Origin of the sequence: Lachnoclostridium sp. An196, from assembly GCF_002160135.1 — a bacterium.
Classification (GTDB): Bacteria; Bacillota; Clostridia; order Lachnospirales; family Lachnospiraceae; genus Hominiventricola; species Hominiventricola avistercoris.
Map to the genome: position 1 here is coordinate 1 of NZ_NFJZ01000010.1, position 57,671 is coordinate 57,671.

A 57,671-nucleotide genomic window follows, 5' to 3' on the forward strand; every position below is an offset into this window, starting at 1 on the left:
GACCTACCTGGCCTGTGCCCTGGGAAAAGAAGCCTGCCTGAACCATGTCAGGGTACGGTATGTCAGGCTGCCTGATCTGCTAATGGAGTATGGGGACTCCACCGTAGTTTCGGGGAACCAAAGGAAGCTGCTTGAACGCTACAGCCGGATACCTCTCCTGATACTGGATGAGTGGCTTGTGTCTGACATATCGGATGCGGAACTCCACTTCCTGTTTGAGCTTATGGAAAGGCGCTCTGATACAACCTCTACCATCTTCTGTACGCAATACCGCAAGGATGACTGGGTGAAACGTCTGGGCGAAGGAGTACGGGCAGAAGCGATTGTAGACCGTTACGCATACACAGCCTTCTGGATTGAGACCGGCAGCACCAATATGAGGGAATACTGTGCCAAGCATAAAATGTAAAAAACACACCGGTGGATCCCAAAAGCGTATTGCTGGGTCTGAGAGAAAAATCAGTGGGTCTGAGCAAAGCTCAGACCCGGATCCCTTGACGCGAAATAATCAATAAGATCCCGGAAAAGAAAGAAAACACCCGTGAGCGGCAGCATCAGGAGCAGATTCTGAAAAAGCAGGCGAAAATCGATGAAGTCCGCAGGCTTCATTCAGAAGGACATTCGATTGATGAGATCAGCCGGATCACCGGCCACGCAAAACGGACTGTCAAAACATACCTGAAAGAGGACTGTCCGCTCATAAATGGGCACTATGACAGAAGGCGGCCGGGAAAGCTGGCACCATATGAGAAGGAGATCATCGAACTGCGGTCCAAAGGGCTGACTTATGCCAGGATCCATGAACATATCGCTCGGAAAGGATATACAGGCACGGTTGCCTCCCTGAGAGTCTTTATGCAGAAGGAACGAACACACCAGAAAAATATTTCCCCAAATGAGACTGTCCCTGTTGAGTACATTCCCCGCAAGACCATGTGTCAGCTGATCTACCATGAACTGGAGAGTGTGAAAGGGATCACGGCGGAACAATATGAGGCAGCGATTCAAAAGTATCCTGTACTCGGCCAGTTATATACACTGCTAAAAGAATTCTACCGTATTGTATTTTCCAGAAAAAGTGAGGAACTGGATTCCTGGATGGAAACGGCAGCGGAGCTGAAGATAGATGAACTGGACCGGTATATCAACGGCCTGCGAAACGACCTGAGAGCTGTAAAAAATGCGATTATCTACCCATACAACAACGGCCTGGCTGAAGGCAGTGTAAATAAAATCAAACTTACGAAACGAATTATGTATGGACGGAATAGTTTTGCTTTATTGAAAGCAAAACTACTCATAAACGAATATTTTCATCAAATCAACTAAATCTGGAAAGAACCTATTTGACGCTTACAATTGATATATGTAAAATCCCCAATTACAACAAAAAAGTGTGACAGTCCCATTTTTCATAGAACTATCACACCTACTTAATTTATTTGTGTCATAATACGGTTTACATTCTGAATCTGAATTGGTAGAAGATTATCATAAGTTTGCAAAATCTGATCATAAAGACTACCCTTAAAATTTGGAATATCAATCGTTATCACAACGAAATATTTTATTTTTTCATGTTCATATTCATCTCGGCCGATTGCATGCAAAGAAATAAATGGATTCAACAATGAACTGCATCTCATTCTTACATCTTTGCGAATGATAGTATCCCATTTAAAATCACTATTTCGTAAATCAGCTTCTGCAAAATGCTTTTTTGCCGGCTTGGAAACAGGTAATTCTGACTTAATATATCCTTCTTTTATTAATTCTCGAGCTACAACAATATCCGCATCTTTCAGAAGATTCAACTTTTTCTCTGTTGTACCCTTTCTAAAAGGAAATCTCATATCGTTTGGATAAAATGTGTCTTCTATACAGTTATTTGTATACGCATCAGGATCATTTATGTTTGGATTTACAACTGTACAAATTGTCCACTTAATATCAGCATTTCCATGAATTTCACTAATCCCAGGTGCAAATATTGGCAGCTTAACTGTTGCTGAAGAAGTGATTTCTCCCTCATATAATATTGTGACCTTATTGTCCGAACAGTTTAGTATATCTTCTACACCATCCGAGCAAAATCCAAAACCGTTCTCAACAGTTCCTTCCAGCCCTTGCGATTCTGCTGAATGAATCAATAAAGCCCTTCCTAAGTGGGGAACAATCTGATCCGATGCGGCCATTAGACGTCCTATCTTACCAGCCACTACTGGAGCTGCCAGGCTTGTTCCCGCAGTTCCCATAATTAGATTGCCTGATTTAGTAGAAATAAAAGGTCTATCAGTATAACCTCCAAATTCAAGTATATCTGGTTTGATCTTGGCACCTTCTCTTCCCGGTCCGACACAACTATATGGTGCTCTATATTTATCATTAAGTGGAGATAACGTATATGCCCCTACAGCCAATCCATTTACCATATCTGCCGGAGATTGAACTCTGTTAAATGGGCTTTCTAAAGTACCATCATTTCCAGCAGCAATACAAAATAGTGGATTTATCTCTCCATCATCAACAGCATATGTCAATCGATCGCATACATAGGTAAACCTATTAATCTCATCATCAATTATTGCTCCCTTGGGACCAAACGATAAATTATATACTCTAATATCTGGTCTTTCAGTCACCACTTTTTCAATAATGTCAATCGTTGTATACATCTGATAATCCGCTTCTGGATTATCAGATTTTGCAGCGGGAAACACTCTAAATGATTCAACCGAAACCACAGGATTATCCACTGTATCCGTTTCCATTTTTCCTGCCAACCCCGTACCATATAATACAGCTCCACAAACATTAGCTCCATGATCCAGACTTGCTTCTGTTGGTTCAGCTCTCACCATATCATAGTTATCTACATATGGGTCCAGTAATTTTGTTCCACTCTGCACACCGCCATCAAAAACACCAACCTTAATACTCGATTTCATAATGGTATCTGGGAGTTTAGGCGCTGGCGCAACCATTGAACACACTCGGATTTGCTCCTCCCAATCATCCCTCATCGGCTTAATACTTCTTAACGGATTATACTTTTGAGCTAATGCCATAGATTCTCTATCCATATACATACAAACAAACGTTAATCCATCATCATAAGTTCTAACTACGGCGTCCGATTTCTTTATCTTAACAACATCAAAAAATCCATCAACTACCTTACCGCAATCTTCTCCTAAAGGATGAATTACTACTTCAACAATGCCCTCTTCCCATGAATCTGAAAATCCCAATGTTTTTTCTTCAGGTCTTAACAGATCAATACTTTTTATTGTACATACTTGATCTTTCCATTTTTTAACATGATCTTTTTTCCCTGTTTCGAATTTACTTTTTAATTCGGCCAGTTCACTATCATTCGTGCGTACAAAATACATTTTTGCCTTGGAACTATCTTCAGAATTTAAAGAATATTTTCTTCCTCCTACTAATTTCATACCTGATTCAGCAACAAGAGAACTAGGCGTATATGATTTTGCCTCATATTTAGGTTCTAGACGAATACAAACAATCTTTTCATCCAGAAACACTTCTTCACTATCTCTAATAGAATCCTGTATTCTGCTTATATCTGAACATAACCTAACCTTAGCTTCCCCATATTCATGCGGAAAAGTTGGCGAGCCTCCTCCATTTCTTTTTGTCAAGGGTTCGATATAATATTGCCCATTTGCAATTATTGGATGTTTTCCATTAATTCCCATAAAATCACTCCTTTAAATATCTATCAACTGACGATGTAGGTATTCCAGTCAATTCAGATATCTTTTTCACAGATATCTTTTTGCAGTTATTCTTTAATGCTTTACATATCGTAACCTTCTGTTCCTTAGTTCGCACCCCTACAAATTCACAATATTCTCTTAGTACACAAGAAGTTATTGTGTATTCAGGATTAATAATGATTCTTCTTTTAATATGCTCACACATTTTGCACAGATCGGCAGCCGACATTTGTTCTGTCCCATCTACGATAATCTGAATAATTCCATTATCGATTTCTTCGTACCTCTTTCCCATTCCACGTTGAATCAACATCATTCGCTGTTCTTTCTCCGGAAGGGATATTTCGATGTTTCTATCAAATCTTCTCCATATTGCTTTGTCCAAAAGTTCTGGATGATTTGTTGCCCCAATCACGATACATGTCACAGGGCAGGATTCCAATTCTTTCAACAAAACATTTACAAGTCTCTTTAACTCGCCTAAATCTGTAGCGTCATCTCTTCTTTTTGCAATTGCATCTATTTCATCCAAAAACAATATTACATTCTGTTCTTTAGCATACTGAAATATGCTCTTTATATTTTGACCACTTCTTCCAAGGTAACTGGATATAGAGTTTGCCAAATCCAAGGTTACTATTGGCATATTCAATTTGTACGATAACCATTTGGATATATATGTCTTACCAACACCAGGTTTTCCATGAAGTAAAATACTATTTGGAGGAACAATATCCTCTTCCAAGAATTTATTCAGTAAGCTTCTTTCTTGAATAAATTGGTTCAATTCCTCCATTTCCGCTTCCACAAGAATTGGATTTTCTACAAACACAGGTTCTTCCAAATTTACTAAACGATTCCTTGTTTCTCTATCAACAGGTACTGGTGAAAGATCCATACTTCTCATAACATCGGTTCCTGAATTGGTACAAGCAAGAATACGCATAATTTCTGCTGATGTATCAGGATCTTCCTTTTTTAGTTTTCTTCCTAGCATTAAAGCTATCGACTCAATATTCTTCCTATCATTATTAAGTGCTGCCCGAATAAGTTTCGGCACATATTCATATGTCATATTCCATCATTCCTATCTATTTTCATTTTGGGATATACAATATTGTATGTGTTTTCCGATGTTTTGTCAAGTTTTATCCCACATCATTTCCATCTATCCATTTTGGGATAACTATTCCTTTTTGTAAAAATGTGTACAATACCCATCTGCTCTAAGGATTAGCCCTTCAGCCCATGGCGGTGTTCTTCCCATCTGCTCACAGATTGCATCAAGTGAAACATCCTCCCGGCACTCAATAATTAGTTCATCATGTACATGAGCACAAATCATGCAATGGGATAATGTCTTCATAGCATAACAAAGGATATCCCTTGAAATTGTCTGAACGATATTCTCCACGAACTTCGAACCATAGTTTTCAATACGTTCCCATTTCTTGGTACCGCCAACTCCCTCATAGGTTACCGACTCAGACTCAAATCTGTTTAGTCCCATTCTCGGTTTCACATACGCAAGCCTTCTTCCAGATGGAAGCTGAATAAAAAGCATCCCACTCTGGCAAAAAATCTGATACCATTTACATCTGCCTGTTTCTTCTGTTTCACTGCAGTCTTGACTGCACGGTCAACATCCCACCAGAATTTCACAATATTCGGATTCGCCGCTCTCCAGGAATCCACAAGTGGCTGCAGTTCCTCTTCTGATAATCCCATTTCAATAGCACCCATAGATTTTAGTGCACCAACAGAGCCGCCATATCCAAGAGCCAGTTCCGCAATCTTGCCCTTCTGTCTTAAATGCGAATTCTGTCCATGCTTTTCCACCGGTACTCCAAACATAGCCGATGCTGATGCGCAGTAAATATCACCGTTGTTTACAAATACTTCTGTTCTCCATTTCTCTCCTGCAAGCCAAGACAGTACACGTGCCTCAATTGCCGAAAAATCTGCCACCGCAAACTTATTACCCTCTCTGGCAACAAAAGCAGTTCTGATCAGTTCCGACAACACATTGGGAACCGAATCATATAACATAGAAAGGGCTTCATAATCTCCGTTTCTGACAAGACCTCTGGCCTGTTCCAGATCTTCCATATGATTCTGCGGAAGATTCTGCAGCTGAGTGATACGCCCCGCCCATCTGCCAGATCTGTTTGCTCCATAAAACTGGAACATGCCTCTAGCTCTGCCATCAGCACATACTGCATTCTGTATAGCCTGGTATTTCTTTACAGAAAATTTTGCCAGTTGCTGACGAAGCTGCAGAGCATGGAATCCTCCGTCTTCCATTACCCCGGCATTCAGATATCTGTGTATCAGCGAGATTACCCTCCCATCTTTGATCGTTCTCGGCAGCACCTCTATCAGTTTGCTGTGGTTCACTGTGTCAAAATAGGCCTGCAAATCCATGCTGATTGCATACACATTGGCTGCACCCTTCCCACTGCCGGGCGGGTCAGGGACTTTCACCCGTTAGAACGTGTGCCCGCCGGGCACACTAAAAATAGAGCCATCCATTTCTGGATGACTCTATATCAAAAAATATTCATTTAATCTCTGTATCCTTTTATCGGACCATACATTTCATCGCCTTCTTTTTTAGTGGAGTGAATCATATGTACTCCGGAATAATCAATATTAGGAATTTCATTTTCCAAAATAATAGTCTGTCGGTTCTCTTCATGAGATATCATATATTTGAACCGTCTCGCTGCGGCTCTTTTTCCTCGCAATACGGTTCCCTTTGTTTCCGGTGTAAATCCATCTTTCAAAAAAGTATTCCCAGTTGCAAGATAAATCAAAGACGTAATCGTAGATATAGGGATATTCTTCGTATACCCCTGCCCATTTTTAAGTATACTGTTCTCTCCTACCATCCTTGTTTCATTTATCAGAAATGTATGTATAAAGGTTCTTACGGTAAGATTATTAGGTGTAAACTCCATATGATGAATGGTTTCAGCCATACTCGGGATCAAGGCACTTCAAATCTTCTGTATTAAACAACTGCAGTCTCCTTCCCCTCAAACCATGCAGCCAAAGCCTGCTCCACAACTGCTGCTATCCAGATATGCATATTCTTCATTCCCCTCACAGATGACACATATTTTTTGCTTATCAGAGAAAACAAGAAGTCTATTCTCCATCCGCAGCTCCTCCCTTCCCATCCCCTTTAATGCTTAAAAGGGAATTCAGCAATTCGGGATCCGGAAGAGCGCTCAGTGCTCCTTTTCTATACTTTTCTATAATATCTGTTGTGTCACGAACGCCCTGCTGGGCAGTAAAATCCGCCAGTGAGTACACATATACCCCGTCTTTATCTTTGTGCACAAACCAAATCTGCTCCTTACGAAACAGTTTTTTGCAATCCATAAGATTAATATCATGGATGGTAAATATCATCTGCGCGTTTATATTCAGTTCATTGTTAAACATCGCCACAATTGCCCTAGTCAGTTTAAAATGGATACTGCTGTCAAGTTCATCTATTACAAGAATTCTTCCCTGCTCAAGTCCTTCTACCACATACCCTGCCAGCGCAGCTATTTTCTTTGTTCCGGTAGAATCAAACAGCATGGTGTCCATGTGACCAATTATCTTTCCACCAGCGACCAGCTCAAACCCTATGATGTTAAGGTTTTCTGCCTCAATCCGAAAACGATTGCGAATTACCGGAAATCCTTTACCGGCTTGGGGAAAAATGACGGGATCGATTCCTTTCTCGTTGCTGATTACGTCCGTGCCGGACGAATTGAGACCGACCCCTGGCGCGGCTCCCAGTATCTCGCCCTGCAGCGTCTCACAAGGCAGCGCAGGCATATCAGCGAAGCCATTGCCAGGGAGAAAAACTATGTCCTGAACAACATTTTTCTCAAGTTCAGTGAGTTTGCTCTCCTCAGCGGTGAAGACAGCCCTGTTTCTAACAAGTTCAGCGCCACTGCCGAGGCAATCCTTACGGAGTTCAAAACCACCGAAGATATTGCCAATGCCCCGTTAGAAGAGCTGATTGACTTTATCTCCGCTTCCGGTCATGGCAGGTTCTCTGACCCCGACCAGGTCGCCAGTCTGCTTCAAAAAACTGCCCGTAACTCTTACCGGCTGGATAAGGCTCTATATGAACCTATCACTACATCCATTGCCTGTTCCTTTAACTGCATACGGGCTTTTGAAAAAGAGCAGAAAGCGCTTGATAAAGCCATCGCTGCAACTGTTGCGGGCTTGAACCCTACGGAATATCAGATCCTGAAATCCGTTCCGGGGATCGGGCCTGTATATGCCGCCGGAATCCTTGCTGAAATAGGCTCTGTACGCTGCTTTAACAGCAACAATGCCCTTGCAAAGTACAGCGGCATCATCTGGAGAGACAACCAGTCCGGTGAGTTTGATTCCGAGGACACTCCCATGATGAAAGCAGGGAACCGTTACCTGAGATACTATCTGATCCAGGCTGCAGGCAGTGTTGTCAGATACTGCCCGGAATATGAAGATTACTACAACAAAAAGTTTGCTGAAGTTCCCAAACATCAGCACAAGCGTGCACTCGCGTTGACCGCCCGTAAATTAATACGTCTGATTTTTGGTCTGCTGGACAAGAATCAACTCTACTCTCCGGCAAAGAGTAGGTAATCGTATATCGACTGTTTTTTCTTGCGGTTTCTCCGCAGGTCTATTTCGCGTACCCTTTTTTCTTTGTTTTCATTGAAATCTTTTTTTAATCACCTCTTGACATATCACCAAATTGCTTAAAGTTTTCGAATATAATCTGGATCTGACCGGCGATCAACGGTTTACGCTTGCAGAAAGCCCGTTATAAAGCTCCTGATTGTGAAGCATACCATTTTATGCTATGCTTTAAGAACAGAAAGGAGTTGGAAATATGAGGTACAGAGATTTGGGAAAAACCGGCTTGAAGGTCAGCGAGATCGGTCTCGGCGCGGAGTGGCTGGAACGCCACAACGCAGAAGAAGTGAAAGCCGTGATTGACTGCTGCGAAGAGCAGGGGATCAACATTCTGGACTGCTGGATGGCGGAGCCGAACGTGCGCTCCAACATCGGAAAAGCGATCGCGGGGAAACGGGAAAAATGGATCATTCAGGGTCATTTTGGCTCCACATGGCAGGACGGGCAATATGTCCGCACCCGGGAGATGGACAAGGTCCGGGTGGCTTTTGAAGATCTGCTGACCCGCCTTGGCACAGATTACATCGATCTTGGGATGATCCACTTTGTGGACGAAGAAGCAGAATTTCACCAGATCATGGAAGGGGAATTTCTGGCATATGTGAAAGAGCAGAAAGAAAAAGGCGTGATCCGCCATATCGGCATGAGCACGCACAATCCCAAAGTAGGAAAGCTGGCGGCTATGAGCGGGGAAATCGAAATGCTTCTTTTCAGCATCAATCCCGCATTCGACCTGCTGCCTGCCAGCGAGGATATGAATACCTATTTTGCAGAGGATTACGATGAGAACCTGGGCGGCATCCACCCGGACCGGGCCGATCTCTATCAGACCTGCGAGCGGCTGGGAGTAGGGATCAACGTGATGAAAGGCTACGCAGGAGGGCGCCTGTTCTCTGCGGCTTCCTCTCCGTTCGGAGTCGCCCTGACTCCGGTCCAGTGCATCCATTACGCCCTGACCCGGCCTGCAGTCGCCAGCATACTGGCGGGCTATGACACGCCGGAACACGTGATGGACGCCGTGGCATACGAGACTGCATCCGAAGAAGAAAAAGACTATGCCAACGTACTGGCAAAGGCGCCGCGCCACGCATATTCCGGTCAGTGCACCTACTGCGGACACTGCGCCCCCTGTCCCGCCGGCATCGATATCGCCATGGTCAACAAGCTCTATGACCTTGCGGCGATGCAGGAACAGGTCCCGGCTTCCATCAAAGCGCATTACGAGGCGCTTCCGGCCAATGCCAAAGACTGTATCGCCTGCGGGGGCTGTGAAGAACGATGTCCCTTCGGGGTCCGTGTAGCGGAAAAGATGGAGAAGGCCCAGGATCTGTTCGGATAATCCCTTTACAGGTAGAATTCGTTCGCCTTCCTGCCTTCACAGGCTTTTCCCACTCTCTGTATCAGCCCGGATACCAGTTCTTCCGGTATCTTCCTGCATTTTTCAGGACAGATTTTGATGCACCGCATGCAGCCTATACAGAGAGTTTCATCCACATGGCGTCCGTCGTCCGAGATCGCTCTTACGGGACATTTGGCCGCGCATAGTCCGCAGCTTTTGCATGTGTTTTCATCTGTCAGGATCTTCATTGTGGACACATGCCTCTCCTTATAGGGACGATTTCCCGGCAATACCGGTTCCTCTGCCAGACCGGCCTCTATCTTTCGGGCGGCCTGAACGGCAAACTGATGGAGTTCATCCAGGTCTGAGGCGTCCGGACGCCCCGTCCCATAAATGTGCATGATATTATGCTCTCCGACCGCCGCGCAGCCGGCAATCACCCGGCAGCCGGCGGTCTTTGCGCAGTCCGCCAGTTCCAGCAGCGCATCCTCATAGGCGCGGTTTCCATAAGTCACACAGACAATGGCGGCAGCCCCGTTTCCCCGGATATGCGAAAGGCGTTCCACAGCCGTTTCAGGAATCCTGCCCCCATAGCAGGGCGCTGAAAGGATACAGACGCTGTCCGGTTCGATCTGTATTTCACCGGATACCTCCTGGCACAGATCTACTGATACCGGTTTGGTTTCAAACGCCTCTGCGATTCTGTCGGCAGCCAGCTGGCTGGTCCCTGTCGGGCTGAATGTAATCGTGTACAAATTATGCATGTTGGATATCTCCTTCCTTATTTTTCCATCATACTGACCGCATTCTGCGCCGCGACGACGTCCGCAAGATTCTCCAGCGCAAAGTAAGCGCCGTATCTTCTCCTGCCGCTCATATAAACATTGTCGCAGAATGTGATCGTACCGTTCCCGTTTTTATGTATCCGGATGTCCATAGGCGGAAGACTCTTCCCGTCATGCATCTCGATCCGGTTTCCTCTTTTTATCATGATCTTCTTATTGGTGATAATATAAAAAGTTCTTTTTCTCAAATACGCCATATGAAAAAATCTTCCGATTAACAAATAGATACCTATCCCTATAAACGGTATTCCCCACAGGCAGAAAAATAACGGCGCGCCGGAAAATATGGCGGTCAGTTCCCAGAAAACAGAAAATGCCAGCCAGATCAGGGCAAAGGGAAGCATAATGATCTCTCTGCCGGTGAAAAGGGCTCCTTTCTCCGGTTTTCCCTTCCATAAAATATATTCATCACCCACCATATAGGGCCGGCCAAATTCATATTCATCCATGTAATCCATCCTGCACCGCCTCCTATCACCGTGTTTTCACGATTTTGTTTCATCTTAGCACAAATCCACCGTCACAACAAGCGGCTGTCAGGAGCAACTTGGATATGGTATAATGAGCGTGAAACGCGAATTATACCATCGCGCATACCGGTTTCTGCGCTTGCCGCAGAAAGCCGGGCGCATCCGCCGGAGGCTCCATGCCGGCGCAGCGGACATGGTATAATGAGCGTGAAACGCGAATTATACCATAGGAGGCAATATGAACTGTACAATCCGTCAGTGGCGTCCCGAAGACGCCGCAGCGCTGGCAGAGCTTTTAAACAACCAAAAATCCATTTCCGAACTGCCGAAATCGGATATTATATTGGAGAAAACTTCTGGGGACACGGGATCGCCACCCATGCCGTGAAACAGGCATGCGGCGATATTTTCGCACGGACAGATATCCTGCGGATTTTTGCAGAGCCTTTTTCTTACAACGCTGCTTCCTGCCGGGTACTTGAAAAAGCAGGGTTCCAGTTTGAAGGGCTCCTTAGAAACAACGCCGTAAAAAACGGAAAGATTCTGGATATGAAAATGTACGCGCGGCTGAGATAATTGTTTTTTACAGTCATAGAGCTCTGACGCCGTCGTCAGAGCTCATGAAAAATCGGCCTCATCCGTTCAAACGTGCAGAATTCCCGAAACCCCAGATCTTTCAGCAGATTTCTGGTCTCCGGTATATCCATTCCCAGATGTTCCGGTTTGTGGCTGTCGCTTCCTATCGTAAGGATCTCTCCTCCCAGTTCGCGGTACAATTCCAGAATCGCCTTTGACGGGGTCATGTCGGCGAGCCCGTAACGGCGGGACGAGGTATTGACCTCGATCCCTTTGCTGTCCGCAATCACCGTTTTCAGAATTTCTTCTATAAGAGGACGTACTTTTTCGAACGGGTACACCCCTGCCTCGTCGTACCGGATGATCAGATCCAGATGCCCCAGAACGCTGTAATCCTTATAATTCTGTACCAGATCCAACAGTTCTTTATAATACCGCTCATTATATTCCTGCTGCGTCCGGCCTCTCTGAAAATCCTGCGTCCAGAATTCCAGATCCTCTACCTGATGCACCGACAGTATGATAAAATCAAAAGGATACCTGTGAAACAGTGTCTCATATCTGGAGATCGTATGCATCTGCATCCCGAACTCCATCCCGGTCCGGATAGTGATCTGCTCCCCGTAAAGAGTTCTCATCCATCCCCATCCGAATAGCGTCCCGTATGACCTCTTCCAAAGGATAGACCGAGTCGTCGCTGAACGCGGTGTGCACGTGATAATCTGCGAGCATGCTCTTCTCTCCCTACTGTCTGTAATAACTCAGGAAATCGCCGATCTTGCCTACCGCATCCTTCAGCACCTCGATCCGGGGCAGGTACACGATCCGGAAATGATCCGGCTGCCCCCAGTTGAATCCGCTTCCCTGAGTGATCAGGATCTTCTTCTGTTTCAGCAGATCCAAAGCAAACTTCTCGTCATCCTTTATATTGAACTTCTTTACATCCAGCTTCGGGAAAATATAAAATGCAGCCTTCGGTTTCACCACACTGATGCCGGGAATATCGCACAGCGCTTTATAGATATATTCCCGCTGCTCATAGATGCGTCCGCCCGGGACAATATAATCGTTGACGCTCTGATGTCCTCCCAGCGCGGTCTGCACGATGGACTGTGCCGGCACGTTGGAGCAAAGGCGCATATTGGAGAGCATATTCAGTCCTTCAATGTAATCTTTCGCCATCTCCTTATTTCCGCTCAGGATCATCCAACCCACCCGGAAACCGGCGATCATGTGAGACTTGGAGAGGCCGCTGAATGTCACGCAGAACAGATCCGGAGCCATGGAAGCGATAGAGATGTGCTTCTCCCCGTCCATGACCAGACGGTCGTAAATCTCATCGGAAAAAATCATAAGCTGATGCTCCCTGGCGATATCCACGATCTGTTGGAGAATCTCCCTGGGATACAGCGCTCCGGTAGGATTATTCGGGTTGATAATAACGATGGCTTTCGTCCGGTCGGTGACCTTTTTGCGGATATCGTCGATATCCGGGTACCAGTCCGCCTGCTCATCACAGATATAATGTACGACTTTCCCGCCTGCCAGTGTGGCGCAGGCCGTCCACAGCGGATAGTCCGGCGCGGGAATCAGGATCTCGTCTCCGTCGTCCAGCAGCGCGGACATGCACAGATTGATCAGTTCGCTGACCCCGTTTCCGGTATAAATACTGTCCATGCTCACATTGGGAAGCCCTTTCAGCTGCGCGTACTGCATAATCGCTTTTCTGGCAGAAAACAGTCCTTTGGCCTCCGAATAACCCTCGCAGTCCACCAGCTGTCTGCGCATATCATAGATCACTTCGTCCGGGGTACGGAATCCGAACGGAGCCGGATTCCCGATGTTCAGTTTCAGTACCTGAGTTCCGGATTCTTCCATCCGCATGGCCTCATCCGCCACAGGGCCTCTCACATCATATAAAACATTGTTCAACTTGGATGATTTTTTGAACTCCCTCATTTTTGTTCCTCCTGTTTTCTCTGTCTCCTGCAGATTTTGTTCTGCCGATATCTCTGCGCCATATTCCGGCGCTTTTTCTTCCTGTTCTTTTCCGGAAAGCCAGTCTTCATCCACCTGCAGAGTTTCCGCCAGGAAATGAAGCAGTTCTGCCCGGGGAACGGTCTTTCCGCTCACATATTGACTCATATGACTTTTGCCCAGTTTTACATCCTGCTCGGAAGCAAACCGGATCAAGTCCACCTGTTTCAGCCCCCGACGGTCCATCGCCTGCTTCAGACGATCCGCGAATGTCTCTTTCAATCCTTATGTCTCCTTCCCTTTCCAAAAGTTCAATTTTTCATAGAAGGAGTATATCACACGCGCGCTGGGAGTTCAATATATTTTTCAGAAGTTCAATATTTTCTTTTGGAAGTTCAATTCCATTCCTTCCCGGCGTATCTTCGATGGCAAAAGAAATCGAGACAAATAAGCCATGCCGCCCGGATCGGCAAACCAGAAGGTTCGCCGATCCGGGCGGCATCATTATCAGCTTTCGCTATTCGCTGATTGAAGGGGCAGTTCCATGTGGACCGTAAATTCCTGATCGTTCCGTTCCCAGTCAAACTTCCCTTCACAATTTTCAATGATCTTTCTGCATGTCTTCAGTCCGATCTGAGTGCTCTCTACCACGTTCTTTTGCTCACGAACATGGTTCGTGAGCAGGATATGCAGCATATCCTGCCGCTCAAACGCACGAATCGTAAGCGGATAATTTAAATCGCCATATTTTTTTAAATTGGACACCAGATTGTCCGTAACTCTCTGCATATATTCTGTATCAATCTTTACGCTTCCCCCCAGTTCTTCCACCTGACAGTCCAGGCTCCCGCCCGCTTCCTGCCATTCAAAGAACTGGCTGTTGCAAAGATCTTCCAGAAGATTTTCACATGTCACATTCCGGAACTGATACGGCTGCTCTTCCTTTCCATATACCAGGAAATATTCAAACAGACGGTCGGACATCTTTTTCATCTGAAACGCCTTTTCTCTGCAGTGCTTCAGATAGTTCTCCAATTGAGTCTCGTCGTCATATCTGTGAAGATTCAGAAGCTCCAGATATCCGATCAAAGAAGTCAGAGGCGTCCTGAGATCATGAGACATGGCAGTCACCAGCTCTGTATTCGCCTTTTCCGCTTCTGCCTTCAGGCGCTGCCTTTCCAGTATCTCATTCTTCATGGCTTCGATTCCCAGTGCCAGACTGGTCAATTCGTCATTTCCCTGTATCGAAATCGGATACTCCATATTCCCCCCGCCTAAAATCTTCAATTCGTTTTCCAGGCGGTTGATATATCGAATTTTTCGGTGGATCAAAAGCAGCAGCAGAACTACAAAGCAGCTGATACCGACAACTATCGAAGCCGCGTCCACGCCGTAATAGTATTTCATGCCCATATAGCATTCCAATTCGGCTTTAATCGGAGTCCCATCTGCCAGTTCAACATCATAATATGTAATTTCTTCCTGTTCTTGTTCCTGATAAGGGCTGAACAGAGAATCTACATCCTTATAAAACACGGCATAAATGTCTCGCTGCTTCTGCACCCATATATAAAGCAGTTCTACATTTTCTTCCGTAACCTGATTCTGGTCAATAAATCTCTGAAGACTTTGCAGACTTTCTTCCACCCGGCGCTCATAATATCCTTCCCGTGTCAGTTTTCGATTGAGATAATCATAAGCCAGGCTGGCCACTCCGTTTGCAGCCAACACCCCGATCAACAGAGAAAGCACTGTCGCCAGCAGCAGTTCCAGAGCCAGTTTATGCTTTCCGCTCATTTTCTTTTTAATTGACACAGTATCCCCGTCCCCACACATTCTGAATGTATGGCTCTCCTTCCTTTTCCAGCTTTCTCCGGATATTTCTGATATGCACCATTACCGTATTTCCGGAACTTGGGAAAAAATCCTCTTTCCAGACCTGTTCATAAATCTCTTTTACCGAAAAAATCTTCCGGGGATTAGAAACCAGAAGAAGAAGAATCTGATACTCCATCTCTGTCAGGGAAATCCTTTTCCCGTTATCTGTCACCGACTGAAGTTCTGTATCAATCGTCAGATCCCGGTAAAAGATCATTTTCTCAGCCTTATCCTCCGACTTCTGGTACACCCGGTAACGGCGAATCAGCGCTTTTACCCTGGACAAAAGTTCCATATAGGAAAACGGCTTCACCAGATAATCGTCCCCTCCCGCGGAGAACCCAAGAACCTTGTCGTGCTCTCCGGATTTGGCTGTCAGGAAGAGGATCGGAACATTAGACTTCTCCCGGATCTTTGTACAAGCCTGTATTCCTGATTCACCGGGCATCAGAATATCCAGGATCACCAGATCGGCGCCTTCTGTCCTGTCCACCGCCTCCTGAGCGTTGCACGCTTCTACGATATCGTAACCTTCGCTCTCCAGCATCATACGAAGTACTTCCCGAATTTCCGGTTCATCATCCGCAATTAATATTTTTTGTTTTTCCATTTCCATCACCCGGTATCAGTGTAACATGTTCCCGGTTATATGACGATACCCGCATCGCAGAATTAAGACTTTTTAAGAAAGCAGTTTTGTCCAAATGGGGAAAATTCTTATATATATTTTTGACCTGCGGCACAATAGACGTTCATATTGTCCAATGTTATAGTAGCGAAAAAGAATATATAAGTGAATTTGGAGGGGGAAATATGCATCAGGCGGTTGTTGCAGGGATCATTCTGCTTATGATTATACTTTTATTGACACAAAAAGCCTCTTTGGGATGGATTGGGCTTTTGATTCCTTGCATCCTGATTTTTACGGGTATTTCCACTCCCACGGAGGCTCTGCAAGGACTTACCGGCGATTCCATGTTTGTATTTGCAGGCGCCTTTGTTCTCAGCGAGGCTTTCTTTCAAGCCGGATTATCTGATCTGCTGGGAACGTGGATGCAGAAAAAACTTAAAAAGATCCATCATGAATCCCTGATTTTATTCGTCATCTGCCTCATCAGCGCCGGTCTGTCCAGCGTACTATCCAGCATGGGCGTTCAGGTGGCCATGATGTCTTTGATTCTTGCCTTAGGCACAAACCTGAAAGTCAGCAAAACAAAGTCCATGATGGCTATCGGATATGCGGCAACCATTGGAGGCACCATGACTCTGATGGGCACTCCGTTAAATATGGTGGGACGCGCTGCCTATGAAAATGCCGTGCCCGGAGACACAATCGGGATTTTTGAGATCTCTGTCATTACAGTTCCTGCCGGACTTCTCATGATTCTCTATTATTGTTTTATCGGGAGCCGGTTCCTGCCGGACCGCAGAGAATCCAAAGCATGCAGATTAGCGCCGCCTTCCGCTCAGAAACAGACAAAATATAAACAGGTCCTGACCGTTATCCTGTTCTGCGCATTTATAATCCTGATCGCTCTGGACGGGCAGAAAGGCATTCCGGACACAGTCGTGACCAGCCTCGCCGTTATACTGATCCTGGGAGCTTTCCATGTATTGAATACGGAACAGATCATCCGCTCTATCCGCTGGGATATTCTGATGTTTATCATGGGAATACAGTCTCTCGGCACTGCTTTTGGCAGTACCGGCATCGATCAGACTTTGTCGCAGTACGCATCCCGCTTATTCCAGGACGGCATCCCTGAACGAGTGCTGATCGCGGCCGTTTTTCTTATAGTAGCCTTTATCACACAGTTTTTAAACAACTCCGGTACTTTCGGCGTAGTCCTTCCCCTGGTGCTGGTACTTGCCTCCAGCTTAGACGTTAGCCTGAAGTCGGTGATGATAACCGCCATGATCGCTTCCAGCTGCAGCTTCGCGCTGCCTATAGCCACTCCCACTTTTCCCATGCTTTCGGAAGAGGGAGATATCCGCTTCCAGGACTGGTTCATCCAGGGGATGCCGCTGATACTCATCGGATTTCTGGCCTGCGTCCTTTTCGTACCTTTCTTCTGGCCTGTGTATTAATGCTATGGCAGCAGATTTTCATCCTGATAAAGGTCCTCGATCCTGAATGACAGATCCAGATACAGTATCGTATCTCTGTCGTTCAGGTCCAGGCCGGTCAGGCTGTGGATCTTATTCAGCCGGTAGGTCAGCGTCCCCCGATGAAGATACAACGATTTTGCCGCCTGGATCGGCTGGCAGTTCGCATGAATATACTCTTTCAGAGTATTATAATAATCGCTCCCTTTCTCACGGTCTGTCTTTCGCAGGATGCGAAGCGCCGCCGAGCAGGCAATATGCGGTTTCAGGCCGCCGATGGCATTTTTCAGGAAATAAGTGAGGGCAATCGTATGGTACGGGTGACAATATCTCTCGTTCTCCTGTAATGTTCCATATTCCAGCGCTATGGAAGCCTGCTCCTGATATTCTCTTATCCTCAGTATCTGGAAGAAGAGACTACTGGCTCCGAAATGAATCCCCGCTTTCAGTCCGATTTCATGAAGAAATGCATAATACGAATCCGGATTCATCTCCGACTCCGGCAGATGAAAGACCACATACAGCTCCTTCCCCTGGGAAAATGCCGCCACATCCTGACCATCTTCCATAATATCCAGACAGATACTGTAGGCATAAGCTTCATCATCCGACGGAAGTACTGCTTTCGCAGTCAGATAGCTGTCTTTCTGCCTCCATCCCAGACGGTTCAGGCTCTCCAGAAGCACTTCCTCATCCGCATTCTCGTCCAGCAGCAATTTTTCCAATAGTTTCTGAAGAGGGAACTCCCAGCCTTTTGCATTTATCCGGTAATTCTGGAAGCCTTTCGCGACAAACCCGCCAAAATACTCCAGCAGTCTCAGCTGGCTCGGTTTAAAAGAAGACTGGAGCTCATTGATCAGAATACGTCCCAGGTATCTCTGGTACTCGTCAAACACATTCACATAGATATCTCTGTGTTTATTCCAGGAAGGAGTCCAATACTGGGCTGTCCTTGTCTTATAGGTCTGCAGGAATTCTTCTGAATGGTACAGAAGATTCCTGCGCTCAGCGGGAAGGATCAGACTTCCGGTATTGGGGTCCGGTTTCATAGTCATCATCCCAACCACATAAGTTGTCCGGACAATGGCATTATTGTTATGGTCCAGTACATAGACCGGATTCTGGAATATATCCTGACTGCATTTACACATTGCCGCCAGGTCTCCGCTCTCTGCCAGAATACGGATCAGATCCATTTCCCAGCTGCGGAATTTGTGAAAAATATTTTGAATGAGTTCCAGGATGTACTCTATCCGTTCATTTTTGGGAATGTGAATCACTGATTTATGATACTGGGGCAAAAATTCCGGAAGTTCCATCTTTCCTATCAATATCATGTTGCAGTTATTCTCCATCGCTTTCTGGACATAGGACGGCTTGACAATGTAAACAAATCTTTCCGAGATCTCGGCCTGACCATAATATACGCGCACGTCTTCCAGGATCATGGGATCATTTCCCCGGTAAAAATAATAATCCGAAAACTGGTCATCCATATAATCCGTTAATATCTGCATACTAAGATACAGGCGGTCGTCTTCTTTTTTCATCTGTCTATCCTCTTCTCTTTTTGCGAAATCATTCTTAGAAATTGGCAGCTGCTCAGGAGGAAGCTGTCACAAAAATTGTACCATATCCACATAGCGAATACTACCGCCTAATCTTTTCATGCACCATATGCACAAATTTGCATTCTGTTTTTTCAACCGGGCGAAGAATAGATCGTGTCCCCATTCAAGGTTACAATAGAACTATCAAACAGGAGGAGGGATATTCTATGATCCAGATAATTGCAACCGTTGTATTGCTTGGACTTCTGATCTTCAGTATTGTCAAGAAATACAACACAACCGTAGTCCTGCTTACACTTTCTTTGGTCGCTTATGCGGGACTGACCATCGCCGGAGGAAGCGTTATGGGCGAAAATACCTGCGGAAGCGCTTTCTTTGACGTTTTTGAGATGATCCGGTCCAGTGCGTCCGGGACCATGGGCGGAAATGTACTGATCATCATGTCCATCTATGGATATATCGTGTACATGAACCATATTAAGGCTTCCGACATGTTCGCAACCATGGTGGCGTCCCCGCTGAAGAAAATCAAAAAACCATATCTGCTGGCAGCCATGATGATTCTTGTGGGCAATATAATAAAGATCGTGATCCCCAGCGGTATCAGCGTCGCCGCTCTGATGATCGCCACACTCTATCCGGTGCTGCTGAAAGTCGGCTGTTCAAAAGCAACCAGCGCTTCCGCCGTCCTCATGTCTTATCTGACTGTATGGGGACCTTCGGACGCCAGTCTGTACACGGCTTTATCCTTGGCCGGCATAGAAGACGTATCTGTCTCCGAATGGTTTGTCCAGACGCAGATCCCTGTAATGCTGGTTACTCTTATCGTGGCGCTTGTGATCTTTATCCCTGTTTCTAAATATTTTGACAAAAGGGAACATGCGGAGCTTTCCACAGAAAATCTGGAATCAAAATCGATTAAGGACATCGGCGTCCCGTATTTTTACGCGGTACTCCCCCTGCTTCCTTTGATTACCATTCTGATCTTCAGCGAACTGGTCGTCGGAAGCATCGTTATCAGCGTCGTGGCTGCCTGCTATTTCTGCCTTGTAATCGCTGTAATTATCCATACGATCTGCCAGCGCAACTTCAAGCAGTGCTTTAACGATGTATCGGTGGTATTCAATGGAATGGGCGATTATTTTAAAGGGCCCGGCATCCTGCTGGTATTCGGAACGCTGTTTGCGTCTGCCCTGAATTCTATCGGCGGTATGAAGCTCATCGTCAACGGCCTGACTTCCTTTGAGAGCGGGACTGTCATCGCAGTTCTTGTCATTACGCTGCTTGGCATCTTCGTTATGGGCGTTACCGGAGTCTACAACGGCAACGTCAGCCTGATTGTGCCGGTCATGACTTCTGTGATCGCTTCTGCAGGGCTGGAAACGCTGCCTTTCCTGCACCTTGCCCTGATCGGACTGGCTCTCGGATCCGCTGTCACACCTGTAGCCGGCGCATCTTTGTATATCGCTTCTGCAACAAATGTAAATATTCTGACTTGTGTAAAGAGGAACCTGATACCTGTTGTCTGCGGAGGTATCGCCGCTGCCATTACGACACTGGTTCTTTTTGGATAAAGTAGTCTGCGAAAGGAGAGAAATTCACGATGTTATACGACAAATTTTCAGAAAAAGAGATGGAACGGATCGGCACCTATAAAATTCCGGGAAGTTACGGACCGGCGAGTCTGGAACAGCCCAAATTAAATACTCCGATCACCCCCAGGGAAAATATGATGCGGGTCATGAGAGGGGAGCGTCCTATGTGGCTCCCTAATATGAACCGGGATATGAATCTTGTCTGCCCGGACATGATGCCCGATGCTTCCGCCAGGGCCTTTGGCGGCGTCGATTGGTTCGGCGTAGAATGGGAATACGAGCCTTTGACCAAGGCTGCCATGGTGCGTCCCGGAACCAGACGGCTTTCTGATATTACCAACTGGGAAAAGGAACTGGTCTTCCCCGATCTGATGGATCTGGACTGGGAGAAAGACTCTAAAGAACTGTACCATATGCTTCCCAATGACCGGTTTACATATTTTGTCATCTATAACGGCATATTTGAAAGGACCGCCGACCTGACCAGCTTTGAAGATACGTTCTGCTATCTTCTGGAAGAGCCGGAAGCGCTTACTGCCTTCTATGACCGGCTGATCGACTGGTATATTGACCTTGTGAAGATAGCCCGCAAATATTATCATGCGGATATGATCTTATTCCACGACGATATGGGATCGCAAAAAGCGCCGTTCTTCTCTCCCGATATCTATGAAGAATTATTTATTCCTCAGTATCAGAAGCTGACGAAGGCAGCCCATGACGAAGGCATGTTTATATCCCTGCATTCCTGCGGCAACGTGCGCATGCAGATACCAAACTTCATCAAAGCCGGTTTCGACGGCTGGGAAGGCCAGGAAGGAGTTACCGACAAAGACGAAATCATAGAAAAATACGGCGACCAGCTGGTGCAGCTCGGTCAGTTCCGGATCCCGACCGATCTGTCTTCCGATGAGGAAGCGGTGGAATATCTCCATCATATGATTGATACCAGAGGCAAAAAGGGCAGATGCGCCTATCGAATCCGCGACGAGCGGCCGAATAAAGGTCCCGTCAATCTGGAGAATGAGATGTACCGCTACAGTCGGCAGGTCTATGACCGTCTCTATGATGAAAAATAATCTTGCGAGGAGGAAGCAAAATGGCTGATTTGACTTATCGCGAAAATTCCCTGCTGGCGCTGCGCCATCAGGAGCCAGAATTTCTTCCTATGATTCAGGATATCCAGACCTGTACGCCCAGAGGCATGGATTTTGTCTGCGAATCCAGCTGCGTCCCCGGCACAGCCAACGACTGGTTCGGCCAAAGCTGGACTTATGAACCGAATATCGGCGCGGCAAATCCGACCCCCGGGGTTCATCTGGTCCCCGATATCACGCTCTGGAAAGAATATATGACTTTTCCGGATCTGTCAAAACTGGACTGGGAAGGGTATTCCTCCAGAGACACCGCCTCCTGGGACCGGGAAAAACATCTGACCCGGATCAACGACTTGTTCGGTCCCTGGGAAAGGATGTTCAGCGTCATGGAATTCCAGGAAGCACTCTGTGCCCTGGTAGAAGAACCGGAGGCCTGCTATGACTTTTTCGGTGCCATCGCGGATCATAAAATACGTCTGTACGAATATATCATCCGCTATTATCAGCCGGATATTCTCTGTATGCATGATGATTACGGACACGGAAAAGGAATGTTCATGTCCCCGGAAACCTGGCGGGCACTGATCAAGCCCCATCTGCAGCGCATTATCGATATGGTGACTTCTCATGGCGTTATTTACGAGCACCACTGCTGCGGGTATTTTGCCCCTATTTTAGGTGAAATTGCGGACATGAGATGCGCAGCAACCAACCTGGTACACAGATCCAATCAGCCGGCAGTATTAAAGAAGGAAATCGGTCATAAGATGTGCATGATCGGAGCATTCGATACACAGTATCTGGATGCGGCAAGTACCTCGGAAGAAGAACTGAGGGCAAGTGTCCGGAAGACCATCCTGGAAATGGCTCCGGGCGGAAGTTATATTACTTTATGTAACTTAAAAACGCCGGGACGAAACGCGCTGGTAACAGATGAGATACGGAAAAGCAGTTTTCATTGCTACAGCCGCCCCCGTCCGGACGCGCAGGAGTAAAACACAGGGTATGCAGACCCTCCGGTCTGCATACCCTGATATTTTCTATAATACACTTGCTCCGTTTCCGGTCACCACCACATAAAATTCCGGCGTAAGTCCTGTCCTTTCTTTGTAATTTTCCCCCACCTTAGTGATAAACTCATTGACCGCGTTCTCTTCCACAATGCTGACCGTACAGCCGCCGAAACCGGCGCCCATCATGCGGGAGCCCAGCACGCCGTCGATATTCCAGGCTTCCTCCACCAAAATATCCAGTTCTTTGCAGGAGACTTCGTAATCCTCTTTCAAAGACAGATGCGAAGCGTTCATCAGCTGCCCGAATTCCCTGATGTCCCCTTTTTCCAGGGCTTCCGCCGCCTGGATCGTTCTCTGGTTCTCCGTCACCGCATGCCGCGCTCTGCGGATGCGCACAGGATCTTTTATCATCTCCTGCACATTTTCAAACACTTCCGCAGTCAATTCTCCCAGGCTCCGGATCGAGATGACCTGCTGCAGTTCCCGAAGGGCGGTCTCACATTCTGCTCTGCGTTTCTCGTATTCCGCTTCCACATCCACCCGTTCTTTCCGGCTGTTGGTAATGATGATCCGCTCATGAGACAACTTCAGCGGCACATATATATAAGAAAGATCACTGGTATCCAGCAGCAGCGCATTGCCCTTCTTTCCCATGGCGCTGGTAAAAGGGTCCATGATTCCGCACCGGTTTCCGATATACTCATTTTCCGTGAGCTGAGCGAACAGGCTGACATCCACCATACTCACATCTGTATATTCCATCATATCCCGGAGAATCAGACCGGTCACCACTTCCAGAGAAGCAGAGGAACCCAGCCCCAGTCCTTTGGGGATCTCTCCATAGTAGAAAAGATCCAGCCCTCGCCGAACCGGATAATTCTTCTTTCGAAATGTGTCGATCACGCCTTTGGAATAATTGGCCCATCCGTCTTCCTGCCGGTATTCCAGTTTTTCCATCGGCACTTCCAGCACCCCTGCTTCCGGATAATTAAGGGAATAAAAACGAAACATACCGTCCGGCCTCTTTCTCGCCGCAGCGTATGTCCCGATGGTAATCGCACATGGAAACACATGTCCTCCGTTATAATCTGTATGTTCGCCGATCAGATTTACTCTTCCCGGCGCGAAATATACTTTTATGCCCTGTTCCGGGCCTCCATAAATATCCAGAAATTTGTCGATCACCTGCTGTTTCATCACATTCTCCCTTAATTTCCCATAAATTCGCATATTTTTGGGTTAATCATAGCATAATTTGTCGTTTTTGTTAATACGTTCTTTCGGCCCGCATTGACTTTTCAGGTCATGATGAGTACAATAACAAAAAAGATTTGTATAAAAGGAGTATAGTCAATGTTAGAGATTTTAAAAGCACTGCTTCTCGGTATTGTTGAGGGAATCACAGAATGGCTTCCCATCTCCAGTACCGGGCATATGATCCTGGTGGAAGAGTTTATTCACATGAATGTCAGCCAGGATTTCATGGAAATGTTCCGCGTAGTGATCCAGCTGGGAGCGATCCTGGCCGTCGTTGTTCTGTATTTCAAAAAGCTGTGGCCTTTCTGCTCTCCCCAAAATGGCTGGGTAAAAAAAGACACATGGATGCTCTGGTTCAAGGTACTGGCAGCCGTATTGCCGGCCGCCATCATCGGCCTTCCCTTTGACGATCAGATCGACGCTGTCTTTTACAATTATCAGACCGTAGCAGTCACATTGATCCTGTACGGCGTCCTGTTCATCGTCGTAGAAAATTACAATAAAAAACGCCGTCCCCGCGTAAATTCATTTGCGGAACTGAGCTGGTCCATGGCGCTGTTCATCGGCGTTTTTCAGGTACTGGCGCTGATTCCCGGCACTTCCCGTTCCGGCGCTACGATCCTGGGAGCCATGCTTTTAGGGACCTCCCGCTATATTGCCGCTGAATTCAGTTTCTTCCTGGCAATCCCGGTTATGTTCGGAGCCAGCCTTCTGAAACTGGTCAAATTCGGTTTTTCTTTCACCTCCATGGAACTGGCGATCCTGGCCACAGGAATGATATCCGCCTTCATCGTCTCCATCCTGGCGATCAAGTTCCTGATGGGGTACATCAAGAAAAACGACTTTAAGTCCTTCGGTTACTACCGAATTGTATTGGGTGTTCTGGTACTGGCTTATTTCATCCTGACAAAATAGTTCCAAAGAAAAGAGGCATGTGAGATGTACAAAGAAACTGCAAAACTGATTCTGTACCGGGATCTGGGCGAAGACAGCATCCTATTGAAACTTGCCGGGATCTTCGAAGATTTTGACCTGAACCGGGCATCCAAAGCCGAACTGACCACGCGGATCTACGCGCAGATGAAAGCTCTCCTGGATCTGGCTACTCAGTACGGGTTTGATAAAAATCTCTGGCACAATTATCTGACTTTCATCCTGCTGACCAACGAAAATTCTTTCAGTATGACCAGCGAGAAAGTGGGCGCAAACGACGGTACTGTAAATCATTTTGCAAAAAGTGACTTTGCGATTTTCAAAAAGCTTTTCGATTTTGATTTCGGTCCTATCGAGGAGGCACTCGGCATCGACTGTTTCACCACCGTCTGTCATTATCATTCCATCCAGAAAAAGGAGCGGATGTATAATAAAAATGTCAGCGAGAAGGTACAGGCAGTCAGCGAACAGATCGAACAGGCCGCGGACGAAGAAGAGATTTTCCGGATTGTCACCGACTTCTACGCAGCTTACGGAGTCGGCATGTTCGGCCTGAACCGGGCGTTCCGTATCCGCCATCTGGAAAACGGCGTGGAATTTCTGCCCATCAACAATACGGACCGGGTTCTTTTAAAAGATCTGATCGGATATGAGATTCAGAAGAAAAAGCTGATCGAAAATACGGAAGCTTTCATTCAGGGTCTGCCCTGCAACAACGTGCTTCTGTGCGGAGACGCCGGAACCGGAAAATCCACCAGCATCAAAGCCCTGCTCAACGAATACTACGACCAGGGGCTGCGCATGATCGAGATTTACAAACACCAGTTCCAGGATCTGTCTTCCATTATCGCCCAGGTCAAAAACCGGAATTACCGCTTCATCATCTATATGGACGACCTTTCTTTTGAAGATTTTGAGATCGAATACAAATATCTGAAAGCCGTCATCGAAGGCGGTATGGAGACGAAACCGGACAATGTGCTGATCTATGCCACCTCCAACCGCCGTCATCTGATCAAAGAGAGCTGGTCTGACCGGAACGATATGGAATCTGAGAACGGCATGCACCGGTCCGATACCATGCAGGAGAAATTATCCCTGGTGGCACGTTTCGGCGTGACAATTTATTATGGGAAACCGTCTCAGAAAGAATACTTTGCTATCGTCAAAGAACTGCGGAAGCGTTATCCTTCCATCACCGTCAGCGACGAGGAACTGTGCGCGGAAGCCAATAAATGGGAGCTGAGCCACGGAGGCATCTCCGGACGCACCGCCCAGCAGTTCATCAACTATATGGCTGGAAAGGCAGGCGGCTTTTCCTGATTATTTTCTCTCATATGCCTTTCATTATTTTGTAAGACAGACAGCACCGGTTCTCGTTTTTTGATAACGAGAACCGGCATTTATTCTGTTTTATATATCCATGCGCAGACTGCCGCTTCCTAAATCACAAAATGATGTATTCCCATAGTAATATACTTCTCCGCCTCTTCAACAGACCCCAGAGGCATTCTAAGATCGACTTGATAACGTGAAGCGATCTCTATCGCCTTTCTCTCTGCATATTTTGCCCGTATTTTCTTTTCTTTTATCTTATCGCCAACATTTTTTTGTTTTCCAAGCTGGATAAAATCTATTTTGGGAATCTGGCAGACCTTCTCAAAATTTTTTACCATTGTAATGTCTTCAATCAAAACGCCGATGCATTGAATGGAACCATCTATATTCTCAAACATATCTTCCAGTCCTGTACAATCTGATTCTTCTACAAAAAGTATTCCCCGAAAACCAAGCGTCATGGCCATTCGAACCGCATCTTCAGCATTAGAACGCCTGGCCTTCATTATGCAGGGCAAACCATGTGTTCCGCAGATATGTACAATACTTTTCAGCATATCAATAGTAAAATATTTATTTTCTTCACAGATCTCCACATAATCGCATATTTCTGCAATCTCTGCCGCTTTTATAACAACCGGCCATTTATTTTCTGTATTCACAGCAAGAACTAATCCTTTTTCTTTCAGACATTCTTTTAAGAAATTTCCCATACCCTTTTCCCCTGTTTTTTACTGCTTCTTGTGTTCCGGATATATCTACTTATATTAAAAATATCAGATTTAGAATTTTTTGTCAATTTTATATTTTTAAATTAGGAATTTTTTTCTGTTTTTCTTTTTCTTGCCTAAACTTTTCCATCACGATATAATCAAATACACAATGCATTTTCACTAAAACAGGAGGCGTTTATGAACAGTCTGGCAGCAATTACAGAAAATTATTCAAAATTAAGTAAAAATGAAAAAAAGGTAGCAGATTTTCTGCTGACAGGCGATAATAATCTGTATTCATACACCGTCCAAAAACTGGCAGAAAAGGTTCAGGTAACCCCTTCCTGCGTCATGCGCTTTATCAAAAAAATCGGATATGGAAGCTACACACAATTCCGCATTGAGCTGGCCAAAGAATCGCAAAACAGAACCGGGAACGAACAAATGGTGGAAGTTTTCACAAAATCAGACGACTATGCATCTCTGGTCCAGAAACTCCTCGCATTTTACAACAATACTTTGGATAAAACGATTCATTCTCTAAACCTTAAAAAGTTGGAAAAAGCCGTGCATATATTATTGAACGCCAAAAGAATCTGTGTCGTCGCGCAGGGTGCCTCTTTTCTTGTCGGCTCTGATTTTGTGAGAAAACTAATATTCGCCGGTATTCCTGCCATCTGCTTTGAAGATTCACATACCCAGTTATCGCAGGCCACTAATTTGACAGAAAACGATTGCCTGATTGCTATTTCCTATTCAGGAAAAACCACTCTTACAAACATTGCCGTAAAGATGGCTGCGGATGCCGGTATTCCATCTATAAGCATTTCACAGAATGTACAGACCAACATGGTAAAATATGCTACCGTTCCCTTATTTGTTCCTTCACTGGAACCAGAGAGAAAAATCGGTTCTATTGCTTCTCGCATGGCCTGCAATGCAATTACAGATATTTTATATCTGGGAATCATACAGGACGATTTAAATAACGCTATAGCACATGTATCTAAAAAACGCAGTATCATTCAACAGCTTAAGGAATGACGCATACGACAAAAACCGGAGCAGCAAATTGCCAAAAACAATTTCCGCTCCGGTTTTCTAAACACCTTAATCCAACTCTTCCCCGTTGGAAGCGATCACCTTTTTATACCACTCAAACGATCTCTTCTTATAGCGTTTCAGGCTTCCATTTCCCTGATTATCCCGGTCCACATAGATGAAGCCGTAACGTTTCGCCATCTCTCCGGTGGAGGCGCTGACCAGGTCGATGCAGCCCCAGAGGGTCGATCTGCCAGCCCCATTCGCTGACCTTCAGATACGGATTTCTGGTTCCTTTAAAGGCGTTTCCTGTCGTCTCTCCCACGCCTTCCTGCGTCGTGATGCAGCGTGAAGAATAGTAGGAGAAGCTGACATAATCCACCGTATTTTCTCTGAGGATCCTGCGGTCTTCCTCGGTAATCCCCAGATCCAGTCCCATGCGTTCAAACAATTTCACCGCATACCCCGGATAATAGCCTCTTGCCTGGACGTCGATAAACATCAGGTTTTCATGATCTTTTTCTTTTGCCGCCCACACGTCCTCCGGCAGGGAGCAGTACGGATAATAGTCTCCTGCCGCCACCATACAGCCGATCTTATTTTCCGGGTCGATCTCATGAGCGATCTTTGTCGCCCATGCGCTGGCTACCAGTTCGTGATGGGCGCTTAAATATTTCGCGGCAGTCTGATCCTCTCCTTCTTCGAAAAGGAGTCCTGCACCCATGAACGGCAGATGAAGGATCATGTTGATCTCATTAAATGTGATCCAGTATTTTACCAGCCCTTTGTAACGGGTAAAGAGCACCGTCACAAGGTTTTTATAAAATTCGATCAGCTTTCTGTTTTTCCAGCCTCCATATTTTTTTATCAGATGGATCGGGCAGTCGAAATGGGTAATCGTCACCAGCGGTTCGATCCCGTATTTATGGCACTCCCGAAATACATCCTCATAAAACCGAAGTCCCTCTTCATTGGGCTCCGCCTCGTCTCCGTCAGGGAAGATCCTGGACCAGGCAATAGGCATACGGAACGTCCTGAATCCCATCTCTCCGAACATCCGGATGTCTTCCTTTCTGGAACGGACAAGATTATTGTTGATCACTTTTTCCACTTTCAATTTCGATCTTCCCTCTCACGCAAAAAAGGCTATACTATTCCTACACGCTGTTAAACGTGTATAAATAGTATAGCCTGCCGTACAGTAACAATCCATTCATACGCTGACATTGTACTGTATACTTTTATTTTTTGTCAATACTTTTTTAGATTTCTCCCAGCAGTCTTTCCACACTCACCAGTTTCACACAGAGGACGAAAAGCTCTGCCGTCATCTTCAGTTCATCCATAGTCGGATAGGAGGGCGCGATACGGATATTTTTGTCATGCGGATCTTTCTTATATGGGAAGGTCGCTCCTGCTCCGGTAAGCACCACGCCTGCCTCTTTGCATTTGTTCACAATAGCTTTCGCGCATCCGTCCATAGCGTCGAAAGAAATAAAATAACCTCCCAGAGGCTTCGTCCATGTTCCGATGCCCAGTCCGCCCAGCTCGCGCTCCAGCGTTTCCAGCACCATCTCAAATTTCGGACGCATGATCGCCGCATGTTTTCTCATATGTGCCTTGATACCGTCCAGATCTTTAAAATAGCGTACATGACGGAGCTGGTTAATCTTGTCATGGCTGATAATCTGGATTGTCATGGATTTTTTTACCCATTCCAGATTGCCCTCGGAAGCGGCAATGCAGCTGATGCCCGCGCCCGCAAAGCTGATCTTGGATGTGGAGGCGAACTCCAGAACCATGTCCTTCTTTCCGTTTGCCTCGCACATGGAGAGCATCTCCGGAAGCGTGTCCTGCCTGTCGTCATACAGATGATGCACGCAGTATGCGTTATCCCAGTAGATACGGAAATCTTCTGCCGCCGGATTCAGATCCGCCATCCTGCGGCATACATTCTCCGAATAGGTGATACCCAGCGGGTTTGTATACATAGGCACGCACCAGATACCTTTCACTGCAGGATCTTTCACATATTCTTCTACCAGATCCATGTCCGGACCTTCCTCTGTCATCGGAATCGTGATCATCTCAATACCGAAATGTTCTGTGATAGAAAAGTGGCGGTCATATCCCGGAGCCGGACACAAGAATTTCACTTTATCCAGTTTACACCAGGGAGTACTCCCCATCACGCCATGCGTCATGGAGCGGGAGATACTGTCGTACATAACACTCAGACTGGCAGTTCCGAATACGATTACTTTTTCCGGAGCCACGCCCAGCATATCGCCCAGAAGCTTGCGGGCGCTCCAGATTCCTTCCAGATTACCGTAATTTCTGGTATCTACACCATGATCGTCGCGCATATCACTGTGGCTGTTGAAAATATCCATCATCGGCATGGTCATATCCAGCTGTTCCTCTGAAGGTTTCCCTCTGGACATATCCAGTTTCAGGCCTTTCCCCTTGGCATCCTCATACTGAAGCTCCAGTTCTTTCTTCAGTCCGAGCAGTTCTTCTCTGGTCAAATCTTTGTAAGCTGTCATCTTATGTCCTCCTCATATCTTTTTCATTCATACATAACAAGAGACTGTATAAAAATACAGCCCCCTTACATAGAATCCTCATGAAACACTTTTCGAACCAACCTGTCATATTCTTTCCATGCAGGAAAGTCCTCCAGCTCTCTTAGAGCTTCCGCAGTCTGTCGGTACATCCAACCATGTTTATTCTTGTCCTTTTGATTGAATCTTTCCCAGATCTGATCGCCTACTTTATCAATATCCCTCGCGATGGCGCGAATATTGGAAAGCTTGTCCGCCAATGCCAGCATCCTGGCATTCCTGTCTGCCTTCTCCCTAAGGAAATCGACCGTTTCCTGTTTGCGCAGCATCCAGGTACTCTCCGGAGGGAGATCCCTGCGCTTGTCCTCCGACTCACCGTACACATATCCTGCGATCCGTGATCCGAAGAACTGTTCCAGTTCTTCATAGGTCACATCCGTGTCCTCCAGAATATCATGCAGTACGGCTGCAGCGATCAGGTCCTCGTCATCTGTCATCTCCGCCACAATGCCTGCGGCTTCCACCGGATGAACCAGATAAGGAATTCTTCCCCCTTTGCGTGTCGCGCCGCGATGGGCCACAGCCGCAAAAATACACGCCTGCTCAAACAGAGGCAGACTGCTACCGGAAAGCATGCGCTTCAACTCTTCCGACATCTCTGCTGTCATTTTATACACCCGTTACCTTCTCATAACCCCATTATCTTTCAGAGTATATCACAGGGCGGGTGAATTGGCAACCATTATTTTCCCCCGGAAGACAAATGTTTTTAATCGCCGGACAGTCTTCCATAGAAAGACAGAAGATACAGTCCGCAGATCCCTACCAGGCCATAGACGATACGGGATATCCAGCTCATGTTTCCAAACAGCCATGCCACCAGGTCAAACTGGAAAAAGCCTATCAGTCCCCAGTTGACTGCGCCAATGATCACTATCGTAAGTGCAAAATAATCCAAGCCTTTGTTCATCAAAGATACCTCCTTTTGCACCTATTGTATCCCTTCTGACCAACGATTATTCATTTATGCGGACGCGCCGTTTTCCGGACACATATCTGTACAGGATCCATGTTTCATCTCTTTCAAAACAAAATATGTCTTCGTAGAAGAAACTCCCGGAACGCTTTTAATCACCCGATGAAGCTGTTCCAGCGTTTCGGACGACCGGGTATAAATCTGAATCAGAAAGTCAAAATCACCGGTCAGATAGTAGCAGGCCGCAACGCTGGGAGTGTTTTCCATGGCTTTGGCAAATTCCTCATAATATTTCGGATGCTCCAGAGTGACTTCCATCAACGCGGACACATCATTTCCCATTTTGTGCTGATCCGTCACTATCGTATACTGCCGTATTACTCCCTGCCGTTCCAGTTTTCTGATCCGTTCGATCACCGCCGCGATTGACAGATGTACCTTATGGCTGATCTCCGTCGCCGACTGTCTGGCGTTTTCACTCAAACATGCTAATATACTGCGATCTACACTGTCCATTCTGATCTCTCCTTTTCGCAAAAGCAAAACCGGGAAACAAAAAAGGACATGGAAATACCTTTTTTCCATGCCCATTCATGTACCTTATTATTTTTCAGTTCTCGTATACTATACAATAAAATTTTTGGTTTTGCAAGAGGTTTTTCTCTCAGCACTCCGTCATCATCTGGATAATCTCTCTATCCGTCTCCTTCATCCCCACGGCCCCCAGACGGACCACGTTCCGGATCGTATTCTCCACTCCCTTGGAAAGAATCCCTTCTCCGCCGCGGAACTGCTGCCCCTGGCAGTACATCTCGTATCCCAGGATCCCCGCGTCCACTGCGGATGCAATCTTGCCCGCGCAGGACGGCTTGGCCCCGTCGCAGACGATCCCGGAGACGATCGCAAGCGCGTTGACCAGGGTATGAGCAATGCAGCGGAAATCTCCTCCCTGCAGATAGGCGATGCCGCACCCGGCTCCGCATCCGGCGCTGACCGCTCCGCAGTAGGCCGACAATCTCCCCATCCCGGTTTTCTGATGAATTGCAACGAGGTTGGATACCAGCAGAGCCCGATACAGTCTTTCCCTGTCGGCATGCAGTTCTTTCGCATATTCCAGGACCGGAAGGGAGGCAGTGATCCCCTGGTTCCCGCTTCCGGAATTAATAATCACAGGCATTTCACATCCGCTCATGCGGGCGTCAGACGCGGCTGCCGCAGCGGCCCGCGCCCTCACACGAATGTCATTGCCGTATGCGTTCAGCAGTACTTTTCCCACATTCGCTCCCCAGGGATTTCGGAGTCCTTCTTCTGAAATCGCGGAATTATACTCGATCTGCCGGTCCAGGATCTCCTGTACATCCCGGATATCCGCCGTGTCCGCGAACTCCACGATATCTTTTACGTTCAGAAGATTCCGGTCCGCCTGGTTCGCCCCTTCTTTGGCGGCAGTTCCTCCGATTTCATAAAGAATGTCCCCATCTTTTTCGATCCGGACGATATTGGAATGATAGCCTGCAATCCGGACTTTTACCTTGTGTCCTCCGCCGTGCACCTGTATTACAATATCCAGCAGTTCTTCCGTTTCCAGAGGTTTTACCCGGATCCTCTTTTGGTCCAGATATTTTCTGATCTCTTTTTTCTGATCCTGCGTCACAGCCGAGATCACTTCCAGGATACGTTCTTCTTTTCCCGCTACGATTCCTGCGGCGGCCGCAGCCTCGATCCCTTTCAGGCCGTCCGTATTGGGAACCACCACGCTTTTCACATTTTTGATGATATTTCCGCTGGCTTCCACCAGACAGTCCTCCGGGATGCAGCCCAAAACCGCGCGCGCTTTAGCCGCGCAGTAAGATATGGCGATCGGCTCCGTACACCCCATGGCCGGTATCAGCTCCTCCTTCAGGATCTGCACATAAGTCTGGTACCTGATATCTTCCTTCTCCATACTCCCTCCCCTGTCACTTACATGGAATCGGAACTGCCGGAATCTTTCCTTCCGGCCTCCTCCACCATCCGGTAGACCTCCTGATAGTTTTTCCCGCTCTTCCTGCAGAGAGCGTTCACGCTTTCATATTCCGGAAAGCGTTTTTCTATTCCCTGATAACGGCATATTTTAATCTTCGCTTCTCCAAACGGAGTCTGTACCGTACGGATCTCCCGGTCCATGACGGTCCGTTTCATAAGCATCTTACGGATTCCGATTGTGGATGTCTCTTCAAAGATAATCCGCTCCAGTTCCGGCGCGTCCTCCGGCGTACAGATCACATTGAGCTGGTAACCGGGACGGTTTTTTTTCATATACACCGGAATAAAATGCGCGTCGCGCGCTCCCGCCTCCATCAGACGGTTCAGCGTGTATCCCAGATTTTCTCCGCTGCAGTCGTCCACGTTGGTCTCAAGCTTCATGATCTGATCCTGATTCTCTGATTCTGCGCGGATCAGCATGGCGCGCAGAAATCCGGGAGCCTCATAATCCCTCTTTCCGGCTCCCATTCCGATCCTCTCCACCGTAAAATGGTCCGGTAGTGTTCCGCACGTCCGGACGGCCGCCGCGATCGCCGCCCCCGTGGGCGTCACCAGTTCTCCGTGAATCCCGGTGATATGCAGGGGCAGTCCGTATGTATTTACAATATTCGCCACCGCCGGCACCGGCACCGGAAGGATTCCATGCTGGCAGCGGATGGTTCCGGTTCCCTCTTTCAGCACCGGAAGGATGACTTCCCCGATATTCAGATTATCCAGGCAGACGGCCGCCGCCGTAATATCCACGATCGAATCCACTGCTCCTACTTCATGAAAATGAACCTGATCTTTCGGAACGCCGTGGGCCTTCGCCTCCGCCTCCGCCAGAATTTCAAAAATACGCAAAGCCAGCTTCCTCGCTCCCGGCGTCAGCTCTGCCTGCTCCAGAATTTCCCGGATCTCAGCCATTCCGCGGTGTTCGTGGGGATGGCTGTGCTCATGGCCGTGCCCGTGATGATGAGCCTCGCTGCCGTGGTCATGATGGCCATGAACATGCTCATGAGCATGTTCATGGCCGTGCAGATATTCCATGTCATGATCATGGTTTTCATGTTCCAGCAATACATCGAAGTCGCACATATCAAGGCCGGATTTCTTCACCCGGCTGATATGGACTTCATATCCGCCGACCGGGAGGCTCTGAAGAGCTTTCCGCAGTACGGTCTCATCCGCCCCCAGATCCAGCAGGGCAGCGGCGGCCATATCGCCGCTGATCCCGCTCTCACACTCCAGATACAGTGTTTTTTTTCCGTTTTCCATAATTTGTCCTTACTCCGTCTATCTCACCGGGCAGACTCCGTTTACGCACTCGGAATCCCCGATATCCAGTTCCGTCTCTTCATATTCATACTTCGCCAGAAGGGACGGATTGAACGGACGCATGGCCGCCCTGCGCTTTTCGTACTCTTCTTCCGTGATCTCTTCATAAGGAAGCAGCTCGTAGAAGTTATCGTCATAGCTCAGGAAAGAGAGCGCCACAATATCATCCCAGTTATCCCATACCCACTGCTCCACTTCATCCCATTCATGGTCGCGCACATGGATCGTGATCGAGCAGTTATGGTCTACATAGTGCTTCATAAACATCCGGTAATTCTCAAGCTGCTGGATTGCAGACACGTCTGCCTTAACCAGCCCTTTCGGCGCTTTCACCGGAAATTCCACCACTTTTGTCTTGGGATCTTCCGGGTCCTGGCCCACTTCCGGCAGTACCGGATACCCCAGCTCCTCGCACACCCTGCACAATGGGTCGGTAGCGCTGATCCGGATCCTTCGGATATAATACGGGGCATGAGAATAATGGACGCCGTTGGACACCGTGGGAAGCAGGGACAGCGTCCCTTCCGGCTTCACCGTGGTGATCAGCAGAGGCTTTGCTCCGCCCAGGCGCGCCGCGATCTCCTCAGCGGCTTCATGGGCAGTCGCCCGCAGTCTCTCCAGAAGCGCCGCCTGCGCGTCGCGGTCCATGCCTGTCGCATTTACCATATCCTGCCATCCGGTCAGAGAGCAGCCCAGCAGGCGGTCTCTCTGCTGCACCAGGTTCCAGCGGTGAATTTCCAGCTCCCGGCAGGTCATCCGGTATCCCGCTCTTGCGGAGAGCCGCTGCGCTTCCAGGAGTTCCTTCTCGTTCAGTTTACCGTCTTCCACAAATCCCATCACGTTCAGCGTGGTCAGGTTGCAGAGGCCGTGGCTGTCCAGCAGGATCTCGCCGCAGGGATTGCAGCCGTTAAAATTCGGCCTGCGCTTCCGTCCGGCTTCCTCGTTCACCCATCCGGGTTCTCCCGAATAGCGCATCTGTTTCAGATGCCAGTGCAGCATCTCCCGGTCCGGCTTTTTCCGGTAATAGATGGAATTATTGCTCATCTGACGGTGGGCGATCTCTTTGTTGATCTCCCAGCGTCCGTCGATCTGCTGATACAGTTCGTTTTTCGCTTCGATGCAGGTACGGTCCTCTGCATCGATCAGTCCAATCTCCGACGTTCTGCGGACCCCTCCGGACACCACATTTTCACCGATGATATTGGCGATGTCCAGAAGGTCGATGGGCTTTAACTGCGCGCGGACCGCCTTGTCCCTGGCGCCTGCCGCCGTAATTACTTTATGGATCTTATCCAGCATAGTCATCATAGACTCGTATCCGCTGGCAGTCCCGCCGAATCTCTTCAGCCGCTCTCCTCTGGGACGTATGGAATCATAGTCCACCACGATCTCCCTGATGCGGGAATACTCTCTGTTGGTCAAAACCTCAAAATAATGATCCAGCGCCTGTGCCCAGCCTTCCTTGGAGTCACCCACTTCCAGAGTCATCTTATCTCCGTCAAAAGTAAGGTTCGTAAACTCCAGACGCTCCGTTTTCGGTTTGGCATCATACGCTTTGTGAAGAATTTTTATATCTGTACGGATCTTCGGAAGCTTTTCGGCATCCTCCTTCAGCACACGGACGCCCACGCCGCTGCCCACCATCAGCAGATAGAACAGATCATGATACGCATGAAAATCGTCGATCACCTCAAACGCGCAGTTGTAATTCGCCATGGGGTATTCTTCCGCCACCTGGGTCTGCCCCACCCACAGGGTCCGTCCGGACAGAAACTGTTTCAGATGATAAATATTGTCATACAGTTTTTCCGCTTCTTCCCTGGATGTGGGCGCCAGAGAACAGTTGTATTCCACGGCCCTGCGCACCGTCTCCCACCAGAACTCACGTCTTCCGAAACGGGGAAGATATCTGGAATACGTTCTGGTGTATACAAATGATCCAAGCTGTTCCATGGGATTGGGCGCATGTTTGTACGGGCTTAAGAATTCTCTGCTCAGAAGCCCCTCTTTCCAGGTTCCGCTGGCTCTTTCCTTTTCCTTCTCAATACGGTACAAGATATATGCTTTGGCGGTCTGATAACATTTCTCCTCGAACAGGGTTTCCTCTACCTTGTCCTGGATCGTCTCAATATCCAGGATCTCCGTATTCATGGCTTTCAGTTTCTCTACTGTATGTGCCGTCACTTTTTCCACCGCCTCGTCCCCGGACTCTCCGGAAGCCGCGGAAGCCAGCGCCACCGCGCGGCGGATAAAATCAGCGTCAAACGGCACCACTTTGCCGCTTCTCTTTCTTACATTCATCTGTTTTCCTCCTGCTGTCTTGATTTACAACTGTTCAATACGGCATCTTCCCCCCGCCGTCCGAACCATTACTATTATTTCACAAAAAAACGGACCAGCTTTTCTTTGGCCGAATCATACGGCTGGTATCTCATGGTCAGATCCAGCCAGGTCGCCTTCTTCAGGATGCTTTTCTCATGGCTGAAAGTCTGGAAACTTTTCTTTCCGTGATAAGAACCCATTCCGCTGTTCCCGACTCCGCCGAATCCCAGATACGGGGTTGCCAGATGGATGACCGTATCGTTTACGCACCCTCCGCCGAACGGCACCTCTTTCAGAAAACGCCTTTCTACATTTTTATCCTCTGTAAAAATATAACATGCCAGCGGGGACGGACGGTCTTTGACAAAACTGCACGCGTCGTCCATGGATGCCACTGTCAGGACAGGGAGAACCGGACCAAAGATCTCTTCCTGCATAACCGGATCCGACGCCTCCACCCCATCCAGTACTGTGGGCGCGATCTGCAGTGTATCCGGATTGCTTTCGCCTCCATGGACGGTCTTGCTCTTGTCGATCAGGCCCAGGATACGGTCGAAGTGCTTTTGGTTGATTATTTTCCCATACAGTGGATTCTCCAATGGATTTTCCCCGTACATCTTTTGGATCTCTTCCTTCACAAGACGCACAAACTCGTCTTTTATGCAGCTCTCTGCCAGCACGTAATCCGGCGCCACGCAGGTCTGTCCGCAGTTCAGGTATTTTCCGAATACTACTCTCTTTGCCGCCACCTTCAGATTGGCCGTCTTCTCGATGATACAGGGGCTCTTGCCTCCCAGTTCCAGCGTCACAGGCGTCAGATGGGCCGAGGCTTTCTCCATCACCAGTTTTCCTACATTCACGCCTCCGGTGAAGAAAATATAGTCAAATCTCTGTTCCAGAAGGCTCTGGTTTTCCGCCCTGCCGCCTTCTACCACCGCCACATATTTCTCAGGAAAAACTTCCCGGATCAGTTTTGCCAGCACAGCCGATACCGCCGGAGAATAAGCGGAAGGTTTCACCACGCAGCAGTTTCCGGCAGCCAGCGCGCCCGCAAGAGGCTCCAGCGTCAGCAGCACCGGATAATTCCAGGGGGACATGACCAGCGTCACTCCATAAGGCTCCTGAACCGTAAAGCTTCTGGATACAAACTGGGACAAAGGAGTCCTTACTCTGCGGTTCCTGCTCCAGGAACACGTATGCCTGCGGATATACCGGATCTCCGACAGACTCAGACCGATCTCACACATATAGGATTCCATCCCTGATTTTCCCAGATCTTCCCGAAGCGCTTCTGAAAGCTCTCCTTCATATTTCAGAATACTTTTTTCAAGTCTCTCAAGCGCCTGTATCCGGAACGACACATCCAGCGTCTTTCCGGTACGGAAAAACTCTCTTTGCGCTTTTACCAATTCCGCTGTCTGCATACCTTATCTTCCTTTCACTTCTTCATAGATCCGTTCCAGTTCTTTTCGGTTCATCAATACAGGAACCGGATAGAGCGGATTGCCTTCCTTGTCTGCATGACGGGCCATTACAGGAATATCCTTTCTGCGGATCTGCGGAAAATGACGGGGGATCTCCATGGAGTCGTTCATCTCCTGGATCCAGTCAATGAAACATTTCGCCGTCTCTTCATCACTCAGCCCCTGCTCCACAACGCCTGCCTTCCTGGCAAGCTGCGCCAGTTTCTTCCAGCACGCGGATCCGTACATCCGGAGGACAATAGGCAGAATCACCGCGTTCGCCAGACCATGAGGCGTCCCGTACTGTCCGCCCAGGGAATGGGCGACCGCGTGAATGTAACCCACATAAGATTTGGTAAACGCCACTCCGGCACAGTAAGCCGCGCGCAGCATACCGCTGCGGGCTTCTTTATTCCTTCCGTCTTCATAGGCGTTCTTCAGATGCTGATAGATCAGACTGACTGCCTCTTCCGCCATCTCACGGGTCTCTTTCGTGGTGGAATTTCCAATATATGCTTCCACCGCGTGGGTCAGGGCATCCATCCCTGTGGTCGCCGTAATGCTTTTGGGCAGTCCGAGTGTTTCATGGTAATCAAGCACCGCGTAGCGCGGAATCAGGCTGAAATCATTGATCGGATACTTATAGTGTTTTTCACTGTCCGTAATCACCGCCGCCAGCGTTGTCTCGCTGCCGGTTCCTGCTGTCGTCGGCACTGCAATCAGCAGCGGCAGCCGCCTATGTACTTTCAATAGTCCTCTCATCTGCCGGATAGACTGACGGGGCTTGACAATCCTGGCTCCCGCCGCTTTCGCGCAGTCCATGGAAGATCCGCCGCCAAACGCGATGATTCCCTGCGCTTCGTGCTCCAGGTACATCTTCCTTGCCTCTTCCACGTTCTGAATCGTGGGGTTGGATACAGTACGGTCATAGACACAGTAAGAAATCCCTTCTTCTTTTAAGGTTTTTTCAAGAAAATCCGTCAGACCCAGAGCCCGTATCCCTGCGTCCGTCACAATCATCACCGATTCCACCGCGTATTTTCTGCATACATCCGTGATCCCTGACACGGCCGGAATAATCTTCGGATTCCGGTAGGGCAGAAACGGGATCGCGATCCGAAATACGGTCTGAAAGGTTCTGCAATAAATTTTCCGCAACAGAAACATCTTTCCTATTCTCCTGACTGTTCATACTTTTCATACAGTATATATCTTGTTCCATTTTTCATCAAAGGTCAAGCCCCAATTCAGGCGCCTCGCCTGAAACATGTTCCTGCCAGACTTGCCAGCGCAAATACCGCTATATTCACGCACACAACGGTCGCTCCCACCGGAGTGGACGCCAGAATAGACAAAAAGATACCTGCTGAAGCACAGATCACCGAGATAACAGCCGACGCAAGAATCACTGACCGGAAACTTTTAAAAATACGCATGGCAGAGAGAGACGGGAAGATAATCAGTGCGGATATAAGGAGCGATCCCACCAGTTTCATGGCAAGCACGATCACAGAAGCCGTCACCACAGCGATCAGCAGGTTGTAGGCGCCCACACGGATGCCGGTAGCCTGCGCGAACGTCTCATCAAAAGTTACTGCGAAAATCTTATGATAAAACAGCAAGAAGATCAAGATGACCAGCACTGACATCAGCACGCAGATCCGAACATCCGTCCTGGTCAAGGTCAGGATCGCCGTGGACCCGAACAAAGTACTGCACACATCCCCGCTGATATTTGCAGATTTTGAAAACAGATTCAGGACCAGATATCCGAAAGCCAGCGCTCCCACCGAGATCATGGCAATGGCGGCGTCTCCTTTCAATTTCGCGTTCTGCCCGGTACGCAGTAAAAATACAGCCGCCAGCACCGTCAGGGGAAGCACCACCGCGGTATCACTGGCTACGTCCAGGACCGTCGCCACCGCCATGGCACCGAACGCCACATGAGAAAGACCGTCTCCGATAAAAGAAAAACGTTTCAATACCAGAGATACGCCCAAAAGCGATGAGGACAGGGCAATCAATACCCCCACAATCATCGCGTAGCGTACAAAAGGATAGCTGAAGTACAAGGAAAGCATCTCAATCATGGCGTTCTCCTCCTGTCCCGTTAAAATATTTTTTTCCTGTCTCGCTTTTTACATAATCCTCCTTAGAGCCAAAAAACAGAGGCTCTTTCCCCACATGAAGGATGTGGCTGGCGTAAGCTACCGCCGCTGGGATATCATGGGACACCATAATAACCGTGATCTTTTCCTTCCGGTTTAATTCTTCCAGAAGACCGTACATTTCCTGCATGGCGTCCGGATCCAGGCTCGCGGCCGGTTCGTCCAGCAAGAGCATAGATCTGGTGGCGCACAGGGCCCGTGCCAGAAGCACTCTCTGCTGCTGCCCTCCCGACAGTTCCCGGTAGCATCGTTTCTCCAGCGAGCGGATCCCCAGTCTCTCCAGACTCTCCGAAGCTTTTTTCTTCTCCTGACGGTTGTAAAACGGTCTGAAGCCCGTCCGGTTCAGGCACCCGGACAGGACGATCTCCCTCACAGAGGCCGGAAAATCTCTCTGCACCACCGTCTGCTGAGGCAGATACCCGATCTCGTCCGCTTCCAGCCCGCCGCCGTACCGGATCTCTCCGCTCATGGGTTTTTTCAGCCCCAGCAGCGCTTTGATCAGCGTGCTTTTTCCGGAGCCGTTCTCCCCCACAATGCAGAGATAGTCTCCGCTGTTCACCTCAAAATTCAGATCCCGGACCACAGCCCGGCCTTCATACCCTAATACCAGATTTTCACATGTCAACTGTGCCATTCTCATTCACCTCCCGCACCCAGCGCTTCTTTCAGAACCGCCAGATTGTTTTCCATCGCAGACAGGTAATCCGCTCCTGCCTGCACGTCTCTCCAGTCCACCGCCTGCATGGAATCCATCGTCAGCACTTTCTGGTCCCGCGTCTCCGTGTTGTCGGCAATAGTACGCGCGATCGTCCCGTCAGAACCATCGATGGCAAGCACCGCCGGAAGCTCCAGCTCCGATACCTTCTCCGCGAGGAACGCGATCGTATAAAAGCTTGCTTCTGTCTCCGCGGAACATCCGGGAAACGCCGCGTAATATTCCAGGCCGTAATCCTCCGTCAGATAGCGGAACGGGAAGCGGTCCCCAAAGACCAGCGTATGGTACGGAGCTCCCGCCACCGCATATTTGTACTCCTGATCCAGGTTGTCCAGAAGCGCGCCGTACTGCACAGCATGTTCCAGATATTCTTCCGCGTGCGCTTCATCCATCGCCGCCAGCTGTCCGGCGATCACCTGACAGCTTTGCCGGGCATTCCTGAGCGACAACCAGATATGTTCATCATAAGCCGTCTCGTCTTCTCCGTGGTCATGGTCATGAGCATGCTCGTCTTCTCCCGCTCCTGCCATACCTTCCACATACTCTTCTTCCTGCAGGAAACCTTCCAGCCCGTCCATCAGCCTTATTGCCTGCAGATCCGGGTTGTCCGCATTTTCAAGGGCGTCTTCCACCCAGAAATCTGACTCTCCTCCCACGTAGATAAACAGATCTGCCTGGGAGATCGTCAGCATGTCTGCCACGGTAGGCTGATAACTGTGCAGGTCTGAGCCGTCTTTCAGCAGCATGGTGAGCTCCACCCGGCCCTCCTGGCCGCCCAGGATCTCAGAGGTCCAGTCGTACAGCGGAAAAACCGTGCAGACTACCCGGAACTCCGGTTCCTCCGCAGACACGCTTTCCCCCTTCTGTCCGCACCCGGACAGCAGCCCGATCACAAGAGCCGCAAACGCCGCCCATATATATTTTCTTTTTCTCATCTATGATTTTCCTTCCTCTTTGCCGCAGTCTTCGCAGTGTCCGAACAGCACCGTCTTTTCTTCGTCCACGCTGAAATGATGTCTGCGGAACACCTCCGCGATCAGATTTTCTGTCTCCCGGTCGCCCATATGGTAAAGCTTCCCGCAGACGGAGCATTTCAAATGGAGGTGGCTGCCGCAGTGCTCTCCGCAGATCATCTGGTACACAAAGGATCTGCTGTTTCCTTTCACAAAGCGGCGCACCAGCCTTTCTTCCACCAGCCCCGGCATCATCCGGTAGATCGTGCTTTTCCCCGGAACCATTTCCAGCGACTGCTCTTCTTTCATCGCTTCCCATAATTCGTCAATGGTATATGCCTGATCACTGTGCGCCTTCAAAAACGCCAGCAGCATCTTTCTCTGTTCTGTCTGATAGTGCGCCATGGAATCCCTCCAATCTGAGAATTACTCTCATATTATAGTCATATATGGAAAAAAGTCAAGCACCGGTCCCCGTGTCTTTGCATACCTATGAAATAACCGGCAGGTAAAGGAGCCCCTTTTTATGAGTACCATCAGTCTCTGTATGATCGTGCGAAACGAAGAGCAAGTCTTACGCTGTTGTCTGGACAGTATCTGCAGCCTTGTGGATGAAATCCTGATCGCGGATACCGGATCCACGGATCTCACGAAGGAAATCGCGAAAGATTATACAGAGAAAATCTGGGATTTCCCATGGATTGATGATTTTTCTGCGGCAAGAAATTTTATCATCTCCAAAGCCAGGTCGGAATATTTTATGTGGCTGGACGCGGATGACTGCCTGCCGGCAGAACAGGCATCGTCCTTCTCCCGGCTGAAAGAAGAACTGTCCCCTCAGACAGATATGGTTTTACTGCCTTATCACACCGGCTTTGACCCCCTCGGCCGTCCTGCTTTTTCCTGCGCCCGGGAACGTCTGATACGAAACCGCAAAGGTTACTGCTTTTGCGGACGGGTACACGAAGCAATTCCGCTTTCCGGAAACGTTATTTTCCGAGATATTCCTGTCGAGCACCGAAAAAAAGGGGCCTCCGACCCTGAACGAAATTTAAAAATCTACCAGAATATGATATCCGGCGGCGAACCTTTTGAAGCCAGAGACCTTTACTATTATGGAAGAGAATTGCTTGATCACGGAGATTACGAAAAAAGCAGAAATATATTTCGGTCTTTTCTGGAAAGAAAAGATGGATGGGCAGAAAACAAAATGGATGCGGTCCGGCAGCTTGCATGCTGCAGCAGAGCTCTGGGACAGGAACAGGATATTCTGAGCATTCTGTTAACAGGCCTGTCTTACGGTGTTCCTTCCGGAGAACTCTGCTGCGATCTGGGCCGCTGTTTCATGGAGCAGAATCAGTACGCCATTGCCGCCTACTGGTTTCGCCAGGCATTGCTGTCAGAAAAAAGTGCGGCTTCCGGAGCATTTATTCAGGAAGAATGTTACGGATTCTATCCTGCCATCTCCCTGTGCGTCTGTTATGACCGGCTGGGCGACCTGGAAAATGCCTGGAAATACAACGAACTGGCCGGAACTTTTCAGCCGGAATCTCCATATTATCTTCACAACAAAATCTACCTGGAAACGTCGCGGATATCTGTTCAAATCTCCTGAAAAGAAAGAAGGAATCTTTTTATGTTATGGAACTGCAGCAACCATGGAAAAGAAAGCAAAAAATGCGGATGCCACAGTTGTCCGCCGCCCTGTCCGTCCCAGGGAATCACAGGGCCGACCGGGCCTCAGGGACCCAGGGGCGCCACAGGACCGACCGGACCTCAGGGACCCGGAGGCGCCACAGGACCGACCGGGCCTCAGGGACCCAGGGGCGCCACAGGACCGACCGGACCTCAGGGACCCGGAGGCGCCACAGGACCGACCGGGCCGGCAGGAGAAGCGCTGTCTTCAGAAGTCATGGACGCCTATTCTACGCCTCCCCAGCCCGGTTCTTCAGGAGCTCCTCTGATTTTCGACCAGAATGCAGTCACATACGGATCTGCTATTGTTCACACTCCCGGCTCCGCAGTTTTCAGCATCCGGGATACCGGTCTCTATTATACGGCGTTCCACGGTGTAGTCTCGCCTGTCAGCGGCGCTGTTTTCCCCCTGTCGCTCCTGCTTTACCTTCAGGTACAGGGTTCAGAGACCCCGGGAACTTCCACACGCCATACATTTCATACCTCCACAGACGCTGCCAGCGTATCTTTTTCTCAGGTTATCGAAGTATCCGATGTCCCGGTCTCACTGGAGGTCATGGCTGTCGGAGGGAATTTTCTGTATTCAGATATATCCCTGACGATCTTCCGGATCAGTCAGGAGCAGGAAAACACGATTTAAAATTTCTTCATCTTTGGCCGGAATACCGGATCAGCAAAAGGACTGTCGAATCTTAATCCGGCAGTCCTTTCTTCCATTATTGTCTATGTTTTATTGTCTATTTTCTCTCAAATGTCCCGAACACCTGCTGTTTCCCGTCTTTTACCATGATCCGGCCTTTTGCGATCACCGTTTTCAATTCCAGCGTATCCTCCGACAGCAGGCAGATATCCGCGTCAAACCCGGGACCAATATGTCCTTTGGAAGACAGCTTCAGCACAGAAGCCGGGTTCGAAGTAATTCCTTTTATCGCAGTTTCCAGAGGAATCCCTTCCTTCCGGACGCATTCCCGGACTTCTTTCAGAAGACAGGAGGCCTTTCCAATCCCGATCCCCTGGAACTGGCCGTCTTTGCCAAATACAGGCATACTTCCCTGTCCGTCGGACGAAATGGTAAAGCGGTCGTTGGAAATTCCTTTCTCCAGAAGGCGGCGGATGCCTTTACACACACGTACCTCGTCACAGATTGTCTCCCAGTAGTCGATATCCTCGTTTCCTGTAAAGTCGATCGTACCTCCTTCCCCTGCAAAATCCAGGCATTCCTCAAACAGCCCCTCATTGCGGTTCACATGGGTGGGGAGGAACTGAGAAGCAGGGATCTCTGTCTCGCGGATAACTCTCCAGATAAGATCCAGCTTCCTCGGGCTGTCTCCCAGATGGACGTTCACAATCCCCGCTTTTCCTGAAAGCATCCCCGCTACCCTGGCGTCTGATGCAATTCTGACAAATTCTTCAAAAGTCGGCTGGGAAGAACGATGGTCTGAGACAGCCACTTCCCCTACGCCGATCACTTTGTCCAGCATCATAATGTCTTTCATCAGACTGTCCGTCAGCGTATGTACCGGAACCTGATAAGAACCGGTATACGCGTAAGTCGAGATTCCTTCGTTCTCCAGGGCATGCGCTTTCGCAAGCAGAGCAGTCATATCTCTGCCCACGCCGTCCGTTCCTATGCAGCCAACCACCGTAGTGATGCCATTTTGAATCAGATCCCCCAGAGAAGCCTCCGGCGTCCTGGTATGGAAACCGCCTTCGCCGCCTCCTCCCAGGATATGCTCATGGCTGTCAATAAAACCGGGCACGGCGGCCAGGTCTCCCCCGTCAATCTCCTGTACCTCTATGCTGCCGCCAAAATCCGCCCTCAGATCTTCGCCTACCGCGGCGATCTTTCCGGCGAGTATCAGGATGTCTTTCACCCCGGCATATTCCGGTTTATATACTTTTACGTTTTTTATAATCGTTACCATTTGTCCTACCTTACTGGAAATTAATCGCCACCGCGATTGCTATAAAAATCGTTCCCAGCAGGAAGAAAAATGCCTGCATCTTAATCTGGAACTTTGCCCATTTGCCCCATTCGATTCTGGCAACGCCAAGAACGCCGATCAGGCTGGCAGATACCGGAGTAAAAGCGTCCACAAAGCCTGCTCCCAGCTGATAAGCCAGCACAGCGATCTGTCTGGATACGCCCACAAGATCGGAAAGCGGAGCCATAATCGGCATGGTAAGCGCTGCCTGTCCGGAGTTGGAGGTTACTACCAGATTAAACAGGCTCTGGAACAGGTACATGAACCATGCCCCGATAAAGGCAGGAACACCGTCGAGTGCCGTTCCGATCACATGCAGCACCGTATTCAGCGTAGACGGGACATCCGCATCGGAACCGCCCAGCACCAGAAGAATACCCTTTGCCATTCCTACCACGACCGCCGTGCCTGCCAGATCAGACACGCCTCCCTGGAACGCGGAAGCCATTCCATTGACAGTCATTCCGTTTAATTTAAAAATAATGGCGATCACACCGGCCACAAAGCCCATTACAAAGAATTGGGACGCGATCTCCGGAATATAAAAGCCTTTCTGGGTAACGCCCCAGACGATCCAGACCATAACCGCCGCCATTTCCAGAAGAATCAGCTTATGTCCCAGATTGAACTCTCTTTCTTCTTCCGTCACCATATCCAGCCTGTTTCTGAAATATGCGTCGCCTGCATATACTACAGACTTCTGAGGATTTTTGCGGACTCTTTCTGCATAAACCATCATGAAAGCGTCGGCAGCCAATGTCACTACCACCCACATTACCATACGGAAGGTGGCGCCTGACAGCACCGGAACCCCCGCGATACCCTGCGCGACCGCCACAGAAAACGGGCTCATCCAGGACACCGCGTTTCCTACCTGAGACGCCACATAGGTGACCGTCACCGCTACGATCGAGTCATATCCCAAAGCTATGACGAACGGCACCATGATCATAGCAAACGGAATGCATTCCTCTGCCATGCCAAAGGTAGCGCCGCCCAGAGAAAACAGAATAAAAAGCAGCGGAAGCGCCAGTCTCTCCAGCCCTTTCGTCTTGTTGATAAACGCATAGATGCCCGCGTCGATGGCTCCCGTCTTCATAATGATGCCGAAAGCACCGCCGATCACCAGGATCAGCGCGCAGATACCCACTGCCGTGCCGGAGCGGTCTCCGCTCACCAGTCCTTCAAAGACATAGTTCATGAACCCGAAGCCGCCGAAATCTTCGGTCCCCCAGACCCCCGCAGTCTTGTGAAGCTTCCTGCTGGTGTCATAGAACTCCTCACCGTACAGACTGTACATCTCGTCGTCGCTGAGTCCCACCGCATCCAGATCCTCCTGGGTCCAGGCGGAAGAATCTGTCTCCATAAGCGCCGTCAGCGCCTCCGGATCCACTTCCAGCTCTTCCATAAGTTCCGGATCCCGGCTGATCTCTTCCAGCGCGCCGGCCACAAAATCCGTGTCCAGATTGTAGCTGTACCGGAATGTATCTGCCATCAGGACTGTTCTCGTGGCGGTCTCTCCATTGGCGTCCGTGTACTCAATCGTATGGGTGCTGAATTTCCCCGCCGGGACCAGAAAAGTAAGGATCCAGCAGAAAACCACTACAAAGAAAATGATTGCATAAGTATGGGGAGTCTTCAGCTTGGTCAGATCTTTCTTTGGCGCAGACGCCTTCCCCTTTTTGTTTCTCCATAACATAACACTTGTTTCCTCCTTAGTCTATTCCGTTTTTCGCGCACAGATCCTGCACACAGCATTTCTCACAGTGCGGTTTTGTCCTTGCCGTACATACGTCTCTTCCGTGGAACACCAGCCGATGGCAGAAGTCGCTGCCCTCCTCCGGAGGAATCAGTTTCCACAGAGCCATCTCCACCTTTTTCGGCTCTTTGATTCCGTCTACCAGTCCCATCCGGTTTACCAGGCGGATACAATGCGTATCCGTCACTATGGCAGGTTTGCCGAAAACATCTCCCATGATCAGATTGGCGCTCTTTCTGCCTACTCCCGGCAGTTTCAGCAGCGCGTCAAAATTGTCCGGGACTTTCCCTCCGTACTGTTCTTTCAGGATTTTCATACAGGCGCTGATATCCTTTGCTTTGCTGCGCCCTAATCCACAGGGCCGTACAATTTCCTCTATGCAGTCCACATCCGCTTCCGCCAGGGCGCTTACATCCGGATATTTTTCATATAATTTTTCCACGACCACATTCACACGAGCGTCCGTACACTGAGCTGCCAGCCGCACGCTTACCAGCAGTTTCCAGGCGTCGTCATAATCCAGCGTGCACCCCGCATCCGGGTACGCTTCTTTCAGGCGTTCAATCAGCTCCAACGCCAGCTCCTTCTTGGCTGTCAGAGTTTCTGTGTCCCCTTTCTTCATCCCCTGTCCTTTCTAGTCCGGATCCACGATCCGGTACCCTACGCCTACTTCTGTAAAAATGTACTCCGGTTTTCCCGGATTCTTTTCGATCTTGCGGCGGATATTCGCCATATTCACTCTGAGTATCCGGTTGTCATTCTTCATATTCGGCCCCCAGATCTCCTTGATAATGTAATCATAAGTCAATACTTTCCCCGCGTATTTTCCCAGAAGACTCACCAGTTTGTATTCATTCTGCGTAAGATTGGCGTCCTTTCCGTCCACATATACCCGGTGCTTATCATAATCAATGGTCAATCCTCCGGAATGGAAAATGCCGGTCTGCATGCCCTCCGGCATCAAATATGCGGTACGGGCATGGCGAATGGCAGTCCTTATCCGGGCCAGAAGTTCGGATGTGCCAAACGGCTTGGTGATATAGTCATCGGCCCCGGCATCCAGAGCCTCCACCTTATCCCGCTCATGCGTACGGGCAGATACCACAAGAATCGGCATGGAGGACCATTCCCGAATACTTTTCAATATCTTCATCCCGTCCATATCCGGGAGTCCCAGATCCAGGATCACCAGATCCGGACACTGAGAAGTCACCATACTGTATGCTTCCGCTCCGGTATTTGCCATAATAACGTCGTAGTTGTTGGCCTCCAATATTGTCCGGAAAAAATTCCGGATGCTTTTATCGTCTTCCACTACCAGTACTCTGTCTTTAATGTCCATCTGTCTGCTCCTTTTCCATCGGCAGCCAAAAAGTCATTCTTGCGCCTGAACCGCCGATGTTTTCCGCCTTCATATCTCCTTTGTGCGCTTTTACTATACTCATGCATACGGACAGGCCTATCCCCATATTCCTTCCTGAATCAGAGCCTTCTCCTTCTTTTGTCTGCCGTCCGCCGTCAAAGATTTTCGGAAGAACATCTTCCCGGATCCCCTGACCGTTATCTTCCACCTCGAATACCGCCCGATCAGTCTCCTGCTTTACCCGAATCATTATCTGACTGGTTGTTTTTCCATGCTGTATGGAATTTTCCAGAAGATTTACAAGGACCTGTTCGATCAGAATACCATCCATGGGAACCAGAAGCATTGTATCCGGGAGTTCCACCGTAATCCCGACCCCGGGATATCTTTTTTCCGTCTTCAGGACGGCGCTGCTGACAATCTCTTCTGCCAGTTCTTCCTGTTTGTTGATTCTTGCGCTTTCTCCGTTAATCCGGGTAACAGAAAGCAGGTTTTCCACGATACGAATCAACCATTGAGCCTCCTGCCGGATATCCTCCACCAGCTCCAGGGTCTGTTCTTCTGTCAGAACCTGATGATTTTCAATAATCCCCGATGCCGCTCCCACGATCGAAGTCAGCGGAGTCCGGATATCATGGGAGACAGCCCGCAGAAGATTTCCTCTCATCTTTTCCCGCTCTGCCTCCAGCCGGATCGCTTCCTGCTCTTTTACTCTGGATGTCAGCATACTGACGCTGACCGACACCGCCAGAAGCGTCACAAAAGTAAGCGGATACCCGGTAAGAGTAAAGTCCAGTTCAAAATAAGGATATGTGAACACATAGTTCACTCCAAAAACAACTACTATCGATGCTGCAATTCCATAAAAATATCCGTCGGTCAGGCGCGCAATACAAAGGATCGCCACCACAAATACCAGCGACACCTGTGCGTCCGCCGCTCCGAACTGCTGCAGCCAAAAACAGAAAAGAGCCGCTGCAAACAGTATCGCAGCGGTCTTTAAAGTATTTCTGATCACAGACATATACATTCCTTTAATCAAAGAGAGATTTTCCGTATTTTACCTTTCCGTAAATCTTTCTCACAATGATGATCGGCATCGTTATCAGGATATACAGCGAAGCCGCGCCTCCTGCCAAAACCATCAAAGCGACCAGAATCATAATACCTATGTTGCCCATACTGACCCCTCTTTTCCAGATTTTATTTTGTACAAATCATATCACAGCAGGGCAAAGCTTTCTATAAACGATTACTTTATTTGCGTTCTCTTTATGTCTTTTTAATTTTTTTTGCGGTTTTTTAGCGCCAGATTCAGCATGCGAATCTCATCCGCGTGCCCCTGGTCGTCATTCGGCGTTTCCAGATAAAACGGAAGATGCTTCAATCCCGGATGTTCCATTACTCTCAGCAATGCCTCCAGCCCGATCGTTCCTTTCCCTATCGCTGCATGCCGGTCTTTATGGGACGCAAACGGCGTCATACTGTCATTCAGATGCACCGCCCGCAGCAGCGGAAGTCCCAGTATCTGATCAAATTTTTCCAGCACTCCGTCCAGGTCGTTCACAATATCATATCCTGCAGAATATATATGGCAGGTATCCAGGCATACGCCGATCTTTTCCGGATGTCTCACTCCGTCCCGGATCGCCTTCAGTTCTTCAAAGCGCGCTCCGATCTCTGTCCCTTTTCCGGACATGGTCTCCAGAAGAATCATTGTCTTCTCCTGCCCGGTAACTGCCTGGTCCAGCCCCGCAATGATATTCCGGATCCCCGCTTCCACCCCGATCCCGGTATGGCTGCCCGGATGAAAGACCATATTCTCCATGCCCAGCGCGTCCATGCGTGCCAGATCCTCCCTGATCACCGTACAGGCAAATTCGTAGACTCTTTCCTGGGCGCTGGCAAGATTCATAGTATAGGGCGCGTGAGCCAGGAGCGGCCCAAATCCGTGTTCTTTCCGTATTTTCTGAAACAGCTCCCGCTCTGTATCTTTCGGATCTCTGAATCCGGATCCCCGTGGATTGCGGCTGAATACCTGCATAGTATTCGCCCCCATCCTCACCGCGTTCTCCGCTGTTTTATCCCATCCTTTCGCAATGGACATATGTGCGCCAATGATCTGCATATAATTCCTCCGCGCTCATTATATCATGTCCGCTTCGCAGACATGATGCCTCCGGCGGATGCGCCCGGCTTTCTGCGGCGCGCGCAGAAACCGGCATGCGCGATGGTATAATTCGCGCACTGCGCTTATTATACCTGAAGGCGGCCGTTTTGTCCAACTCTGATTACAGCATTTCCGGATCTACTTCTTCCGCCAGCATCTGCAGGTATTTCATCAATACCAGATTGCGGTTTTCTTTTCTCCAGACTGCTGTAACATATAGTTCTTCATCCCGGATCGGGACACGTACAATCTGACCATTCAATGAATTTTGAAGAAATTGTCCGCTGGCCAGAAGAATTCCTTTGTTAATCAGGATATTGCCGATATGTTCTCCGCCGTTATGAGCATACTGGGCCACCACAGGACGTATATTATGTTTTCGAAAAAGTCCTCTTACATATTCTCCATATCCGGAAGAAGACTTCTGATCTACCATCAGCATGGGCTGGCCCCGCAGGTCTTCGATAGCCAATGATTTTTTTGAAGCGAGCGGATGTTCCCGGTACATATGGGCCATCAAAGGCACTTTCTGAAATTTCAAAATATCATAATCCCCGGAATGGAATACATCGCAGTCATAAGACATGGTAAAAATCATATCTACCCTGCCCTGGGCAATTCCTTCCCGCAGCTCAGGGAAATTCTCCCGGTACATAGAAATAGAGAACTGCGGGTTGTCCTTTATAAACTTTCTAAGACCATCTATGAATGTCAGATCTCCCCACTCCAGATAGCCGATACAAAGATACCCTGAAGCTCCTGTCTGGGCTACGTGAGCAGCCTGAATCGCGTCCAGAATATCGTCCAGTACATTTCCAATCCGTTCTTCCAACACCCTCCCTGCAGGTGTCAGGACTACCTGCCGCTTATTTCGAATAAACAGGCTTAAACCCAGTTCATTTTCAATCTGGCTGATACGCTTGCTGACTACAGACTGAGTCATGAAGAGTTTTTCTCCTGCTTTGGTAAAGCTCCCGTATTTTGCCACGTTCATGAACAGTTCCAGATCCAGGACGGAAATGTTATACAAATTTATTTCTCGCATTCTTCCTCCTTATCAGACTGTTTTGTCTATTATCCCATATGTATTATACATTTTAAAAGGTCAAATTGGTCTATATTTTATCTCAGAATACTTTCTGTTTTAGAATTACTGATAGCTCTTTTGAGAATTTCACAATTTCAAATATAAATGATACACTTTTTTCAGCATAATACACAATTTACATCAAGGAGGGAATAAATATGCTCAACGAAAAGCTAAATTTTCTGGAGACGATTCGCACCGATGGAAAACCGGATCATCTCTGCAACAGTTTCACAGCCTTTAAGGTCCTAGGCGGTGATCCGGTATTCCAGTACGTGCGCGGCAACCGTATCCGCGGCACCAATTCTTATGACCGTTGGGGAACCTATATCACATTCCCGGAGGATCAGCCCGCCGCAGTGCCCTTGGTGACGCCGGAGAACCAGGTTATCCAGGATATTGAAAACTGGAAAGAATATGTAAAAGTGCCGGATCTGAGGGCAAACTGCTCCCAGGGATGGGAAGCCGTACAGAAGCAGAAGGCGGAAGCGCCGGAAGACTGTCTGACCATGACCGTCATGGGTACCGGCATCTTCGAGCAGATGCACATGCTTATGACCTTTGAGGATACACTCTGCAACCTGCTTCTCTACCCGGATGAAACCCATGAGCTGATTGACGCAATTACCGAATACCGCCTGGAGTACATGAAGCTGGTCGTAGAAAACCTTCATCCTGACGTTATCCTGTCCCATGACGATTTTGGAAGCAAAACCAGCCTGTTCATGAAACCCGAAGTATGGCGTGAGTTCTTCAAAGAGCCTTACCGCAGACTGTACCGTTATCTGCATGATAACAACGTAATCGTCATGCACCATTCAGATTCTTACTGTGAATCGATTGCGGTAGATATGGCGGAAATCGGCGTGGATATCTGGCAGGGAGTACTTCCCACCAATAATATACCGGCCATCACCAAAGAACTGGACGGCCGCATGGCTCTGATGGGCGGTATCGATTCCTCCATCGACCGGGAAGACGTGACTGAGGATGAAATCCGCAAAGAGACACAGCGGGCATTGAAAGAATACGGAGATCTGAAACATTTTATTCCGTGCATGACCTACGGCGGTCCCGGAACCATCTATCCGCAGGTAGAAAACATTATCATCGATGAGATCAATCGTTACAACCAGGAGAACTTTCGCGCATAAGCGCCGGTAAGGGGGAGACTGCAAATGAAATCAAACGCAATGAAAATGTACAAACATCTGATCATCGCCGTAGTGATCGGCCTGATCATTCTTTTGGCGGTGCAGCCTGTAAATGGTCTGACCGTAATAGGAGTAAGAACTCTCGCCGTCATGATCCCGACTCTCTATCTATGGCTGACTGTAGGCACCACCTGGACTTCGCTCTTATTCCTGGGATTCCTGGTTATGACCGGCGCTATGACATCCACGGAAGTCTGGGCAGGCTCCGTAGGACATTTTTCCGTCATCTCCATGATTGTGTTCATGATGCTGAACTACTGTCTGACAGAAACCGGCGTTATCGACTTGGTCTGCAGCTGGTTCATCACTCGTAAAATAGTCAACAACCGTCCCTACGTGTTCCTCTGCATGTTCTTTGCTTCTATGATGATTCTTGGCATGTTTATGGACAACCTATCCCTTGCCGTCATCTATGTGGGTATCGCCGTGGTGCTTGCAGAAAAACTGGGGCTGAAAAAAGGACAGCCCTTCTACACCTGTATGTTCATGGGCATTATGTGGGTAGATACCGTCATTTCTATCGCTTCGCCGATCGCCCATGCACCCTGCCTGATCCTAATGGGATATATGTCCACGCAGCTGGGCATTGATGTGAGCTATGGCCAGTGGCTGGCTGTAGGCGTTCCTTTCGCGATCCTGATGTTCATTGTCATCATCATCTGCGTCAATATCTGGCGTCCGGACACCTCCGCCTATATCAACTATGATGTAGAAGCAGAAAAACGCAATATGCGTCCGCTGGATACCCGGGGCAAAATTTCCGCCGCTATATTCATCGTCATGCTGTTCATGATTCTGTTCCCGGAACTGGGAAGCGGACTTCTTCCATCCTTCTGTGCATACTGGAAAAACGTCGGCGTTATCGTGGTGGCTATTCTGGCCGTGTCTCTGCTTTGCGTCATCCATGTGGACGACAAACCGCTCCTGGATATTAACGCGGCTTATAAGAGCCTTCCCATGGGCGCGATCATTTTCGCCGGTGTTGTCAGCGTTATGGCTACTCCGGTTACTTCGGAAGCCACCGGCATCAACGTATGGATGGCAAATGTACTTCAGCCGCTGTTTACTGGTGTAAACCCGTTTGTTGTCGTCATCGCTCTGACACTGGGAGCTGTGCTCATGACGAATTTCATGTCCAATATCGTTACAATGACTATTTTCTTCAATATTGGTGTAGCCCTGCTAAGCGGAGGTTCCACAAACATGGGTATGTTCGCAATGCTGATCGGCTTTGCCTCCTCCATGGCTACTCTGACACCGTCTGCCTGCGCACCTATGCCGCTGGTATTCGGTCCGGGCCACGTAACGATGAAAAACAGCTTCCGGGTAAATCTGATCTTCATTCTGTTGTCAGTCGTAGTCATGTTCGCATTTGTTGTACCGTTTACGCCATTTATTATTCACTGATCTTTTCTTCCTGTTTCCAAAAAACGCGGCGCCGGATATTTCCGGTACCGCGTTTTTACGTTCACAATATATTTAGCAGGTTGCTCCCCCGGTCGTATGCAGGTTCGCCGCAAGGATTTCTTCTTTTCTCGCCAGAATATCATCGGAGAGCAGCTGTGCCTCCACATTATCGAATCCCAGACGGTCAATGGTCTGGGCAAAACGCTCGCCGGTCTTCCCCTGTTCCCGGAACAGAAGCAGTGCTTTTTCAATCACAGACAGTGCCTCTTCTTTGTCAGTAAATATTTTATGAAGCGCATGTCCCTGAGCGACCTTCTTGCCCCAGCGTCCGCCGATATAGATCTTATACCCGTAAGTGCCGTCCTCGATCGCGTCAAACGGACATTTTCCCACGCAGCGTCCGCAATTGTTGCAGATATCTTTGTCAATCTCCAGGATACCATCCACCACTTTAGCCGCGCCTATCGGACAGTTTTTCTCTATCGCGCACTTTTTACATCCGTTGCAGGAATCTTCATCGAAATTGGGAATGCGCTGTCCGATGATTCCCAGATCGTTCAGATCCGGTTTCACACAGTTATTGGGACATCCGCCCACGGCGATCTTGAATTTGTGGGGCAGCTGCACCTGGCGGTAACCCACATAAAATCTTTCATGGATTTCTTTTGCGAGCCCAAAGGAATCCAACAGGCCATACTGGCAGGTCGTACCCTTGCACGCTACTACCGGACGGACTTTTGAACCGGTTCCTCCGGTTGTCAGACCTGCTTTCCCGATAAATTCCTGAAACTCTTCGATCTTATCATACGGTACCCCGGGGACTTCCACCGTCAGACGGGTGGTAAACGCCACTTCCCCGTTCCCAAACTTCTCTGCCGCTTCCGCGATGCAGCGCTGCTGTTCTGCTGTAATCTTTCCGTTCACGGTAATAATGCGGGCATTGAAATTATCTGTCCCCTTATTGCTGAGAAATCCCATCGCCTTTACACGTTTCTCATCTGCTGCGCTCACTGTCAATGTTGCCATATTCTTTTCCCTCCTGATTTTCTCTGTAATTATGCTTCTTCCATCGCTTCTTCCACTGCCGCTCTGTTGAAGGTCAGACCGCCTTCCAGCACGCGGGTATTGGTATATCCGTAATGCTTCAGCAAGTTCTGGGTCAGATAGGCCCTCTTGCCCTTCGCGCATACCAACAGAAGCGGTTCGTCCTTGCCGAGTCCATCCACCTCTCCATGAATCCTTGTCAGATCCACATACGGGGCTCCGTCAATGGACGGCGCCGGAGATGCGTCGATGATCCGGTATCCCTCTGCCTTGCCTTCCGCGAATTCTGCAGGAGTAAAACTTTCCAGCCCTCCGTCCATCTTGTTCATCAGCACGTTTACCGTATGTGTAAGCGGATGAATCGCGGTGGAGAATGGCGGCGCATATGCAAAGTCCATATCTGCCAGGTCATCCACCTTCGCCTTCAGAGAGATTGCCGCCACACAGATATCTACGACTTTATCCACTTCTCCTTTTCCGAGCGCCTGCACGCCCAGAAGCCGTCTGGATTCTTTATCAGCGACCAGTTTGATAATAAAGTTTCCTGCTCCCGGCATATAATGCGCCTTGTCGTCCACTACCGTCAGTACGGTGACCACGTCGTACCCTGCATCCTTCGCCTGGGCTTCTGAAAGTCCTGTCTTGCCCACATTCAGTTCCGGCAGATGGCAGACCGCCGTTCCCATGGCTCCGCTGTAGGAGACATCTCCTCCGGCAATATTCTGTGCCGCCAGACGGCCTGTGATATTGGCGGTGGAACCCATGGGCGACCATGCGTCCCTGCCAGTAATGCGATTTTTTACCATGGCGCAGTCTCCCACCGCATAAATATCCGGATCATTAGTCTGCATATGGTCATTGACCAATACTGTGCGATTCGGCGCCAGCTCAATTCCTGTATCCGCCAGGAAGGCCGTGTTGGCGCGTATTCCGATGGAAAGCACCACCGCGTCGGCTTTGACCGCGCGTTTTCCTGTCTGTACTTTCTCTACTTTGCCGTCTCCCAGTACGCCTTCAAAACGGGTGCCTGTCATGGTATTGATTCCCACATCCGCCAGATGATTTTCCACGTATTCCTGAATCTCACTGTCAAATCCGGGAAGCACATGAGGCGCCATATCGATTACATTGCAGCGCACGCCCATGGAATTCAGGTTCTCCGCGATCTCCAGCCCGATAAATCCGCCTCCGACTACAACCGCTCTTTTGATCTCCCCGGTTTCCACAGCCGCTCTCAGATTTACCGCGTCGTCCGGA

General features: G+C 48.6%; 53 protein-coding genes and 3 pseudogenes (1 of these 56 running past the window's edge). 17 read left to right on the forward strand and 39 right to left on the reverse strand.

What is annotated here, in order from left to right; genetic code table 11:
• From B5F29_RS11805 to B5F29_RS11815, 3 genes and pseudogenes are all read left to right on the forward strand, one after another.
• Positions 1–409: ATP-binding protein (locus B5F29_RS11805; protein WP_162608417.1), on the forward strand; the 409-nt coding region annotated here is incomplete at its 5' end.
• A 176-nt stretch (positions 410–585) separates the two neighbouring features.
• Positions 586–675, forward strand: a pseudogene (locus B5F29_RS17200) (helix-turn-helix domain-containing protein); the annotation flags it as partial.
• Positions 676–855: 180 nt separating this feature from the next.
• Entirely contained in the window at positions 856–1,329 is a 474-nt protein-coding gene (locus tag B5F29_RS11815) for a transposase (protein WP_087154840.1), read from the forward strand.
• Between the two features lie 104 nt (positions 1,330–1,433).
• Here the strand turns inward: B5F29_RS11815 and B5F29_RS11820 are convergent, their stop codons facing one another.
• The 5 genes and pseudogenes from B5F29_RS11820 to B5F29_RS16460 all read right to left on the reverse strand — a co-directional run bounded on the left by B5F29_RS11820 (position 1,434) and on the right by B5F29_RS16460 (position 7,343).
• Positions 1,434–3,722, reverse strand: coding sequence for a S8 family peptidase (locus B5F29_RS11820; RefSeq protein WP_087154841.1), 2,289 nt, complete (start codon positions 3,720–3,722; stop codon positions 1,434–1,436).
• A gap of 4 nt (positions 3,723–3,726) precedes the next feature.
• Positions 3,727–4,818: an AAA family ATPase gene (locus B5F29_RS11825; RefSeq protein ID WP_087154842.1), complete on the reverse strand. Its 1,092-nt coding sequence runs from the start codon at positions 4,816–4,818 to the stop codon at positions 3,727–3,729.
• Positions 4,819–4,929: 111 nt separating this feature from the next.
• Positions 4,930–6,023: pseudogene (locus B5F29_RS17205) on the reverse strand (DNA polymerase); the annotation flags it as partial.
• A gap of 284 nt (positions 6,024–6,307) precedes the next feature.
• A complete protein-coding gene (locus B5F29_RS11835; RefSeq protein ID WP_143449153.1) occupies positions 6,308–6,724 on the reverse strand; it encodes a hypothetical protein in 417 nt (138 codons plus the stop codon).
• A gap of 169 nt (positions 6,725–6,893) precedes the next feature.
• Positions 6,894–7,343, reverse strand: coding sequence for an AAA family ATPase (locus tag B5F29_RS16460; protein ID WP_162608418.1), 450 nt, complete (start codon positions 7,341–7,343; stop codon positions 6,894–6,896).
• Here B5F29_RS16460 and B5F29_RS11845 point away from each other — a divergent pair, their 5' ends adjacent.
• On the forward strand, positions 7,344–8,384 hold the full coding sequence (locus B5F29_RS11845) for an IS110 family transposase (protein ID WP_087154844.1): 1,041 nt from the start codon (positions 7,344–7,346) through the stop codon (positions 8,382–8,384).
• Between the two features lie 250 nt (positions 8,385–8,634).
• Positions 8,635–9,777 carry an aldo/keto reductase gene (locus B5F29_RS11850; protein ID WP_087154845.1) on the forward strand — a complete coding sequence of 381 codons (1,143 nt, stop codon included), beginning with the start codon at positions 8,635–8,637 and terminating at the stop codon, positions 9,775–9,777.
• Between the two features lie 5 nt (positions 9,778–9,782).
• Here B5F29_RS11850 and B5F29_RS11855 read toward each other — a convergent pair whose 3' ends face one another.
• The gene (locus B5F29_RS11855; protein ID WP_087154846.1) at positions 9,783–10,541 is read right to left on the reverse strand and encodes a 4Fe-4S binding protein; all 759 of its coding nucleotides are present in this window, start codon (positions 10,539–10,541) and stop codon (positions 9,783–9,785) included.
• Between the two features lie 17 nt (positions 10,542–10,558).
• Positions 10,559–11,080, reverse strand: coding sequence for a hypothetical protein (locus B5F29_RS11860; protein ID WP_087154847.1), 522 nt, complete (start codon positions 11,078–11,080; stop codon positions 10,559–10,561).
• 213 nt (positions 11,081–11,293) lie between these two features.
• Between B5F29_RS11860 and B5F29_RS11865 the strand changes: the two genes are divergently transcribed.
• Positions 11,294–11,668, forward strand: coding sequence for a GNAT family N-acetyltransferase (locus tag B5F29_RS11865; protein ID WP_087154848.1), 375 nt, complete (start codon positions 11,294–11,296; stop codon positions 11,666–11,668).
• Positions 11,669–11,703: 35 nt separating this feature from the next.
• Here B5F29_RS11865 and B5F29_RS11870 read toward each other — a convergent pair whose 3' ends face one another.
• From B5F29_RS11870 to B5F29_RS11885, 5 genes are all read right to left on the reverse strand, one after another.
• Positions 11,704–12,306 carry a histidinol-phosphatase HisJ family protein gene (locus B5F29_RS11870; RefSeq protein ID WP_330397606.1) on the reverse strand — a complete coding sequence of 201 codons (603 nt, stop codon included), beginning with the start codon at positions 12,304–12,306 and terminating at the stop codon, positions 11,704–11,706.
• Positions 12,224–12,400, reverse strand: a complete 177-nt coding sequence (locus B5F29_RS17080) for a PHP domain-containing protein (RefSeq protein WP_330397607.1) — start codon at positions 12,398–12,400, stop codon at positions 12,224–12,226. Before B5F29_RS17080 ends, B5F29_RS11870 begins: the two co-directional genes overlap by 83 nt.
• A 12-nt stretch (positions 12,401–12,412) precedes the next feature.
• Entirely contained in the window at positions 12,413–13,891 is a 1,479-nt protein-coding gene (locus B5F29_RS11875; RefSeq protein ID WP_087154958.1) for an aminotransferase class I/II-fold pyridoxal phosphate-dependent enzyme, read from the reverse strand.
• 261 nt (positions 13,892–14,152) lie between these two features.
• Positions 14,153–15,460, reverse strand: coding sequence for a HAMP domain-containing sensor histidine kinase (locus tag B5F29_RS11880; protein WP_162608419.1), 1,308 nt, complete (start codon positions 15,458–15,460; stop codon positions 14,153–14,155).
• Positions 15,450–16,133 carry a response regulator transcription factor gene (locus tag B5F29_RS11885; protein WP_087154850.1) on the reverse strand — a complete coding sequence of 228 codons (684 nt, stop codon included), beginning with the start codon at positions 16,131–16,133 and terminating at the stop codon, positions 15,450–15,452. Before B5F29_RS11885 ends, B5F29_RS11880 begins: the two co-directional genes overlap by 11 nt.
• 203 nt (positions 16,134–16,336) lie before the next feature.
• Between B5F29_RS11885 and B5F29_RS11890 the strand changes: the two genes are divergently transcribed.
• Positions 16,337–17,611 (forward strand): SLC13 family permease, encoded by a 1,275-nt coding sequence (locus B5F29_RS11890; RefSeq protein WP_087154851.1) that lies wholly within the window; start codon positions 16,337–16,339, stop codon positions 17,609–17,611.
• 2 nt (positions 17,612–17,613) lie between these two features.
• Here the strand turns inward: B5F29_RS11890 and B5F29_RS11895 are convergent, their stop codons facing one another.
• Positions 17,614–19,179, reverse strand: coding sequence for a PucR family transcriptional regulator (locus B5F29_RS11895; protein WP_087154852.1), 1,566 nt, complete (start codon positions 19,177–19,179; stop codon positions 17,614–17,616).
• A 227-nt stretch (positions 19,180–19,406) separates the two neighbouring features.
• Between B5F29_RS11895 and dcuC the strand changes: the two genes are divergently transcribed.
• The 3 genes from dcuC to B5F29_RS11910 are packed head-to-tail and all read left to right on the forward strand — an operon-like array spanning position 19,407 to position 22,887.
• Positions 19,407–20,774: a C4-dicarboxylate transporter DcuC gene (gene dcuC / locus B5F29_RS11900; protein ID WP_087154853.1), complete on the forward strand. Its 1,368-nt coding sequence runs from the start codon at positions 19,407–19,409 to the stop codon at positions 20,772–20,774.
• A 29-nt stretch (positions 20,775–20,803) separates the two neighbouring features.
• Positions 20,804–21,874 carry a uroporphyrinogen decarboxylase family protein gene (locus B5F29_RS11905; RefSeq protein ID WP_087154854.1) on the forward strand — a complete coding sequence of 357 codons (1,071 nt, stop codon included), beginning with the start codon at positions 20,804–20,806 and terminating at the stop codon, positions 21,872–21,874.
• Between the two features lie 20 nt (positions 21,875–21,894).
• Positions 21,895–22,887, forward strand: coding sequence for a uroporphyrinogen decarboxylase family protein (locus tag B5F29_RS11910; protein ID WP_087154855.1), 993 nt, complete (start codon positions 21,895–21,897; stop codon positions 22,885–22,887).
• Between the two features lie 45 nt (positions 22,888–22,932).
• On the opposite strand, the gene B5F29_RS11915 is transcribed toward B5F29_RS11910, so the two are convergent.
• Entirely contained in the window at positions 22,933–24,102 is a 1,170-nt protein-coding gene (locus B5F29_RS11915; protein WP_087154856.1) for a galactokinase, read from the reverse strand.
• A 156-nt stretch (positions 24,103–24,258) separates the two neighbouring features.
• Here B5F29_RS11915 and B5F29_RS11920 point away from each other — a divergent pair, with 156 nt between their 5' ends.
• Together B5F29_RS11920 and B5F29_RS11925 are read left to right on the forward strand one after the other, a co-directional pair.
• Positions 24,259–25,077, forward strand: a complete 819-nt coding sequence (locus tag B5F29_RS11920) for an undecaprenyl-diphosphate phosphatase (protein WP_087154857.1) — start codon at positions 24,259–24,261, stop codon at positions 25,075–25,077.
• Positions 25,078–25,101: 24 nt separating this feature from the next.
• On the forward strand, positions 25,102–26,418 hold the full coding sequence (locus tag B5F29_RS11925; protein ID WP_087154858.1) for an ATP-binding protein: 1,317 nt from the start codon (positions 25,102–25,104) through the stop codon (positions 26,416–26,418).
• A gap of 119 nt (positions 26,419–26,537) precedes the next feature.
• Here B5F29_RS11925 and B5F29_RS11930 read toward each other — a convergent pair whose 3' ends face one another.
• On the reverse strand, positions 26,538–27,146 hold the full coding sequence (locus B5F29_RS11930; protein ID WP_087154859.1) for a hypothetical protein: 609 nt from the start codon (positions 27,144–27,146) through the stop codon (positions 26,538–26,540).
• Positions 27,147–27,344: 198 nt separating this feature from the next.
• Between B5F29_RS11930 and B5F29_RS11935 the strand changes: the two genes are divergently transcribed.
• Positions 27,345–28,190 (forward strand): MurR/RpiR family transcriptional regulator, encoded by an 846-nt coding sequence (locus B5F29_RS11935; RefSeq protein WP_087154860.1) that lies wholly within the window; start codon positions 27,345–27,347, stop codon positions 28,188–28,190.
• Between the two features lie 66 nt (positions 28,191–28,256).
• Here the strand turns inward: B5F29_RS11935 and B5F29_RS11940 are convergent.
• The 14 genes and pseudogenes from B5F29_RS11940 to B5F29_RS12005 all read right to left on the reverse strand — a co-directional run.
• Positions 28,257–29,259: pseudogene (locus tag B5F29_RS11940) on the reverse strand (family 1 glycosylhydrolase); the annotation flags it as partial.
• Positions 29,260–29,449: 190 nt separating this feature from the next.
• The gene (locus tag B5F29_RS11945; protein WP_087154861.1) at positions 29,450–30,733 is read right to left on the reverse strand and encodes an aminotransferase class I/II-fold pyridoxal phosphate-dependent enzyme; all 1,284 of its coding nucleotides are present in this window, start codon (positions 30,731–30,733) and stop codon (positions 29,450–29,452) included.
• Positions 30,734–30,798: 65 nt separating this feature from the next.
• Complete coding sequence (locus B5F29_RS11950; RefSeq protein WP_442911280.1) at positions 30,799–31,386, reverse strand: HD domain-containing protein; 588 nt, start codon at positions 31,384–31,386, stop codon at positions 30,799–30,801.
• 134 nt (positions 31,387–31,520) lie between these two features.
• Positions 31,521–31,724, reverse strand: a complete 204-nt coding sequence (locus B5F29_RS11955) for a DUF378 domain-containing protein (protein ID WP_087154862.1) — start codon at positions 31,722–31,724, stop codon at positions 31,521–31,523.
• Between the two features lie 51 nt (positions 31,725–31,775).
• Positions 31,776–32,243 (reverse strand): Lrp/AsnC family transcriptional regulator, encoded by a 468-nt coding sequence (locus B5F29_RS11960; RefSeq protein WP_087154960.1) that lies wholly within the window; start codon positions 32,241–32,243, stop codon positions 31,776–31,778.
• Between the two features lie 148 nt (positions 32,244–32,391).
• Complete coding sequence (locus B5F29_RS11965; protein WP_087154863.1) at positions 32,392–33,672, reverse strand: L-cysteine desulfidase family protein; 1,281 nt, start codon at positions 33,670–33,672, stop codon at positions 32,392–32,394.
• A 17-nt stretch (positions 33,673–33,689) separates the two neighbouring features.
• Entirely contained in the window at positions 33,690–35,009 is a 1,320-nt protein-coding gene (gene larC / locus B5F29_RS11970; protein WP_087154864.1) for a nickel pincer cofactor biosynthesis protein LarC, read from the reverse strand.
• An 18-nt stretch (positions 35,010–35,027) separates the two neighbouring features.
• The gene (gene nrdJ / locus B5F29_RS11975; protein WP_087154865.1) at positions 35,028–37,370 is read right to left on the reverse strand and encodes a ribonucleoside-triphosphate reductase, adenosylcobalamin-dependent; all 2,343 of its coding nucleotides are present in this window, start codon (positions 37,368–37,370) and stop codon (positions 35,028–35,030) included.
• A 74-nt stretch (positions 37,371–37,444) separates the two neighbouring features.
• Positions 37,445–38,815: an aldehyde dehydrogenase gene (locus tag B5F29_RS11980; protein ID WP_087154866.1), complete on the reverse strand. Its 1,371-nt coding sequence runs from the start codon at positions 38,813–38,815 to the stop codon at positions 37,445–37,447.
• Positions 38,816–38,818: 3 nt separating this feature from the next.
• Positions 38,819–40,021, reverse strand: a complete 1,203-nt coding sequence (locus B5F29_RS11985; RefSeq protein WP_087154867.1) for an iron-containing alcohol dehydrogenase — start codon at positions 40,019–40,021, stop codon at positions 38,819–38,821.
• Positions 40,022–40,101: 80 nt separating this feature from the next.
• The gene (locus tag B5F29_RS11990; RefSeq protein WP_087154868.1) at positions 40,102–40,944 is read right to left on the reverse strand and encodes a metal ABC transporter permease; all 843 of its coding nucleotides are present in this window, start codon (positions 40,942–40,944) and stop codon (positions 40,102–40,104) included.
• Positions 40,937–41,656, reverse strand: a complete 720-nt coding sequence (locus B5F29_RS11995) for a metal ABC transporter ATP-binding protein (protein WP_087154869.1) — start codon at positions 41,654–41,656, stop codon at positions 40,937–40,939. Before B5F29_RS11995 ends, B5F29_RS11990 begins: the two co-directional genes overlap by 8 nt.
• Before the next feature lie 2 nt (positions 41,657–41,658).
• Entirely contained in the window at positions 41,659–42,672 is a 1,014-nt protein-coding gene (locus B5F29_RS12000) for a metal ABC transporter substrate-binding protein (RefSeq protein WP_087154870.1), read from the reverse strand.
• Positions 42,673–43,095 (reverse strand): Fur family transcriptional regulator, encoded by a 423-nt coding sequence (locus tag B5F29_RS12005; protein ID WP_087154871.1) that lies wholly within the window; start codon positions 43,093–43,095, stop codon positions 42,673–42,675. It abuts the gene before it with no gap.
• Positions 43,096–43,216: 121 nt separating this feature from the next.
• Between B5F29_RS12005 and B5F29_RS12010 the strand changes: the two genes are divergently transcribed.
• On the forward strand, positions 43,217–44,305 hold the full coding sequence (locus tag B5F29_RS12010; RefSeq protein WP_087154872.1) for a tetratricopeptide repeat-containing glycosyltransferase family 2 protein: 1,089 nt from the start codon (positions 43,217–43,219) through the stop codon (positions 44,303–44,305).
• 21 nt (positions 44,306–44,326) lie between these two features.
• Positions 44,327–45,025: a hypothetical protein gene (locus B5F29_RS12015; RefSeq protein WP_087154873.1), complete on the forward strand. Its 699-nt coding sequence runs from the start codon at positions 44,327–44,329 to the stop codon at positions 45,023–45,025.
• A gap of 97 nt (positions 45,026–45,122) precedes the next feature.
• Here B5F29_RS12015 and iadA read toward each other — a convergent pair whose 3' ends face one another.
• The 8 genes from iadA to B5F29_RS12050 form a co-directional block, all read right to left on the reverse strand.
• Positions 45,123–46,310: a beta-aspartyl-peptidase gene (gene iadA / locus B5F29_RS12020; protein WP_087154874.1), complete on the reverse strand. Its 1,188-nt coding sequence runs from the start codon at positions 46,308–46,310 to the stop codon at positions 45,123–45,125.
• Between the two features lie 10 nt (positions 46,311–46,320).
• On the reverse strand, positions 46,321–48,069 hold the full coding sequence (gene yfcC / locus B5F29_RS12025; protein ID WP_087154875.1) for a putative basic amino acid antiporter YfcC: 1,749 nt from the start codon (positions 48,067–48,069) through the stop codon (positions 46,321–46,323).
• Positions 48,070–48,085: 16 nt separating this feature from the next.
• Positions 48,086–48,751: an endonuclease III domain-containing protein gene (locus B5F29_RS12030; RefSeq protein WP_087154876.1), complete on the reverse strand. Its 666-nt coding sequence runs from the start codon at positions 48,749–48,751 to the stop codon at positions 48,086–48,088.
• Between the two features lie 12 nt (positions 48,752–48,763).
• Positions 48,764–49,471: a response regulator gene (locus tag B5F29_RS12035; protein ID WP_087154877.1), complete on the reverse strand. Its 708-nt coding sequence runs from the start codon at positions 49,469–49,471 to the stop codon at positions 48,764–48,766.
• The gene (locus tag B5F29_RS12040) at positions 49,461–50,516 is read right to left on the reverse strand and encodes a sensor histidine kinase (protein ID WP_087154961.1); all 1,056 of its coding nucleotides are present in this window, start codon (positions 50,514–50,516) and stop codon (positions 49,461–49,463) included. Before B5F29_RS12040 ends, B5F29_RS12035 begins: the two co-directional genes overlap by 11 nt.
• 10 nt (positions 50,517–50,526) lie before the next feature.
• The gene (locus tag B5F29_RS16570) at positions 50,527–50,673 is read right to left on the reverse strand and encodes a hypothetical protein (protein WP_164488380.1); all 147 of its coding nucleotides are present in this window, start codon (positions 50,671–50,673) and stop codon (positions 50,527–50,529) included.
• Positions 50,674–50,774: 101 nt separating this feature from the next.
• Positions 50,775–51,620, reverse strand: a complete 846-nt coding sequence (locus tag B5F29_RS12045) for a deoxyribonuclease IV (RefSeq protein ID WP_087154878.1) — start codon at positions 51,618–51,620, stop codon at positions 50,775–50,777.
• A 163-nt stretch (positions 51,621–51,783) separates the two neighbouring features.
• Entirely contained in the window at positions 51,784–52,707 is a 924-nt protein-coding gene (locus B5F29_RS12050) for a LysR family transcriptional regulator (RefSeq protein WP_087154879.1), read from the reverse strand.
• Between the two features lie 200 nt (positions 52,708–52,907).
• On the opposite strand from B5F29_RS12050, the gene B5F29_RS12055 reads away from it, so the two are divergent.
• Entirely contained in the window at positions 52,908–53,903 is a 996-nt protein-coding gene (locus tag B5F29_RS12055) for a uroporphyrinogen decarboxylase family protein (protein ID WP_087154880.1), read from the forward strand.
• Positions 53,904–53,927: 24 nt separating this feature from the next.
• Positions 53,928–55,370: an SLC13 family permease gene (locus tag B5F29_RS12060; RefSeq protein ID WP_087154881.1), complete on the forward strand. Its 1,443-nt coding sequence runs from the start codon at positions 53,928–53,930 to the stop codon at positions 55,368–55,370.
• A gap of 72 nt (positions 55,371–55,442) precedes the next feature.
• On the opposite strand, the gene B5F29_RS12065 is transcribed toward B5F29_RS12060, so the two are convergent.
• Positions 55,443–56,396, reverse strand: coding sequence for a 4Fe-4S binding protein (locus tag B5F29_RS12065; protein WP_087154882.1), 954 nt, complete (start codon positions 56,394–56,396; stop codon positions 55,443–55,445).
• 29 nt (positions 56,397–56,425) lie between these two features.
• On the reverse strand, positions 56,426–57,671 hold the 3' portion of the coding sequence (locus B5F29_RS12070; protein ID WP_087154883.1) for an FAD-dependent oxidoreductase. It continues 401 nt past the right edge of the window; only the last 1,246 of its 1,647 coding nucleotides appear in the window; the start codon falls outside the window, past its right edge; its stop codon occupies positions 56,426–56,428.

What these genes read in the sequence shown, in the direction of transcription:
- B5F29_RS11815 (WP_087154840.1), top strand. Translation starts at nt 856, where the DNA reads ATGCAGAAGGAACGAACACACCAGAAAAATATTTCCCCAAATGAGACT.
- B5F29_RS11820 (WP_087154841.1), bottom strand. Translation starts at nt 3,722, where the DNA reads ATGGGAATTAATGGAAAACATCCAATAATTGCAAATGGGCAATATTAT.
- B5F29_RS11825 (WP_087154842.1), bottom strand. Translation starts at nt 4,818, where the DNA reads ATGACATATGAATATGTGCCGAAACTTATTCGGGCAGCACTTAATAAT.
- B5F29_RS11835 (WP_143449153.1), bottom strand. Translation starts at nt 6,724, where the DNA reads ATGGCTGAAACCATTCATCATATGGAGTTTACACCTAATAATCTTACC.
- B5F29_RS16460 (WP_162608418.1), bottom strand. Translation starts at nt 7,343, where the DNA reads ATGGACACCATGCTGTTTGATTCTACCGGAACAAAGAAAATAGCTGCG.
- B5F29_RS11850 (WP_087154845.1), top strand. Translation starts at nt 8,635, where the DNA reads ATGAGGTACAGAGATTTGGGAAAAACCGGCTTGAAGGTCAGCGAGATC.
- B5F29_RS11855 (WP_087154846.1), bottom strand. Translation starts at nt 10,541, where the DNA reads ATGCATAATTTGTACACGATTACATTCAGCCCGACAGGGACCAGCCAG.
- B5F29_RS11860 (WP_087154847.1), bottom strand. Translation starts at nt 11,080, where the DNA reads ATGGATTACATGGATGAATATGAATTTGGCCGGCCCTATATGGTGGGT.
- B5F29_RS11865 (WP_087154848.1), top strand. Translation starts at nt 11,294, where the DNA reads ATGAGCGTGAAACGCGAATTATACCATAGGAGGCAATATGAACTGTAC.
- B5F29_RS11870 (WP_330397606.1), bottom strand. Translation starts at nt 12,306, where the DNA reads ATGAGAACTCTTTACGGGGAGCAGATCACTATCCGGACCGGGATGGAG.
- B5F29_RS17080 (WP_330397607.1), bottom strand. Translation starts at nt 12,400, where the DNA reads ATGCTCGCAGATTATCACGTGCACACCGCGTTCAGCGACGACTCGGTC.
- B5F29_RS11875 (WP_087154958.1), bottom strand. Translation starts at nt 13,891, where the DNA reads ATGGACCGTCGGGGGCTGAAACAGGTGGACTTGATCCGGTTTGCTTCC.
- B5F29_RS11885 (WP_087154850.1), bottom strand. Translation starts at nt 16,133, where the DNA reads ATGGAAAAACAAAAAATATTAATTGCGGATGATGAACCGGAAATTCGG.
- B5F29_RS11890 (WP_087154851.1), top strand. Translation starts at nt 16,337, where the DNA reads ATGCATCAGGCGGTTGTTGCAGGGATCATTCTGCTTATGATTATACTT.
- B5F29_RS11895 (WP_087154852.1), bottom strand. Translation starts at nt 19,179, where the DNA reads ATGAAAAAAGAAGACGACCGCCTGTATCTTAGTATGCAGATATTAACG.
- dcuC (WP_087154853.1), top strand. Translation starts at nt 19,407, where the DNA reads ATGATCCAGATAATTGCAACCGTTGTATTGCTTGGACTTCTGATCTTC.
- B5F29_RS11905 (WP_087154854.1), top strand. Translation starts at nt 20,804, where the DNA reads ATGTTATACGACAAATTTTCAGAAAAAGAGATGGAACGGATCGGCACC.
- B5F29_RS11910 (WP_087154855.1), top strand. Translation starts at nt 21,895, where the DNA reads ATGGCTGATTTGACTTATCGCGAAAATTCCCTGCTGGCGCTGCGCCAT.
- B5F29_RS11915 (WP_087154856.1), bottom strand. Translation starts at nt 24,102, where the DNA reads ATGAAACAGCAGGTGATCGACAAATTTCTGGATATTTATGGAGGCCCG.
- B5F29_RS11920 (WP_087154857.1), top strand. Translation starts at nt 24,259, where the DNA reads ATGTTAGAGATTTTAAAAGCACTGCTTCTCGGTATTGTTGAGGGAATC.
- B5F29_RS11925 (WP_087154858.1), top strand. Translation starts at nt 25,102, where the DNA reads ATGTACAAAGAAACTGCAAAACTGATTCTGTACCGGGATCTGGGCGAA.
- B5F29_RS11930 (WP_087154859.1), bottom strand. Translation starts at nt 27,146, where the DNA reads ATGGGAAATTTCTTAAAAGAATGTCTGAAAGAAAAAGGATTAGTTCTT.
- B5F29_RS11935 (WP_087154860.1), top strand. Translation starts at nt 27,345, where the DNA reads ATGAACAGTCTGGCAGCAATTACAGAAAATTATTCAAAATTAAGTAAA.
- B5F29_RS11945 (WP_087154861.1), bottom strand. Translation starts at nt 30,733, where the DNA reads ATGACAGCTTACAAAGATTTGACCAGAGAAGAACTGCTCGGACTGAAG.
- B5F29_RS11950 (WP_442911280.1), bottom strand. Translation starts at nt 31,386, where the DNA reads ATGCTTTCCGGTAGCAGTCTGCCTCTGTTTGAGCAGGCGTGTATTTTT.
- B5F29_RS11960 (WP_087154960.1), bottom strand. Translation starts at nt 32,243, where the DNA reads ATGGACAGTGTAGATCGCAGTATATTAGCATGTTTGAGTGAAAACGCC.
- B5F29_RS11965 (WP_087154863.1), bottom strand. Translation starts at nt 33,672, where the DNA reads ATGGAGAAGGAAGATATCAGGTACCAGACTTATGTGCAGATCCTGAAG.
- larC (WP_087154864.1), bottom strand. Translation starts at nt 35,009, where the DNA reads ATGGAAAACGGAAAAAAAACACTGTATCTGGAGTGTGAGAGCGGGATC.
- nrdJ (WP_087154865.1), bottom strand. Translation starts at nt 37,370, where the DNA reads ATGAATGTAAGAAAGAGAAGCGGCAAAGTGGTGCCGTTTGACGCTGAT.
- B5F29_RS11980 (WP_087154866.1), bottom strand. Translation starts at nt 38,815, where the DNA reads ATGCAGACAGCGGAATTGGTAAAAGCGCAAAGAGAGTTTTTCCGTACC.
- B5F29_RS11985 (WP_087154867.1), bottom strand. Translation starts at nt 40,021, where the DNA reads ATGTTTCTGTTGCGGAAAATTTATTGCAGAACCTTTCAGACCGTATTT.
- B5F29_RS11990 (WP_087154868.1), bottom strand. Translation starts at nt 40,944, where the DNA reads ATGATTGAGATGCTTTCCTTGTACTTCAGCTATCCTTTTGTACGCTAC.
- B5F29_RS11995 (WP_087154869.1), bottom strand. Translation starts at nt 41,656, where the DNA reads ATGGCACAGTTGACATGTGAAAATCTGGTATTAGGGTATGAAGGCCGG.
- B5F29_RS12000 (WP_087154870.1), bottom strand. Translation starts at nt 42,672, where the DNA reads ATGAGAAAAAGAAAATATATATGGGCGGCGTTTGCGGCTCTTGTGATC.
- B5F29_RS12005 (WP_087154871.1), bottom strand. Translation starts at nt 43,095, where the DNA reads ATGGCGCACTATCAGACAGAACAGAGAAAGATGCTGCTGGCGTTTTTG.
- B5F29_RS12010 (WP_087154872.1), top strand. Translation starts at nt 43,217, where the DNA reads ATGAGTACCATCAGTCTCTGTATGATCGTGCGAAACGAAGAGCAAGTC.
- B5F29_RS12015 (WP_087154873.1), top strand. Translation starts at nt 44,327, where the DNA reads ATGTTATGGAACTGCAGCAACCATGGAAAAGAAAGCAAAAAATGCGGA.
- iadA (WP_087154874.1), bottom strand. Translation starts at nt 46,310, where the DNA reads ATGGTAACGATTATAAAAAACGTAAAAGTATATAAACCGGAATATGCC.
- yfcC (WP_087154875.1), bottom strand. Translation starts at nt 48,069, where the DNA reads ATGTTATGGAGAAACAAAAAGGGGAAGGCGTCTGCGCCAAAGAAAGAT.
- B5F29_RS12030 (WP_087154876.1), bottom strand. Translation starts at nt 48,751, where the DNA reads ATGAAGAAAGGGGACACAGAAACTCTGACAGCCAAGAAGGAGCTGGCG.
- B5F29_RS12035 (WP_087154877.1), bottom strand. Translation starts at nt 49,471, where the DNA reads ATGGACATTAAAGACAGAGTACTGGTAGTGGAAGACGATAAAAGCATC.
- B5F29_RS12040 (WP_087154961.1), bottom strand. Translation starts at nt 50,516, where the DNA reads ATGTCTGTGATCAGAAATACTTTAAAGACCGCTGCGATACTGTTTGCA.
- B5F29_RS16570 (WP_164488380.1), bottom strand. Translation starts at nt 50,673, where the DNA reads ATGGGCAACATAGGTATTATGATTCTGGTCGCTTTGATGGTTTTGGCA.
- B5F29_RS12045 (WP_087154878.1), bottom strand. Translation starts at nt 51,620, where the DNA reads ATGCAGATCATTGGCGCACATATGTCCATTGCGAAAGGATGGGATAAA.
- B5F29_RS12050 (WP_087154879.1), bottom strand. Translation starts at nt 52,707, where the DNA reads ATGCGAGAAATAAATTTGTATAACATTTCCGTCCTGGATCTGGAACTG.
- B5F29_RS12055 (WP_087154880.1), top strand. Translation starts at nt 52,908, where the DNA reads ATGCTCAACGAAAAGCTAAATTTTCTGGAGACGATTCGCACCGATGGA.
- B5F29_RS12060 (WP_087154881.1), top strand. Translation starts at nt 53,928, where the DNA reads ATGAAATCAAACGCAATGAAAATGTACAAACATCTGATCATCGCCGTA.
- B5F29_RS12065 (WP_087154882.1), bottom strand. Translation starts at nt 56,396, where the DNA reads ATGGCAACATTGACAGTGAGCGCAGCAGATGAGAAACGTGTAAAGGCG.